The sequence below is a fragment of the Pseudomonas laurentiana genome (assembly GCF_014648275.1).
Lineage (GTDB): Bacteria > Pseudomonadota > Gammaproteobacteria > Pseudomonadales > Pseudomonadaceae > Aquipseudomonas > Aquipseudomonas laurentiana.
In genome coordinates this window covers 1-57,671 of record NZ_BMQU01000005.1, presented here as the reverse complement: position 1 = coordinate 57,671, position 57,671 = coordinate 1, and the positions used below count along the sequence as shown (strand labels likewise).

The window sequence follows — 57,671 nt, the reverse complement described above, 5'->3', positions numbered from 1 at the left end:
CGAGCAAGGACATTCCAATTGTCTTCGCCGCCAACTTCAGTGTGGGCGTGAACCTGTGCCTGAAGCTGCTGGACACCGCTGCTCGCGTACTGGGTGATGACGTCGATATCGAGATCATCGAGGCGCACCATCGCCACAAGGTCGATGCGCCTTCGGGTACGGCACTGCGTATGGGTGAGGTCGTTGCCCAGGCGTTGGGTCGTGATCTGCGGGAGGTGGCGGTCTATGGTCGCGAAGGCCAGACCGGTGCCCGTGATCGGCAGACCATTGGTTTCGCTACCGTGCGTGCCGGTGATGTGGTCGGAGATCACACTGTGCTGTTTGCTGCTGAAGGTGAGCGCGTCGAGATCACCCACAAGGCGTCTAGTCGCATGACCTTCGCCAAGGGTGCGGTGCGTGCCGCATTGTGGCTGGAAGGGCGCGAGCCGGGCCTGTATGACATGCAGGACGTGCTGGAACTGCACTAATCGTTGTTGAAGTCGTGCCTGCAAGCTGGCTCTTTGGGTTTCGCTGGAGCCGGTCTTGCAGGTTGCTTCTGAATCCTGGCGACGTCCTGTCGCATTTCTGCGCCTTTCAGGCACATCAGCGGTAGACCAAAAATACGTTTTTCTGTAAGCTACAGCTTTAGTGTGTCCACTAAAAGCGCGCAGATAATTCGACGAAGAAAGCGGGGTGACGTGTCTATACGTCATTCCGCTTTTTTGCAACCTGCGATCGCCCCTTCAGGCTTGATTTACGGGAGGTCTTCTTGACTAAGCCAGCCATACTCGCCCTTGCTGATGGCAGCATTTTTCGCGGTGAAGCCATTGGAGCCGACGGTCAGACCGTTGGTGAGGTGGTGTTTAACACCGCAATGACCGGCTATCAGGAAATCCTGACTGACCCTTCCTATGCGCAGCAAATCGTTACCCTGACTTACCCACACATTGGCAACACTGGCACCACGCCGGAAGATGCCGAATCCGACCGCGTCTGGTCGGCCGGTCTGGTGATTCGCGACCTGCCGTTGCTTGCCAGCAACTGGCGGAACAAGCAGTCGCTGCCGGACTACCTGAAAGCCAACAACGTGGTTGCGATCGCCGGCATCGATACCCGTCGCCTGACACGCATCCTGCGTGAGAAAGGTGCACAGAACGGTTGCATCCTGGCGGGTGACAACATCAGCGAAGAAGCCGCCATCGCCGCAGCGCGTGGCTTCCCGGGCCTGAAAGGCATGGACCTGGCCAAGGTTGTCAGCACCAAGGACAGCTATGAATGGCGCTCCAGTGTCTGGAGCCTGAAGACCGACAGTCACCCGACTATCGAGGCTTCCGAGCTGCCGTATCACGTGGTTGCCTACGACTACGGCGTCAAGCTGAACATCCTGCGGATGCTGGTTGAGCGCGGCTGCCGTGTGACCGTGGTACCTGCTCAAACCCCGGCCAGCGATGTTCTCGCGCTCAACCCGGATGGCGTGTTCCTGTCCAACGGCCCAGGTGATCCAGAGCCGTGCGACTACGCAATCAAGGCGATTCAGGACGTGCTCGAAACCGACATTCCGGTGTTCGGTATCTGCCTGGGTCACCAGCTGCTGGCACTGGCTTCCGGCGCCAAGACCGTGAAAATGGGTCATGGCCACCACGGTGCCAACCACCCGGTTCAGGATCTGGACTCCGGCGTTGTGATGATCACCAGTCAGAACCACGGTTTTGCGGTTGATGAAGCGACCCTGCCAGCCAATGTTCGCGCCACGCACAAGTCGTTGTTCGACGGCAGCCTTCAAGGCATTGAGCGTACCGACAAGAGCGCGTTCAGCTTCCAGGGGCACCCTGAGGCCAGCCCAGGCCCGACCGATGTCGCGCCGCTGTTCGACCGTTTCATCGATGCCATGGCCAAGCGCCGCTGAGCACCTAGTGAGAAGGCCCTGAACCGGCGCGAGCCGTGTTCAGGGGCCGCCCAAGATTGTTCAAGACGGCTTGCCGACTGACCTGCGGATTTGAGTGACAACCCATGCCAAAACGTACAGACATTAAAAGTATCCTGATTCTTGGCGCTGGCCCGATCGTGATCGGCCAGGCCTGCGAATTCGACTATTCCGGCGCCCAGGCCTGCAAGGCACTGCGCGAGGAAGGTTTCCGCGTCATCCTGGTGAACTCCAACCCGGCCACCATCATGACCGACCCGGCCATGGCTGATGCCACTTACATCGAGCCGATCAAATGGCAGACGGTTGCCAAGATCATTGAGAAAGAGCGTCCGGATGCACTGCTGCCGACCATGGGTGGCCAGACTGCACTGAACTGCGCCCTGGACCTGGAGCGCGAAGGCATTCTGGAGAAGTTCGGTGTGGAAATGATCGGCGCCAATGCCGACACCATCGACAAGGCAGAAGACCGTTCGCGCTTTGACCAGGCCATGAAAGCCATTGGTCTGGAGTGCCCGCGCTCCGGCATCGCCCACAGCATGGACGAGGCCAATGCCGTCCTCGAGAAGCTGGGCTTCCCGTGCATCATTCGTCCGTCCTTCACCATGGGCGGCACCGGTGGTGGCATCGCCTACAATCGTGAAGAGTTCGAAGAAATCTGTGCCCGTGGTCTGGACCTGTCGCCGACCAAGGAACTGCTGATCGATGAGTCGTTGATCGGTTGGAAAGAGTACGAGATGGAAGTGGTCCGCGATAAAAAGGACAACTGCATCATCGTCTGTTCCATCGAAAACTTTGACCCGATGGGCGTGCACACCGGTGACTCGATCACCGTTGCTCCGGCACAGACCCTGACCGACAAGGAATACCAGATCATGCGTAACGCCTCGCTGGCGGTACTGCGTGAGATCGGTGTTGAAACGGGCGGTTCCAACGTCCAGTTCGGTATCTGCCCGGACACTGGCCGTATGGTCGTGATCGAGATGAACCCGCGTGTATCGCGTTCCTCGGCCCTGGCGTCGAAAGCGACCGGCTTCCCGATCGCCAAGATCGCCGCCAAGCTGGCTGTCGGTTACACCCTGGATGAGCTGCAGAACGACATCACCGGTGGTCGTACCCCGGCTTCGTTCGAGCCGTCCATCGACTACGTCGTGACCAAGCTGCCGCGTTTCGCCTTCGAAAAATTCCCGAAAGCCGACGCCCGTCTGACCACTCAGATGAAATCCGTTGGTGAAGTCATGGCCATCGGCCGTACTTTCCAGGAGTCCCTGCAGAAGGCCCTGCGTGGTCTGGAAGTGGGTGTGTGCGGTCTTGATCCGAAGCTTGACCTGGCCAGCCCGGAAACCCCGAGCATCCTCAAGCGCGAGCTGACCGTACCTGGCGCTGAGCGCATCTGGTACGTTGCTGATGCCTTCCGTGCCGGCATGACCCGCGACGAAATCTTCGCGCTGACCAGCATCGACCACTGGTTCCTGGTGCAGATCGAAGACCTGATCAAGGAAGAAGAGCGCGTCAAGACCCTGGGTCTGTCCAACATCGACAAGGGCCTGATGCTCAGCCTGAAGCGCAAGGGCTTCTCTGACCAGCGTCTGGCCAAGCTGTTGGGTATTACCGACAAGAACCTGCGTCGTCATCGTCACAAGCTGGAAGTGTTCCCGGTCTACAAGCGCGTCGATACCTGCGCTGCCGAGTTCTCGACCGATACCGCCTACCTGTATTCGACCTATGAGGAAGAGTGCGAGGCCAATCCGTCGACCCGTGACAAGATCATGATCCTGGGTGGTGGTCCGAACCGTATCGGTCAAGGTATCGAGTTCGACTACTGCTGTGTGCACGCTGCACTGGCGCTGCGTGAAGATGGTTACGAGACCATCATGGTCAACTGCAACCCGGAAACCGTTTCCACCGACTACGACACTTCCGATCGCCTGTACTTCGAGCCGCTGACACTGGAAGACGTGCTGGAAGTGGTGCGTGTCGAGAAGCCGAAAGGCGTGATCGTTCACTACGGTGGTCAGACGCCGCTGAAACTGGCTCGTGCGCTGGAAGAGGCCGGTGTACCGATCATCGGTACCAGCCCTGACGCAATCGACCGTGCGGAAGACCGTGAGCGCTTCCAGCAAATGGTTCAGCGCCTGAACCTGCTGCAGCCGCCAAATGCTACCGTTCGCAGCGAAGACGAAGCCATCCGTGCTGCTGGCGTGATCGGCTACCCGCTGGTGGTTCGTCCTTCCTACGTACTGGGTGGTCGTGCCATGGAGATCGTTTACGAGCTGGACGAGCTCAAGCGCTACCTGCGTGAAGCGGTCCAGGTGTCCAACGACAGCCCGGTACTGCTCGATCACTTCCTCAACTGCGCCATCGAGATGGACGTGGATGCGGTCTGCGACGGTACCGATGTCGTCATCGGCGCAATCATGCAGCACATCGAGCAGGCTGGTGTTCACTCCGGTGACTCGGCATGTTCGCTGCCGCCGTACTCCCTGCCAGCCCATGTTCAGGACGAAGTCCGTGAGCAGGTCAAGAAGATGGCATTGGAGCTGGGCGTGGTCGGCCTGATGAACGTTCAGCTGGCACTGCAGGGTGACAAGATCTACGTCATTGAAGTCAACCCGCGTGCTTCGCGTACCGTACCGTTTGTCTCCAAGTGCATCGGCACGTCCCTGGCGATGATTGCGGCGCGTGTGATGGCTGGCAAGACCCTGAAGGAAATTGGTTTCACCAAGGAAATCATTCCGAACTTCTACAGCGTCAAGGAAGCCGTCTTCCCGTTCGCCAAGTTCCCGGGTGTTGACCCGATCCTCGGCCCTGAAATGAAGTCGACGGGCGAGGTGATGGGTGTAGGCGACAGCTTCGGCGAAGCGTTTGCCAAGGCTCAGATGGGCGCCAGTGAAGTGCTGCCGACCGGCGGTACCGCGTTTATCAGTGTGCGTGATGACGATAAGCCGCAAGTGGCTGGCGTTGCCCGTGACCTGATCGCGCTGGGCTTTGAAGTCGTCGCGACTGCAGGCACCGCCAAGATCATCGAGGCGGCCGGGCTGAAAGTGCGTCGTGTGAACAAGGTGACTGAAGGTCGTCCGCATGTTGTTGATATGATCAAGAACGATGAAGTGTCGCTGATCATCAACACCACTGAAGGTCGTCAGTCGATTGCTGATTCCTACTCGATTCGTCGCAATGCGTTGCAGCATAAAATCTACTGCACTACCACCATTGCGGCAGGTGAAGCTATCTGTGAAGCGCTGAAGTTCGGTCCTGAAAAGACCGTGCGCCGCTTGCAGGATCTCCATGCAGGACTCAACGGATGAATAAATACCCTATGACCGTCCAGGGCGCTCGCGCCCTGGAAGAAGAACTGACTCATCTGACCAAGGTCGTTCGTCCCAAGCTCAGCCAGGATATTGGCGAGGCGCGGGAGCTGGGCGACCTGAAGGAAAACGCCGAGTACCATGCCGCACGAGAGCAACAGGGCATGGTCGAGGCGCGGATCCGCGATATCGAAGGGCGCTTGCAGAATGCGGTGGTGATCGATGTCACCTCGATTGCGCATACTGGCAAAGTGATCTTCGGTACAACCGTTGAAATTGCCAACGTCGAAACTGACGAAAGCCTGAAGTATCAGATCGTTGGTGAGGATGAAGCCGACATCAAGGCTGGCAAGCTTTCGGTTGGCTCGCCTATCGCTCGTGCCTTGATTGGCAAGCAAGAGGGCGATGTCGTTGCGGTGAAGACCCCAAGTGGTTTGATCGAGTACGAGATTGTCGAAGTCGTCCACCTTTAACCGGCGTCGCGGCGTTGCCGCGACGGCAGTAATCTGGCAACTGACCCAGGTGCTCTGGGTTGGTGGCCTGTGGATGCTGTACTTCGGGCTACTGCCGACGCTTGCAAAAGTCGGGCTGGCGCCGCTGCTTGTTGAGGATATCGGCAAGCTGGTGGCGTCATTGTTGGTGGCATTCGCGGCGTTTTGTGCAGGGCTGCAGGTGTTGGTTCTGGTGCAGGCTGAAGGCTTGCGCAGCCTGTGGCGCGACAGGCGAGGGCAACTGCTGCTGATGGCGTTGCTGGCGTGTGTTGTGTATTTTGCGTTGCGGATGCTGCTGCCTGAGTTGATGCGTTGGCAGTTGCTCTGTTATCTGCTGCTGGGTCTTACCGGCATGCTGTTGGTGCTGCAACCTCAGCCGGGCAGGGCGCGCAGAGCGCGCCACTGACGCGGCGCGAGCATCACTTGTAGCGATGGATGTTCGACAGCTGTTTGTTAGGCTGTGGGTTCTTGCGGTAAATCAACGCCATTTTTCCGATGGTCTGTACCAGTTCTGCTCGGCCAGCCTTGCACAGCTCGGTGATTACTTCGGCGCGCTCTTCGCGCTCGCTGAGGTTGAGCTTGATCTTGATCAGCTCATGATCGCTCAGGGCGCGCTCGAGTTCGGCGAGAACACCCTCAGTCAGCCCATTGCCTGCCACAATCAAAACAGGTTTGAGATCGTGGCCAATGGATTTGTACTGTTTCTTCTGCTCTTGAGTGAGCGGCATAATCTGACCCTTTGTCTGATTCTGTAAAAATGGCGGCCATTTTACCCGAGGGCCCGTGGATCCGCCCAGTTAATCACGACCGTTATCATCGAGGTGCCCAGTGGCGCGTTCCAAGACAAGCCATAACTGGCTGAAAGAACATTTCAACGATCCTTACGTCAAGATGGCGCAAAAGGACGGTTATCGCTCGCGGGCCAGCTACAAGCTGCTGGAACTGCAGGAAAAAGACCGGCTGATCCGCCCCGGCATGAGTGTTATCGACCTTGGTGCGGCACCGGGTGGCTGGTCGCAAGTGACCAGTCGTCTGATCGGTGGCCAAGGGCGTTTGATCGCGTCGGACATTCTGGAAATGGACAGTATTCCGGATGTGACCTTCATTCAGGGGGATTTCACCCAAGATGAGGTGCTTGCGCAAATCCTCGAAGCGGTAGGTAATACGGAAGTAGACCTTGTGATTTCCGATATGGCCCCCAATATGAGTGGTACGCCTGCCGTGGATATGCCCAAGGCCATGTTCCTTTGTGAGCTGGCCCTCGATCTGGCTACCCGCGTATTGCGTCCGGGTGGTGACTTCCTGATCAAGATCTTCCAGGGCGAGGGGTTCGATACCTATCTGAAAACCGTTCGGCAGAAGTTCGACAAGGTGCAGATGCGTAAGCCGCTCTCTTCGCGGGACCGTTCCCGTGAGCAGTACTTGTTGGCGAGAGGTTTTCGCGGCGAGTAAAGCGCCAGGCCGGCAGCTTTCAGGGCTCCCGATAGTTTTTTCTAATCGGCTGCCCTGCCTGACTTGGGCGAACATCGTGTAGTCTAGGTTTCACAAAGGGTTACAGACGGCGCCTGCAGATGTGTAGGTAATGTAGTAAGTTAGGCCGGTGATTATCATGCGAGGCACGGCTGCGCCTCAGCCTGCTTCAGAGGGTAGCTAATTGAACGATATGGCAAAGAATTTGATCCTGTGGTTGATCATCGCGGCTGTCCTGGTGACGGTGATGAACAACTTCTCCAGTCCGAACGAGCCGCAGACCCTCAACTATTCCGACTTTATTCAACAGGTCAAGGATGGCAAGGTCGAGCGCGTTGCGGTCGACGGCTATGTCATCACCGGCAAACGTACGGACGGCGACAGCTTCAAGACCATCCGTCCTGCCATTCAGGATAATGGCTTGATCGGCGACTTGGTCGACAATCATGTCGTTGTCGAAGGCAAGCAGCCTGAGCAGCAGAGTATCTGGACGCAGTTGCTGGTTGCCAGCTTCCCGATTCTGGTGATTATCGCCGTATTCATGTTCTTCATGCGCCAGATGCAGGGTGGTGCAGGTGGCAAAGGCGGGCCGATGAGTTTCGGCAAGAGCAAGGCGCGCCTTCTGTCGGAAGACCAGGTCAAGACCACACTGGCCGACGTTGCCGGTTGTGATGAAGCCAAGGAAGAAGTCGGTGAGCTCGTCGAGTTCCTGAGAGATCCGGGCAAATTCCAGCGACTGGGCGGTCGTATTCCACGCGGCGTGCTGATGGTGGGGCCTCCTGGTACCGGTAAGACCTTGCTGGCCAAGGCAATTGCCGGGGAAGCAAAAGTACCGTTCTTCACCATTTCCGGTTCTGACTTCGTCGAAATGTTCGTGGGTGTCGGTGCAAGCCGTGTGCGTGACATGTTCGAACAGGCGAAGAAACATGCGCCTTGCATTATCTTCATCGACGAAATTGATGCTGTGGGTCGTCACCGTGGTGCCGGTATGGGCGGTGGTCATGACGAGCGTGAGCAGACCCTCAACCAGTTGCTGGTCGAGATGGATGGTTTCGAGATGAACGACGGCATCATTGTGATTGCCGCCACCAACCGTCCGGACGTACTGGATCCGGCGCTGCTGCGTCCAGGTCGTTTTGACCGCCAGGTTGTGGTGGGTCTCCCGGACATTCGTGGTCGTGAGCAGATTCTCAAGGTTCACATGCGTAAAGTGCCGATTGGTGAGAACGTCAATCCGGCAGTTATTGCGCGCGGTACCCCAGGCTTCTCTGGTGCGGACCTGGCCAACCTGGTCAACGAAGCTTCGCTGTTCGCTGCGCGTGGCAGCAAGCGTATCGTTGAAATGAAAGAATTCGAGCTGGCCAAAGACAAGATCATGATGGGCGCCGAGCGCAAAAGCATGGTCATGTCGGAGAAGGAAAAGCAGAACACTGCTTATCACGAAGCAGGTCACGCGATCGTGGGACGGATCGTGCCTGAGCATGACCCGGTGTACAAAGTGTCGATCATCCCTCGTGGTCGCGCCTTGGGTGTAACCATGTTCCTGCCCGAAGAGGATCGTTACAGCCTCTCCAAGCGTGCCCTGATCAGCCAGATCTGTTCGCTCTACGGCGGGCGTATTGCCGAGGAAATGACCCTGGGCTTTGATGGTGTCACCACCGGTGCATCCAACGACATCATGCGGGCCAGCCAGATTGCTCGTAACATGGTGACCAAGTGGGGCCTTTCCGAGAAACTCGGTCCACTGATGTATGCAGAGGAAGAGGGCGAGGTTTTCCTGGGTCGTAGTGCTGGTTCCCAGCATGCCAGCGTGTCTGGCGAGACGGCCAAGATGATCGACTCTGAAGTACGCAGCATCATCGATCAGTGTTACGCCACCGCCAAGCAGATTCTCACCGAGAATAGAGACAAGCTGGACGCAATGGCTGATGCGCTGATGAAGTATGAAACCATTGATGCCGATCAGATCGACGACATCATGGCTGGCCGCGCCCCGCGCGAGCCGCGCGATTGGGAAGGTGGATCGGGTACTTCGGGCACCCCTGTTTCACAGAGTGACCGCCCCGAGTCCCCGATTGGTGGCCCGGCGGCGCAACACTAAGGATTCATATGACTCCAAAGCAGTACCCAACCCGGTTGCCTTGCGGCAACCGGGTTCTTGATTTGTCCCTTACCCATGTCATGGGTATTCTCAATATCACGCCTGATTCCTTTTCCGATGGCGGTCGCTTCACTCAGCGTGATGCGGCGCTGCGCCACGCTGAGGCGATGGTTGCCGCAGGCGCTACACTGATCGACGTGGGCGGTGAGTCCACTCGGCCGGGTGCGAGAGCCGTTTCTCCCGTTGAGGAGCTGGAGCGCGTGGCGCCCATTGTCGAGGCCATCAGTCAGGCGCTGGATGTCATTATTTCCGTCGATACGTCGACCCCGGCCGTGATGCGTGAATCGGCCCGTCTCGGAGCTGGGTTGATCAATGACGTGCGGTCGCTCAGTCGTGATGGCGCCCTGGATGCGGCGGCTGCCACAGGTTTGCCTGTATGCCTTATGCATATGCGCGGCGAGCCAGGTGACATGCAGGACAGCCCGCATTACCAGAATGTCACTGACGAGGTGGCTAGCTACCTTGAAGAGCGGATGACTGCATGTGCGGCTGTCGGTATTGGTGCAGAGCGCATCATCCTTGATCCGGGTTTCGGTTTCGCAAAAAACCTGGCCCATAACCTTAGCCTGTTCAAACACATGGATGCGTTGTACCGACTTGGCAGGCCTCTGCTTGTCGGTGTTTCACGCAAGAGCATGATTGGTCAGGCGCTTGAGCGTCCGGTCGGAGAGCGGCTCTACGGCAGCCTCGCATTGGCTGCATTGGCGATGACCAAGGGTGCCAGCATTTTGCGCGTTCATGATGTCGCCGAAACCGTCGACGTAGTACGGATGATCGCAGCGGTACAGGCTGCCGAATAAGAGTGACGGAGCATTTATGAGTAGAAAATATTTTGGTACCGACGGCATTCGTGGCCGGGTCGGTGTATACCCTATTACCCCTGATTTCATGCTCAAGCTGGGCTGGGCGGCGGGTATGGCTTTCCGCAAGATGGGCGCCTGCAAGGTGTTGGTCGGCAAGGACACGCGAATTTCCGGCTACATGTTCGAGTCGGCCCTGGAGGCCGGGCTTTCCGCTGCTGGCGCTGATGTGATGCTGTTGGGGCCGATGCCAACGCCGGCGATTGCCTATCTGACGCGCACCTTTCATGCCGAGGCGGGCATTGTTATCAGTGCCTCGCACAATCCGCATGATGACAACGGCATCAAGTTCTTCTCTGGCCAGGGCACCAAGCTGCCTGACGAAGTCGAACGGATGATCGAAGAGCTGCTCGATCAGCCAATGACCGTGGTGGAATCGGGCAAGCTGGGCAAGGTCTCGCGTATCAATGACGCTGCTGGGCGCTACATCGAGTTCTGCAAGAGCAGTGTTCCGACCAGTACTGATTTTGCCGGGCTCAAGCTTGTGGTCGATTGCGCGCATGGTGCCACCTACAAGGTCGCCCCGAGCGTGTTCCGCGAGTTGGGTGCCAACGTCACAGTGTTGCATGCGCAGCCAGACGGCCTGAACATCAATGAAAATTGTGGTTCTACCCATATCGAGTCGCTGCAGGCCGCGGTGCTTGTAGGGCATGCCGATCTCGGCATCGCTTTTGATGGTGACGGTGACCGCGTATTGATGGTTGATCATACCGGTGCCATTGTCGACGGTGACGAACTGTTGTTCATCATTGCCCGTGACCTGCAGGAGCGTGGCAAGCTGCAAGGTGGTGTGGTGGGTACTCTGATGAGCAACCTGGGCCTGGAGCTGGCCTTGCAGGAGCTCTCGATTCCATTTGTGCGGGCCAAGGTCGGCGACCGCTATGTCATGGCCGAGTTGCTGGAGCGTGACTGGGTTGTCGGTGGCGAAAACTCCGGGCATGTCGTGTGCTGCAATCACACCACGACGGGCGATGCGATTATTGCGGCCTTGCAAGTGCTGTTGTCGCTCAAGCGACGTGGCGAGAACCTGGCTCAGGCGCGTCAGGCGCTGCGCAAGTGCCCTCAGGTTCTGATCAATGTGCGCTTCGGTGCCAGCAAGGTCGATCCTGTCGAGCACCCGACCGTCAAGGAGGCGTGCGCGCGCGTTACAGAGGCGATGGCGGGGCGTGGGCGAGTGTTGCTGCGCAAATCCGGCACCGAGCCGCTGGTACGTGTCATGGTCGAAGGCGACGATGAAGCGCAGGTTCGTGGTTACGCTGAAGAGCTGGCAGCGCTTGTTAGTGAAGTTTGCGTCTGATTAGCGCTTGCCAGCGTTGAAAGGGTTGGGTAAGATCTGCGCCCACTTTGACCGACGAGGTACAGCATGCGTCGCCCTATGGTAGCTGGTAACTGGAAGATGCACGGTACCCGCGCCAGCGTCGCTGAGCTGATCAAGGGCTTAGGTAATTTAGCCCTGCCGAGCGGTGTTGAAGTAGCGGTTTTCCCGCCCTGCCTTTACATCAATCAAGTGATTGAAGGGTTGCAGGGCAAGTCGGTCGCAGTCGGTGCACAGAACTCCGCAGTGGAGCCTATGCAGGGCGCGCTGACCGGTGAGACTGCGCCGAGCCAGTTGGTCGACGCAGGATGTGAGTTTGTGTTGGTTGGGCATTCGGAGCGTCGCCAGTTCATGGGCGAAAGTGACGCAACGCTCAACCGCAAGTTTGCAGCCGCTCAGGCCTGTGGCCTGACGCCGGTGCTCTGCATAGGGGAAACCCTGGAAGAGCGTGAGGCGGGCAAGACGCTTGAGGTTGTAGGGCGTCAATTGGGTAGCATCATCGAGGAGCTCGGTGTTGGTGCCTTCGCCAATGCGGTGATTGCTTATGAGCCTGTATGGGCCATTGGCACGGGCCTTACGGCCACGCCACAGCAGGCTCAGGATGTGCATAAAGCCATTCGTGAGCAGCTGGCGGCAGAGAATACTGAAGTCGCCAAGAATGTGCGGCTTCTATACGGCGGCAGCGTGAAGGCGGCCAATGCGGCTGAACTGTTCGGCATGCCGGATATCGATGGGGGGCTCATTGGTGGAGCTTCCCTGAACGCAGACGAATTCGGTGCAATTTGTCGCGCCGCAGGAAACTGAGAAATGCTCGAAACCGTCGTAGTTGTTTTGCATCTGTTGGGCGCACTGGGTTTGGTGGTACTGGTGTTGTTGCAACAGGGTAAAGGTGCAGAAGCTGGTGCATCTTTCGGCGCAGGTGCTTCAAATACTGTGTTCGGAAGCCAAGGTTCTGCTACCTTTCTGAGTAAGTTTACTGCTATACTAGCTGCCTCTTTCTTCTTAACTGCTCTTGGGTTAGGATACTTTGCTAAAGAGAAAGCTCATGAGCTGACTCAGGTAGGATTGCCAGATCCAGCGGTTCTGGAAATTCAGAAAAAGCCGGCAGCAGATGATGTTCCGGTGCTTCAAGAGCAAAAAGGTAATGCCACTAACACTGACATTCCTCCAGCTCAAGAACAGAAGTAAAAAGCGTCAAATGTAGTATTGCCGAGGTGGTGGAATTGGTAGACACGCAACCTTGAGGTGGTTGTGCCCATAGGGTGTAGGGGTTCGAGTCCCCTTCTCGGTACCAATTAAAACAAGACAGCCCGCTACATGCGGGCTTTCTTGTCGGTGGAGGTTAGATTGACCCCTTGGTGGGTTCGGTCGTATACTTTCGCCCCAGCTTTGTCGCGGGGTGGAGCAGTCTGGTAGCTCGTCGGGCTCATAACCCGAAGGTCGTTGGTTCAAATCCAGCCCCCGCAACCAGTCCTAAGCGGAGCCCCTTTTCAGGGGCTTTTTGCTAGCTGGACAGTTCTTACGCGCCGATATTCAGCGGCGTATCCGGGATGGGCGCTTTGCCCATTTTTTATTTGCATAGCATGCACGAGGGGGTTCAGGTGTCGAGCAAGCTAGAACAGTTGCAGGCCTTGTTGGCCCCGGTGGTCGAGGCTCTTGGCTATCAATGCTGGGGGATCGAATTCATCTCTCAAGGCAAGCATTCGGTACTGCGTATCTATATCGATAAGACAGACGGCATTTTGGTCGACGACTGTGAAGTGGTCAGTCGCCAGGTGAGTGGTGTTCTGGATGTCGAAGATCCGATCAGTTCTGAATACACCCTTGAAGTGTCCTCTCCTGGCATGGATCGCCCGCTGTTCACCTTGGAACAGTTCGCTTCGCATGCCGGCGAACAAGTGAAGATCAAGCTGCGTACGCCCTTTGAAGGTCGTCGTAACTTTCAGGGCCTTCTCCGTGGAGTGGAGGAGCAGGATGTGGTGGTCCAGGTGGATAGCCATGAGTTCCTGTTGCCGATCGACTCGATCGACAAGGCCAACATTATTCCCAGTTTTGACTGAGACGTGCCGGATACCGCGTAGTCCGCGGATCCAATGGCGTGCGAAAGGCGAGGCGTACGATGAGCAAAGAAGTACTGCTGGTTGTTGAGTCGGTATCCAACGAAAAGGGTGTACCGGCTGGCGTAATTTTTGAAGCGCTGGAAGTGGCCCTGGCCACTGCAACCAAGAAACGTTTTGAAGATGAAGTCGACCTGCGTGTGGAAATCAACCGCCACACCGGTAACTACGAGACTTTCCGTCGCTGGACCGTGGTCGAAGACGAAGATCTGGACGATCCAGCGATTGAACTTGCAGTCGACCAGGCCCAGGCGAAAAAGCCAGGTGCCGTTGCTGGCGAGATTATCGAAGAAAAGATCGAGTCCATTGAGTTCGGCCGTATCGCTGCTCAAACTGCCAAGCAGGTTATCGTGCAGAAAGTGCGCGAAGCCGAGCGTGCGCAGGTCGTCGACGCTTACCGCGAGCGTCTGGGCGAGATCATTTCCGGCACTGTCAAGAAAGTCACCCGCGACAACGTGATCGTCGACCTGGGCAACAACGCTGAAGCGCTGCTGGCCCGTGAAGACATTATCTCCCGCGAAACCTTCCGTGTTGGTGTGCGCCTGCGCGCCCTGCTCAAGGAAATTCGTACCGAGAACCGTGGTCCGCAACTGATTCTGTCGCGCACCGCGCCACAGATGCTGATCGAGCTTTTCCGCATTGAGGTGCCGGAAATTGCCGAAGGCCTGATCGAGGTCATGGGCGCTTCTCGCGACCCAGGCTCGCGGGCCAAGATCGCCGTTCGCTCCAAGGACAAGCGCATTGACCCACAAGGTGCGTGTATTGGCATGCGTGGTTCGCGTGTTCAGGCTGTTTCTGGCGAATTGGGCGGCGAGCGCGTGGATATCGTCCTGTGGGACGACAACCCGGCGCAGTTTGTCATTAACGCCATGTCTCCGGCTGAAGTCGCGGCGATCATCGTTGATGAAGATGCCCACGCCATGGATATCGCCGTGGCGGCGGACAACCTGGCCCAGGCCATCGGCCGTGGCGGTCAGAACGTGCGTCTGGCCAGCCAGCTGACCGGCTGGACGCTGAACGTTATGACCGAATCGGACATTCAGGCCAAGCAGCAAGCTGAAACCGGCGACATCCTGCGTAATTTCATCGACGAGCTGGAAGTTGATGAAGAACTGGCGCAGGTGCTGGTTGACGAAGGCTTCACCAGCCTTGAAGAAATTGCCTACGTACCGCTGGAAGAAATGCTCAACATCGATGGCTTTGACGAGGAGATCGTCAACGAGCTCCGCGCTCGGGCCAAGGACCGTCTGTTGACCAAGGCCATCGCTACAGAGGAAAAACTGGCAGACGCCCACCCGGCCGAAGACCTGCTCTCGCTTGAGGGTATGGACAAGGATCTGGCGGCGGAACTGGCGGTGCGCGGCGTGGTTACCCGCGAAGACCTGGCCGAGCAGTCGATCGACGATCTGCTCGACATCGACGGCATCGACGAAGAGCGTGCCGGCAAGTTGATCATGGCCGCCCGAGCCCACTGGTTCGAGTAATTAGGCTGGCCTGAGGAGAGAAGTGCATGACGCAAGTCACGGTGAAAGAATTGGCCCAAGAGGTCGCTGCACCGGTAGAGCGCCTGCTGCAGCAGATGCGTGAGGCAGGTCTGCCGCACACCGACGCCGGTCAGGTAGTGACCGACAGTGAGAAGCAGGCTCTGCTGACTCATTTGAAAAGCAGCCACAAGGCGAAAGTGGAAGAACCGCGCAAGATCACCTTGCAGCGCAAGACCACCAGCACCCTGCGTGTTGCCGGTAGCAAAAGCATTAGCGTAGAAGTACGCAAGAAGAAAGTATTCGTGCAACGCAGCCCGGAAGAGATCCAGGCTGAGCAGAAGCGCGAGCTGGACGAACGCCGTGCCGTGGAAAACGCAGCGCGTGAGAAGGCTGAAGCCGAAGCACGTCAGCGTGCCCAGGAAGAAGCGCGTCGTCAGCCTGCAGCGACTGAAGCCGTAGCGCCTGCTGCGCCTGTCGCAGCAGCGCCTGCCGCTGTTTCGCCAGCCGACGCTGCTCCAGCACCGGTTGTCGATCGCAAAAAAGACGAAAGCCGCCGCAGCGACAAGGCGCGTGACGATGATCGTCGTGGCGAGCGCCGCAACGAAGCGCCGCGCGTGTCGGTCAAGGTCAAGGAAAAGGAAAAGGCGCCTACCCCGCGTGCTGCTCCTCGTACTACCGAAGAAGAAAGCGATGGCTTCCGTCGCGGTGGACGTGGCAAGGGCAAGCCGAAGAAGCGTAATGCGCACGGCTTCCAGAGCCCGACCGGTCCGGTAATTCGTGACGTGGTGATCGGTGAGACCATCACGGTTTCTGAACTGGCCCAGCAGATGTCGGTCAAGGCCGCTGAAGTGGTCAAGTTCATGTTCAAGCTGGGCACTCCGGTGACCATCAACCAGGTGCTCGATCAAGAGACCGCGCAACTGGTTGCTGAAGAGCTGGGTCACAACGTCAAGCTGGTAAGCGACAACGCCCTGGAAGATTCCCTGGCCGAGTCCCTGAAGTTTGAAGGCGAGTCGTTCGCACGTGCACCAGTCGTTACCGTAATGGGTCACGTTGACCATGGTAAGACCTCGCTGCTCGACTACATTCGTCGTGCCAAGGTAGCCGCAGGCGAAGCCGGTGGTATTACCCAGCACATCGGTGCGTACCACGTTGAAACCGATCGCGGCATGGTTACCTTCCTCGATACCCCGGGTCACGCTGCGTTCACCGCAATGCGCGCCCGTGGTGCCAAGGCTACCGACATCGTGATCCTCGTGGTTGCAGCTGACGACGGCGTAATGCCGCAGACCATTGAAGCGGTCCAGCATGCCAAGGCTGCTGGTGTTCCTCTGGTTGTTGCTGTGAACAAGATCGACAAGCCGGGTGCAGATCTCGATCGCATCCGTAACGAGTTGTCTGTTCAAGGCGTTACCTCCGAAGAGTGGGGTGGCGACACGCCATTCGTTCCGGTCTCCGCGAAGATGGGTACTGGCGTCGACGAGCTGCTTGAAGCGGTTCTGCTGCAGGCCGAGATTCTGGAGCTCAAGGCAACGCCTTCGGCGCCGGGCCGCGGTGTTGTAGTCGAGTCCCGCCTGGACAAAGGCCGTGGCCCAGTGGCTACCGTGCTGGTTCAGGACGGTACCCTGCGTCAGGGCGATATGGTTCTGTGCGGTTCGAACTTCGGCCGTGTACGTGCCATGCTCGATGAAAACGGCAAGCCTGTGAAGGAAGCCGGTCCGTCGATTCCGGTCGAGATTCTCGGTCTTGATGGCACACCAGAAGCTGGCGATGAGCTGAGCGTGGTTGCCGACGAGAAGAAGGCCCGTGAAGTTGCACTGTTCCGTCAAGGCAAGTACCGCGAAGTCAAACTGGCTCGCGCCCATGCTGGCAAACTCGAGAACATCTTCGAGAACATGGGCCAGGAAGAGAAGAAGACCCTCAACATCGTCCTCAAGGCCGATGTGCGTGGTTCTCTGGAAGCCTTGCAAGGTTCCCTGAGCGGTCTGGGCAACGACGAAGTACAAGTGCGCGTAGTGGGCGGCGGCGTCGGTGGTATCACCGAGAGCGACGCCAACCTGGCACTGGCTTCCAATGCAGTACTGTTCGGCTTCAACGTGCGTGCCGATGCTGGCGCGCGCAAGATTGTCGAGCAGGAAGGTCTGGATATGCGTTACTACAACGTGATCTACGACATCATTGAAGACGTCAAGAAAGCCCTGACCGGTATGCTCGGCAGCGATGTTCGCGAGAACATCCTCGGTATTGCCGAAGTCCGTGATGTGTTCCGTTCGCCGAAATTCGGCGCTATCGCAGGTTGCATGGTGGTTGAAGGTACGGTTCACCGTAACCGTCCGATCCGTGTACTGCGTGAGGACATCGTTATCTTCGAAGGCGAGCTGGAATCGCTGCGTCGCTTCAAGGACGATATGTCCGAAGTCCGCGCCGGCATGGAATGCGGTATTGGCGTCAAGAGCTACAACGACGTCAAGGTCGGCGACAAGATCGAAGTCTTCGAGAAAGTCCAAGTCGCTCGCACGCTCTAAGCCGCGAGCTTGGGAGCCGTATGTTGATCGCCGCAAGGCGCCCGCAGCGGCTCTGAACGCAACGCCCGGTCCGGCTTTAGCCTGGCCGGGCGTTTGCCGCTTCAGTTACAGGTAGCAAACATGGCAAAAGAATATAGCCGTACCCAACGTATTGGCGATCAGATGCAGCGTGAACTCGCTCAACTGATCCGTCGTGAAGTCAAGGATCCGCGTGTTGGTCTGGTGACCATCACTGCCGTCGATGTCAGCCGTGATGTTGGTCATGCCAAGGTGTTCATCACCGTGATGGGCCAGGACGGTGCAGAAAACATCGCGCAAAGCTTGAAGGTCCTGAATTCCGCTGCAGGTTTCCTGCGCATGCAGCTCGGCCGTGAAATGAAGTTGCGCAGTGTGCCGCAACTGCACTTCCACTATGACGAGAGCGTCTCCCGTGGCGCGCACTTGTCGGCGTTGATCGAGCGAGCCGTGGCAGAAGACAGCCAGCATCAGGATGGTGGCACTTCCCTGGACACCAAGGAGTAAGCGGTGGCTCAGGTCAAGCGTATCCGTCGTAACGTCAGCGGTATCATCCTGCTCGACAAGCCGCTGGGGTTTACCTCCAACGCGGCTTTGCAGAAGGTGCGCTGGCTGCTCAATGCTGAAAAGGCAGGCCATACCGGTAGCCTCGACCCACTTGCCAGCGGTGTACTGCCGCTGTGCTTCGGTGAGGCGACCAAGTTTTCCCAGTACTTGCTCGATTCTGACAAGGGCTACGAAACGGTCATGCAATTGGGTATGACTACCAGCACTGCCGATGCTGAAGGTGAAGTGCTGCAGACTCGGGAGGTGACCGTTGGTCGCGCCGATGTCGAAGCCGTTTTGCCACAATTTCGTGGTCAAATCAGTCAGATACCGCCGATGTACTCTGCGCTCAAGCGCGATGGACAACCGTTGTACAAGCTGGCACGTGCAGGCGAAGTAGTGGAGCGTGAAGCACGTTCTGTTACTATTGACCGCCTGGAATTGCTTGAGTGTGAAGGTAGCCGCGTTCGTCTTTCGGTGGGTTGCAGCAAAGGCACTTACATCCGCACCCTGGTCGAGGATATCGGCGAGCAGTTGGGCTGTGGCGCTTATGTTGCAGAACTGCGCCGCACGCATGCCGGGCCATTCACTCTGGCGCAGACCGTGACCCTCGAAGAACTCGAGCAGGTCCACGCAGAAGGCGGTAATGAGGCGGTTGATCGCTTTCTGTTACCGTCCGATAGCGGTCTGCAAGATTGGCCTCTGCTCAAGTTTTCCGAGCACAGTGCGTTCTACTGGCTGCATGGTCAGCCGGTAAGAGCACCGGACGCGCCGAAGTTCGGCATGGTCCGGGTACAGGATCACAATGGTCGCTTCATCGGTATCGGTGAAGTGAGCGAAGACGGGCGAATTGCGCCGCGTCGATTGATTCGGTCTGAATGATCGAAACCAACGGTGTCAGGCTTCGGCGTGATACCTGAGGGACAGAGGATGGCTGTTAATAGGCACGGTCACTCCTCACTTTCATGAATACAGGGATCCGTCCCTGGCCTATTGGAAACCGGTTTCGGTTTCCCTTGATTTGGAGAAGCCAGATGGCACTCAGCGTTGAAGAAAAAGCTCAAATCGTTGGCGAATACCAGCAAGCCGCCGGTGACACCGGTTCGCCAGAAGTGCAAGTTGCACTGCTGACCGCCAACATCAACAAGCTGCAAGGCCACTTCAAGGCCAACGGCAAAGACCACCACTCCCGTCGTGGTCTGATCCGTATGGTAAACCAGCGTCGTAAGCTGCTGGACTACCTGAAAGGTAAGGACGCCACTCGTTACAGCGCCCTGATCGGTCGTCTGGGTCTGCGTCGCTAATAGCGTCCTGGCCAGTGGTGTGCTCGGCGTGTTGTATTCTTCAGCCACGGTGCTTTGTACCTGGGTTGATGAACACGCCGCGCGTATCTATGAGGTTGGCTGTCTGTTCTGCCTGAGCGGTTTCCGCGCAGTCAGGGCAGGCTCCCAACCTCTAGTTTTATCTGGACGGTCAATGGGGCCGATTCCCCGTTCTGCCCAAGAATTCGCAAGAACAAGTTCCCCTAGAGCCACTGAAAAAAGGTAGGAAACCGTGAACCCGGTAATCAAGAAATTCCAGTTCGGTCAATCGACCGTTACCCTCGAGACGGGCCGTATTGCTCGTCAAGCGTCCGGCGCCGTATTGGTCACCGTCGACAACGATGTCACCGTACTGGTGACCGTGGTCGGTGCCAAACAGGCTGATCCAGGCAAGGGCTTTTTCCCTCTGTCCGTTCACTATCAGGAAAAAACCTACGCCGCCGGCAAGATCCCTGGTGGTTTCTTCAAGCGTGAAGGCCGTCCTTCCGAGAAAGAAACCCTGACTTCGCGTCTGATCGACCGTCCGATCCGCCCGCTGTTCCCAGAAGGCTTCATGAACGAAGTGCAGGTTGTCTGCACCGTCGTTTCCACCAGCAAGAAGACTGATCCGGACATCGCTGCGATGATCGGTACTTCGGCTGCCCTGGCGATCTCCGGCATTCCGTTTGATGGTCCGATCGGCGCTGCCCGCGTTGCTTACCACGAAAGCACCGGCTACCTGCTGAACCCAACGTACGAGCAACTGGCTGCTTCGAGCCTGGACATGGTCGTTGCCGGTACTTCTGACGCGGTACTGATGGTTGAATCGGAAGCCAAAGAGCTGACCGAAGACCAGATGCTGGGCGCCGTGCTGTTCGCTCATGACGAGTTCCAGGCGGTTATCCAGGCTGTCAAAGAGCTGGCTGCTGAAGCTGCCAAGCCTACTTGGGACTGGAAAGCACCTGTTGCCAACACCGAACTGCTGAACGCAATCCGCGCTGAGTTCGGCGAAGCTGTTTCCCAGGCTTACACCATCACCGTCAAGGCCGACCGCTATGCTCGCCTGGGCGAACTGCGTGACCAGGTCGTCGCCAAGTTCTCCGGCGAAGAAGGTCAGCCAGGCGCTGGTGAAGTCAAAGAAATCTTTGGTGAAATCGAATACCGCACCGTTCGCGAAAACATCGTTAACGGCAAGCCACGTATCGACGGCCGCGACACCAAGACCGTACGTCCGCTGAACATCGAAGTCGGTGTACTGTCGAAGACTCACGGTTCGGCATTGTTCACCCGTGGCGAGACCCAGGCTCTGGTTGTTGCAACACTGGGTACTGCCCGTGACGCTCAACTGCTGGACACCCTCGAAGGCGAGAAAAAAGACCCCTTCATGCTGCACTACAACTTCCCGCCGTTCTCGGTAGGTGAGTGTGGTCGTATGGGTGGTGCAGGTCGTCGTGAAATCGGCCACGGCCGTCTGGCTCGCCGCTCGGTCCAGGCCATGCTGCCTGCTGCCGATGTCTTCCCGTACACCATTCGTGTTGTCTCGGAAATCACCGAGTCCAACGGTTCCAGCTCCATGGCTTCGGTCTGTGGTGCTTCGCTGGCACTGATGGACGCTGGTGTGCCGATGAAGGCACCGGTTGCCGGTATCGCCATGGGTCTGGTTAAAGAAGGCGATAAGTTCGCCGTCCTGACCGACATCCTCGGTGACGAAGACCACCTGGGTGACATGGACTTCAAGGTAGCGGGTACCGCCAAAGGCGTTACTGCGCTGCAGATGGACATCAAGATCAACGGCATCACCGAAGAGATCATGGAAATCGCTCTGGGCCAGGCCCTGGAAGCGCGCCTGAACATCCTCGGTCAGATGAACCAGGTCATTGGTCAGTCCCGTAGCGAGCTGTCGGAAAACGCTCCGACCATGATCGCGATGAAGATTGATACCGACAAGATCCGTGATGTTATCGGTAAAGGCGGCGCGACCATCCGTGCTATCTGTGAAGAGACCAAGGCTTCGATCGATATCGAAGACGACGGCTCGATCAAGATCTTTGGTGAAACCAAGGATGCAGCAGAAGCGGCTCGCCAGCGCGTACTGAGCATTACTGCCGAAGCCGAGATCGGCAAGATCTACGTCGGTAAGGTCGAGCGTATCGTTGACTTCGGTGCCTTCGTCAACATCCTGCCGGGCAAGGACGGTCTGGTTCACATCTCGATGCTGAGCGATGCTCGTGTTGAGAAAGTGACCGACATCCTGAAAGAAGGCCAGGAAGTTGAAGTACTGGTACTGGACGTGGACAACCGCGGCCGTATCAAGCTGTCGATCAAAGATGTTGCAGCAGCCAAGGCTTCGGGCGTCTAAGCTCAAAGCGTTGAAGAAAGGACCCTACGGGGTCCTTTTTTTATGGGCGCAGTTCGCCGTTTGTGGGCTTTCATCCTGCATGCTTCAAATAAGGAGAGTCTTGTATGAAGAAGTTCGTTATTGCTGCCGCTGCTGCCACCGCGTTGGCGTTGGCCAATGGGGCCTTTGCTCAAGCGCCGCTGATGGTTGCGGCAGGAGAGGTGACCAAGGCAACAGAAGCTACTTCTGACACCTGGATCACCACTAAGGTCAAAGCAGACTTGATGACGGAGAAGGGGGTGCCGGGTTCGGATATCTCGGTAGAAACCAACAAGGGCGTAGTGTCCTTGTCTTCAAAGGTGCCGTTGACCAAGTCTCAGAAAGAAACGGTAGTCTCGATTGCCAAAAAAATAAAAGGCGTGAAGGCGGTATCGGCTGCTGGCCTGAAAACCGATTGAGCCGATTGAGCTGAACCCCGGCATCGGTTGCCGGGGTTCGAACGGGTTTGAGGGGCGGTTACTCGGAGTCCAGATGCAGTTGCGATATAACGCGGCCATCGGCTTCGGCTTGCCCCAGCGTGGCATCGACGAAGTACACCCGCTGATCTTCAAGTTTGCCCTGATCGACCAGGTAGTCCTTGATGCTACTGGCTCGCGCCTGGCCCAGTTGGCGCAGTAGCAAGGCGCTTTCAGCCCACGACTTGATCACTGCGTCTCGCAGGTTGTCCGTGCGTTCTTTACGGTCCAGTTGCTCCCACTGCGCGGGAGGCTGTTGCTTGAGGCGCGAGCGGTAGATCGCTTCAAGCATCGCGGGCTTTTCATCGTCTGGCACCTGCAGTTGGGTCGCTTGTGCCGGGACCTTTTCGCCACGCCGTTGCAGCATCTTGTAGTAGGTAGCCTGATACTCGCGCTCCAGACGTTGCTCGGCAATCAGCGGGCCATCACTGCTCTGGGCGCTGGTACCTTCGATTTCCAGACGCAACTCCGGGCGCGCCTTGAGTGCGCTGACAAGTTTGTCCAGGGCCCCTTTGGCATCGCTGCTCAAGTCACTTGAGCCCGGAGCAAAGGCGACGCTTCCGAGGTCTTGGGAGTCGCCACCACTGACGAGCCCGCCAATGAACTTGAACGGTGCCTGGGCGGCTCGCATGACCAGGTTTCGTAGTGTTTGCCAGACAATCGGCATCACACTGAATTGAGGGTTGTTCAAGTCGCCAGAGATTGGCAGCTCGATAGAGATTTTGCCTTCGGTATCCTTGAGCAGTGCGACGGCAAGGCGAATCGGGAGGTCTACGGCATCGGGGCTGTCCACCTTCTCACCCAGTTGCAGTTGTTCAAGCACCAGCTTGTTCTCAGCCTTGAGCTGGCCTTTGGTGATCAGGTAGTGGAGGTCCAGATTCAGACGACCCTTGCGGATGCGGTAACCGGCAAACTTGCCTGAGTAGGGGGTCAGGGTGGTCAACTCGACGCGCTTGAAGCTGGTGGCGATGTCCAGGCTTGCCATAGGGTCGAAGGGGTTCAGGGCGCCTTTGATGGTCACTGGCGCATAGCGATCGACCTTGCCTTTGATATCGACATCGGCGGGTTTCGGCTGCCGGTTGTCGATGGTGCCGATTCGACCGTTGAGTTGCTGGATGGCCGTGGCGAAGTTGGGTGTCAGGCTGAAGTCGGCGAAGTTGGCCGAGCCGTCGTTGATCGCGATCTCACCAATGTGAATGCCCAGCGGCTTGGTGCTGCTGCTGGAGGTCTTGGCCGACGTCTGTGGGCTTCCAGCGGGTTGTGGAATGAGTAGGTCATCGACACTGGTGGTGCGGTCTTCATTGATCATGAAGCGCGCATAGGGCTGTTGCAGGTTGACCTTGGCAATCGATAGCGCATCACCATGGCGATACTCCAGGCCATCCAGATTCAACTGCTGCCATTTGACGAAGTCACGGCTCTTGATCGTATCGAGCGTATGCAACTGATTGACCTGAGCCTTGCCCGCAACGCTGAAAGCCAGCGGTGCTGTGCTCTTGAGATCAACGGCGAGGTCGCTGTCGAGCATGCCGCTGCGTAGCTCTAGGCGAATGAATGGGCTGATGTAGGTTTGTGCGATACGAAGGTCGATATCTCGCGTGACGACCTTCAGTTTGCTGCTGACAGGTGCCAGGTTGACTTCCCCCGCAGCCTGCAGCTTGCCTTGTTTGCCTACGCCGGTGTCGAGTTTCAGCGTGAAAGGTGATTGATTGAGGCTGTCGAAGTTCTGCAGGTCCAGGTTCAGTGGGCCTACCTCAAGCGCGACAGGCTCCTTGTGGGTACGGTCAGCCAAGTGAACCTGATAGTTGCGTAACTGAACGTCGCGCAGCAAAACCTGCCAGGGTTTGCTTGGGGTGCTCGCGGTTGCTGTCTCTTTGGCCGCAGGAGCGGCAGTGGCCGGCTCGGCTTTTTCTGCGGGCTTTGCTTTCGCGGGTTGGCTGGCGAACAGCTTTTGCCAGTCGAGCTGACCATCGGCCTCAAGCGCCGCCCAGGTTTCCAGTTTTTCACTGCGAATCTTGCCAACAGTGATTAATTGCTTGGTCAGGTCAATCGAGGTTTCGCTGACGTCCATGCTGGCCAGGCGTACCAAGGGCCTGCCGTCGGGCGCGTTGACTGCAAACGGGGCTACCTGGAGCGTGGTGTTGTCGAGCAACAGCTCGGTTTCCTTGGCCAGGTTCAGTTTGTAGTGGGTCTCAAAGTTGACACGGCCATCCTCGAGCACCAATGGCACTACATCATGGACATAGGGCCATATCAGTTTCATCTTGCCGTCAGTAAATTTCAGCGTACCTTCAGAGGCCAGGGGCACCAGGCTGAATGTGCCGCGCCAGTCGATCCGTCCACCCTTGGGGCCAGCGGCAACCAGCGTCATGTCCGTGCTGTCGTCGGGTAGCGTACTCAGGTTTTTCAGCTCCAGGTCCATCGAGTCGTAGAGAAACTCAATGGGTTCGCTGGGGCGCTGGTCCTCGAAATGCAGATAGCCGGCATTGAGCTTGATGCTGCCAATACGTAGCGGGAAGGGCTCGCTTGCTGGCGTTTCGGGTTTTGGCTGGCTGGGTGGCAGTTTGAAGAGTTGGGTCAGATTGAGGCTGCCATCCTTGGCAAACAGCACCTCGGTGCGTGGTTTATCCAGTTCGACGTTAGCCAGGTGAAGTGCCCCGGACCAAAGGCTATCGAGTTGCAGGTTGGCATACAAACGTTCAAAGCCGACTTGCTCCTTGCCCGGTTCACCGATCTGTAATCCCCAGAATGTCAGCTCAAGACTGAACGGATTGAGTTCCACACGCTGTAGCTTGGCTGGCAGCGTGGCGTAGTTGGCCAATTGCTGGTTAGCAATTCGCAAGACGACGCCGGGGAGAATCAGGAAACCAAGCAGGCTGTAAAGGGCCAGAGCGGCCAACAAGGCGCCGAGGGCGCGTTTCAATCCTTTGGGCATGTGCGGCGTCGTCTGTATCTAACGGAAGTGATTGGAGTATGGCACGATAATTCGGTTCCGAAGATAGCGCCAAATCACCTCTTTAGTGCATAAGCGTTTTTTTCAAAGGTGCAGAATCAGGGTCTTGAGCGGTGGTTGATTATCCATGGAGGGAAAGTCGGCCGCCGGTGCCAGTACCTGCCATTCGCGCACGGGTCGACCATTCTTTTCGGCACAGCGCAGCACTTGTGTGCGCCAGTCGTCCAGGCTGACCTTGGCCAAGTTGTTACAGCAAACCAGCACCCCGTCTTCGGCGGTGCTCAACAGCGCTGGCTTGAGCAGGCTTTGGTAGTCCCGTAACAGGTCGACCGTGCCAAAGGCGCTCTTTGCCCAGGCAGGGGGGTCGAGAAACACCAGATCGAACTGCCGTGGCTCCAGCCTTGGGTAGGGCGGCAGTTTATGTCCGCGGCGCTGGCTGACCGGCAGTCCGGCTAACTGGCGTATGGCTGGAAAGTAGTCGGACTGTATGAACTCCATGCTTGGAAGTTCAGGGTTCAGGGCCGCGTTCTCTCGCCCTACGGCCAGGTTACCGTCGGCGAAGTCGAGGTTGCAGACCTCGCGGGCTCCCCCTGCAGCGGCACTCAAGCCCACCCCACAGGTGTAGGCAAACAGGTTGAGAACACGCTTGCCGGCACTGTTCTGCTTGACCCAGCCGCGAGCATTGCGCAGATCGAGAAACAACAGTGGATCTTGCCCCGCGTGGCGACCACGTACCCGGTAGTTCAACCCCCATTCATGACCGATAAGGTCGGCGAGGGCCGCCTCGCTGGCCTGGTAGGCCGGGTCGCGGCGGTCGATACGGCTGTTGCCTTGGGAGCGGTCGTTGTAGACCAGTAGCAGTTCCAGGCCAAGGACTTGCTCGATGGTGGCGTGCAGGTCAAGCAGGGCATCGTGATCGAGGGTCTGGTGAAAGCTCTGCACCAGCAATTGCGGGCCGTAGCGGTCAATAGTCAGGCCGGCAGCGCCTTCCTGGCTACCGTGGAACAGTCGGTAGCAGTCGGTCCCTTGAGCATGAAGCTCGGTGAGAAGGCCGTTGCGGGAGTCGAGGGCGGCGCGCAGCGCCTGATTCAAGAGGGACATGCACGTAGCCTTGGTATGCGGAGCTGCAGTTTAACAGGAGAGGCCCGGGGGGAGCCTCTCCTGCATGCATCAACGTTCGATCGTCAGGGCCACGCCCTGTCCGCCGCCGATGCACAGCGTTGCCAGTCCTTTTCTGGCATCACGCTTGATCATTTCATGCAGCAGCGTAACCAGTACCCGGCAACCGGAAGCACCGATGGGGTGGCCCAGGGCAATGGCGCCACCGTTGACATTGACCTTGGCGGCGTCCCAGCCCAGTTCTTTACCAACCGACAACGCTTGGGCGGCGAAGGCCTCGTTGGCCTCGATCAGGTCCAGGTCCGACAACGACCAGCCGGCCTTCTCCAGGCAGCGCCGAGTGGCGGCCACCGGGCCAATGCCCATGATCGCTGGATCAACCCCAGCGTTGGCATAGGCGGTGATACGGGCGAGCACTGGCAGTTCCAGCTCTTGCGCTTTGGCGGCACTCATCAGCAGCACGGCGGCAGCGCCATCATTGAGCGACGAAGCATTGCCTGCAGTGACGCTACCCTCTTTCTTGAAGGCAGGTCTCAGCTTGCTCAATGACTCAGCGGTGGTACCGGCGCGGGGTTGCTCGTCAGTGGCGAAGGCTATCGGATCACCCTTGCGTTGCGGGATCAGGATTGGGGTAATTTCCTCGACGAAACGACCGGCTTCAATCGCTGCGCTGGCCTTCTGCTGGGAGGCTGCCGCGAACGCATCCTGTTCTTCGCGGCTGAGGCCGTACTTTTCTACCAGGTTTTCGGCAGTGATGCCCATATGGTAGTCATTGAACGCATCCCATAAGCCATCACTGATCATGCTGTCGATCAGTGAGCTGTGGCCCATGCGCAGGCCGGTACGTGCGCCAGGCATGACATAGTTGGCAAGGCTCATGTTTTCCTGCCCGCCTGCAATGATCACGTCGGCATCACCACAACGAATCGCCTGTGCAGCCAGGTGTACGGCTTTAAGTCCTGAGCCGCAGACCTTGTTGAGGGTCAGGGCTGGTACAGCATGGGGCAGGCCGGCTTTGATCGCGGTCTGTCGTGCCGGGTTCTGGCCGGCACCGGCAGTCAGGACCTGGCCGAAGATGACTTCATCGACGAGTTCGGCGTCCAGGCCGGTCTGTGTCAGCAACTGGCGGATAACCGCTGCCCCCAGATCAACGGCTGGAATAGCGGCCAGTGCTCCTTGGTAGCTACCAATGGCGGTGCGGGTGGCGGCAACGATCACAACATCTTGCATGGCGCAGGTCCTTAGTTTTGTTGGATTTGGTATCGGAACGGCAAAAGCCTGCTTTGGGCTTCGTTGGTGGGGCATGGTGGCACAGATGGCCAGGCGGCTGCCAATCACCAAAGTATGAGGCGCAGACGTCCGCTGACTGAGTGTCAGCTGATTCCCATGCGTCGGTGTGCACGGTGCTTGGAGCTGTCGCGCATGGCCCAGCGTAATACGGGGGCGACACCGGCAATCCCCAGGCGGACCAGTTGGCGTTGCAGCGGGTTTGGTGAGAATCCATGCATGGCACTGGCCCATGGCGGTAACAGGTCGATGCCTGCCTGCATCATCAAGGCGCCAACGGGCTTGGCCTGCCGACTCGGAGCAGGGGCATCGAGCAGCAGGCGAACCACTTCGCGGCTGCGTGCATCGCACACCAGTTGTGGGCGCATGGCTTGCAGGTACTCGGCAATCGCCTGGCGCGACCGGGGTACATTGCGTGCGCCAAGGCGCTCGGCCACCAAGGCAATCTCGTCGTAATAGGTATCCTGGTCAGCGAGGCTCATCCGAGGATTGTGGTAACGCAGGTGGGCGGCGAGAAAACTGCTGACTTCTGCGACGTGTACCCAGGTCAGCAGGTCGGGGTCGCTCGCGGCATAGGGGCGTCCGTCGGCGGCGGTGCCGACGACCTGTAGATGAATGGTCTTTACCTTATCGATCAGCCACTCGGCATCGCGGGTTGAACCGAAGGTCGTCCCGGAGATGAACTGACTGGTGCGGCGCAGACGACCGAGCATGTCCTGGCGAAAGTTCGAATGGTCCCAGACGCCAGCCAGCGCCAGTGGGTGCAAGACCTGCACCAGGAGTGCGCTGATGCCACCAATCAACATGCTGGGAAAATCGCCATGCACGCGCCAGCAGACACTCTCTGGGCCAAACAGTCCTGGATCACCTTTGGGATGTTCCAGATCCAGTTGTCCCAGTGCCAGGCCGGTCATGCTGAGCAGTTGAGTTTCGATACGGCGACGAAGGGCTTCCATAACGTCCTTGCGGCACCGTCGTTGCGGTGCGCTTCACTGCCCCCAGTCGCGCGTGCGACCAGGGGCAGGAAGGAGGATCAGCCGCGGTGGCGACCGCGGAAGTAGTTGATCAGGCCTTGGGTCGAGGCATCTTCGGCAGGTTCTTCAATGCCGCCGGTGAGGCGCTGGTAGACGCCTTTGCCGAGTTCCTTGCCCAACTCAACACCCCACTGGTCGAAGGCATTGATACCCCAGATAACGCTCTGCACGAACACTTTGTGTTCATACATGGCCACCAGTGCGCCCAGGCGACGCGGGCTGATACGCTCTACCACCAAGGTGTTGCTCGGACGGTTGCCCGGAATCACCTTGTGCGGCGCCAGCTTCTGGATTTCGGTTTCGGCCATGCCTTTCTCGCGCAACTCTGCTTCAGCTTCAGCACGGGTCTTGCCGAGCATCAGGGCCTGGCTCTGCGACAGGCAGTTCGCGTACAACCACTGGTGGTGGTCGGCAACCGGGTTGAAGCTGACGACTGGGACGATGAAGTCGGCTGGAATCAGTTGGGTGCCTTGATGCAGCAACTGGTGGTAAGCGTGCTGACCATTGCAACCAACGCCGCCCCAGATGACCGGGCCGGTATCATGATTTACCGGAGTGCCGTCCTGGCGCACGCTCTTGCCGTTGGACTCCATATCCAGTTGTTGCAAGTGCTTGGTGATGTTGCGCAGGTAATGGTCGTACGGCAGGATCGCGTGGCTTTGCGCTCCCCAGAAGTTGCCATACCAGACGCCCAGAAGAGCCAGCAGGACGGGCATGTTCTGTTCGAAAGGTGCGCTCTGGAAGTGCTGGTCCATGGTATAGGCACCGGACAGCAGTTCCTTGAAGTTGGCCATGCCAATAGCCAGGGCAATCGGTAGGCCGATGGCCGACCAGAGCGAATAACGACCCCCGACCCAGTCCCACATCGGGAAGATGTTTTCTTCGCGGATGCCGAAGGCAATGGCGGCCGTCTTGTTACTGGAAACGGCGATGAAATGCCGGTGCAGCTCAACTTCCGAGCCGCCTTGAGCCAAGTACCAGGCGCGTGCGGCCTGGGCATTCTTCAAGGTTTCCAGGGTGTTGAATGACTTCGACGAGACAATGAACAGCGTGGTTTCGGCGCGCAGGTTGGCCGACAACTCGTGGAACTCGCTGCCGTCGATGTTGGCCAGGTAGTGGCAACGCACGCCCCGCTGGGCGTAGGGCAGCAGGGCTTCAGAGACCAGCTCAGGGCCAAGGAAAGAGCCGCCAATACCGATGTTCACCACGTCGGTGATCGGTTTTTCGGTGTAGCCACGCCATAAGCCGTCGTGAATCCGCCCAACCAGTTCGGTCACCTGGTTCAGTACCTTGTGTACCTCAGGCATGATGTTGGCGCCGTTGACGCTCAACTTGTCGCCTACCGGACGACGTAGCGCAGTATGCAGCGCTGGACGGCCCTCCGAGGCGTTGAGGATTTCGCCGGCGAACAGCGACTTGATCGCGTCCTGCAAGCCTACTTCATCGGCCAGCCCTACCAGCAGGTTGCGGGTCTGGGCATTGATGAGGTTTTTCGAGTAGTCGAGGAACAGGCCGCAACAGCTCAGGGAAAATTGGTTAAAGCGCTGTGGGTCGGCGTTGAAGGCCTCGCGCATGCTGAAATGCTGCATGGCTTCGCGGTGCTGCTGGAGTGCCTGCCAGGCCGGCAGGGCGGTAACGTCATGAGGGGTGCGGTAGTACGCCATCGCTGCAGATTTTCCTTATTGCTGGAACTGCCTTGGACACTGAAAAGGTCGGTCCGTTTGCAGGCTCGTTTGAAATGATTGCGCCCGAACCTGCTGTTGGCCTGGCTGAAGGGTTGGCTCAGTCCAACTGAACCGGAATGGCATGGCTGGTGTGGCTCAGCTCATTCCCCGGTGCCATGTATAGCATGCGCGGTTTGAAGTTGTGCAGCTCCGCTTCGCTGTAATGAGCATAGGCGCAGATGATGACGCGGTCGCCGACTTTGGCCTTGTGGGCAGCAGCGCCGTTGACCGAGATCATCCGGGAACCTTCTTCGCCACGAATAGCGTAGGTGGTGAAGCGCTCACCGTTGTCGACGTTGTAAATCTGGATTTGTTCGTACTCACGAATACCAGCCAGATCCAGCCAGAGCCCGTCGATGGCGCAGGAGCCCTCGTAGTCGAGTACGGCGTGAGTGACTTCTGCGCGATGCAGTTTGGCCTTGAGCATGATGGCGTGCATGGGGGGATTCCTTGGTCAGGTTCTCGCACAGGTACACGGAGCCTCGCGGCCCCGCGAGCGGCGGCAGTGTGCCCGAACCCAAGAGGCCGGGCAACACGGCGCTAAGGCTTGTCGTCGAGATTCAGGTGCAGGTTGTCGATCAAGCGGGTGGCGCCCAGAAACGCGGCAACCAGGATCACCAGGTCACGGTCTTGCTCGGTGGCCGGGCGCAGGGTAATGGCGTGGCGTACTTCCAGATAGTCGGGGCGAAAGCCGGCCTCGATCAGTTGCTGCTGGCCTTGGGCAATCAAGGCCGGAAAGTCATGCTTGCCCACCTTGATGGCGTCGGCCATTTGCGTCAGCGTGCGGTACAGCGCTGGTGCGCAAGCGCGTTGCTCATCGTTCAGGTAACCGTTGCGTGACGACAATGCCAGGCCATCAGGCGCACGCACTGTGGGTTCGCCAATGATCTGAATCGGCATGTTCAGGTCGCGGACCAGGGCCCGGATGACCGCCAGTTGCTGGAAGTCCTTCTGGCCGAAAACAGCCAGGTCTGGCTGAACCATGTTGAACAACTTGCTGACGACCGTGGCCACGCCTTCGAAATGTCCTGGCCGGCTCGCCCCGCAAAGGCCTTCAGACAGCTGTGGAACGCAGACGCGCGTTTGACCGGCCATACCCTCGGGGTACATTTCCTCAACGGAAGGGGCAAATAGCAGGTGGCAACCTGCCTCCAACAGTTTTTCCTGATCGGCGGCAAGTGTGCGCGGGTACTTGTCGAGGTCTTCGCCTGCACCGAATTGCAGAGGGTTGACGAAGATGCTGGCAACGACGAAATCGACCCGCTGCGCAGCCTTGGCTACCAGAGCAGCATGCCCGCTGTGCAGGTTGCCCATGGTCGGCACGAAGCCGATGCGTTTGCCTTCGCTGCGTGCCCGCGCTACGGCGGCGCGCAGTTCACGGACGGTTTTGACTGTATTCATGCACTGAACCCGTGTTCACTACCAGGGAAAGTGGCGTCCTTGACCTCTTTGACGTAGGCCTGCAAAGCGCTTTGAATGTCGCTCTGGCCAGTCATGAAGTTTTTCACGAACTTGGGTACACGACCACTGAGGGACAGGCCGAGCATGTCGTGCATGACCAGAACCTGACCATCGGTAGCGCTGCCTGCGCCAATGCCGATGACCGGTATTTTCACGGCCTGGGTGATTTCGGCGGCCAGCTCACTTGGAACACATTCCAGCAGCAGCATGGCGGCACCGGCTTGCTCCAGGGCAATGGCATCGGCACGCATTTGCCGGGCCTGGTTCTCCTGGCGACCTTGTACCTTATAGCCTCCGAGTATGTTCACCGCTTGTGGTGTCAGGCCCATGTGCGCGCACACAGGTACACCGCGTTCGGCGAGCAGACGAATGGTATCGGCCAGCCAGGCGGCACCTTCGATCTTGACCATGTGGGCGCCAGCCTGCATCAGTGCACCACTGTTGGCGAATGCTTGTTCGGTGGTGGCATACGCCATGAACGGCAGATCGGCAAGAATCAGCGCGCCTTCGTTGCCACGCTTGACGCTGCTTACGTGGTAGGCCATTTCGGCGTTGGTAACGGGCAGGGTGCTGTCATGGCCTTGCAGGACCATACCCAGCGAATCACCGACCAGCAGAATTTCTACACCGGCGCGGCAGCATGCCTGAGCAAACGTCGCGTCGTAGCAGGTCAGCATGGCAATTTTCTCACCCTTGAGCTTGAGGCTCTGCAGGGTGGTCAGGGTTACATCTGGCATGAAAAGGAATCCTCGTTCAGGCGCTGTGAAAAACGACTGCGTACAACGCGTGTATTCATCTTCTGGAACAGCACATCATCGATTGTGGTGTTTGAAATACGACCTGTTCCAGGCCTATATACGCCTTTTTGCGGCGCTTGGGCGCCACGGGACGCCTATAGTCGTGAGCGAGGGGGCTGAAGTCAATTACCCTGTTACCGCATTGTTACGAATGCACTGTTACGGGCGTTACCGTGTGGGGGAACGCCCGGTTACAGGCGCTCCAAGCCGACGAACGGGCAATCGGCCAGCAGTTGGGTGAGCGGGCGCTGGTCGGCCAGCAGGAAGTCGGCGGGGACCAATTCGGCCAGTGGGTAGAGCACGAACGGGCGCGCCTGCATATGGTAATGCGGCACCTTCAGCCGTGGTTCATCGATGACCTGGTCCCCATACAGCAGGATGTCCAGATCAAGGGTTCGTGCGCCCCAGCGCTCTTTGCGAACGCGGCCCTGGGCGTTTTCTATGGATTGCAAGGCATCGAGCAGGGCAATAGGCTCCAGCGCGCTGTCCAGTGCCGCCACGGCATTTGTGTAGCGTGGCTGGCCGGGTGATAGCGAGTCGCTGGTGTAGAAGCTGGACACGGCAACCAGATCGGTCGCCGGCAACTGTTCGAGCGATTGCAGTGCGCTTTCAAGCTGCTGGCGCGGATCATCCAGGTTGCTGCCCAGGCCAATATAGACGCGAGGCATGTTTATTCGCCCGATGCGCCATCGGCGCGCTTACGTTTGCTGCCACTGCGTTTGCGTTTGCGCGGTCCGGCACCGGCACCGTCATCACGGCTGCCGAGTTCGCGGATCATGTCGCGACGCTCACTTTCGTTGCACGCCTGATAATCAGTCCACCATTGGCCCAGGCCATCGGTTTCTTCGCCCGCGCTTTCGCGCAGCAGCAGGAAGTCATACCCGGCGCGGAAGCGTGGGTTGTCCAGCAACAGATCGGCACGCTTGCCGCTCCGTCGAGGCAGACGTTCCTGCATGTCCCAGATTTCACGGATGGGCATGGTGAAACGCTTGGGAATGGCGATGCGTTGGCACTGTTCGCTGATCAGTTCGTGCGCCGCTTCGTTCATGGCCGGGATGGGCGGCATGCCTCGGCTCTGCAAGTGCAGCGCGCGTGTTGGCAGGGCAGGCCAGAGCATGGCGGCGAAAAGGAAGGCCGGGGTTACTGGCTTGCCTTGTTTGACCCGTAGATCGGTATTGATCAACGCCTGGCTGATCAAGGTGTGCGTGTAGGTCGGATGGTCTTCCAATGCCTGGGCACTGGCCGGGAAGAGTGGGTCGAACAGTTGCAGATCGACCAGCATCTCGAACGTATCGGCGGCCTGACCGGAGAGGAACAGCTTGAGGCTTTCCTCGAACAGGCGGGCAGAGGGAATTTCACGCAGCATCGGCGCCAGTTGGCGAATCGGAGCCACGGTGTGTTTCTCGATACCGAAGTTCAGCTTGGCCGCGAAACGCACGGCACGCAGCATGCGTACCGGGTCTTCCTGATAGCGCTGGGTCGGGTCACCAATCAACCGGATCAAGCGGTTACGGATGTCGTGTACGCCGTTGGCGTAATCGAGGATACGCTCGCTGATCGGGTCGTAGTACAGCGCATTGATGGTGAAGTCGCGGCGCTGCGCGTCCTCTTCCAATGTGCCGTAGACGTTATCGCGCAGGATGCGCCCACTTTCGTTGCGCGAGGATTGGTGGCTGTTTTCCTCTTCGCTTTCGGGGTGATTGGCACGGAAAGTCGCAACTTCAATGATTTCGCGGCCAAAGTGGACGTGAACCAGCTTGAAGCGGCGGCCAATGACGCGTGCGTTACGGAACTCTGCACGTACTTGCTCGGGGGTGGCGCTGGTGGCGACGTCGAAGTCTTTCGGCGTAATGCCCAGAAGCTGATCGCGCACGCAGCCACCGACCAGATAGGCCTGGTAGCCGGCGTTTTGCAGACGCTCGACGATGCTCACCGCATGACGACTGAACTGGCCACGTTGCAGCGAATGTTGACTGCTATTAATCACTTCAGGCGTGGTGCGCTGGTGGTGCGGGCCACGAACGGTAGGACGGAACGACTGGAACAGCTTCTTCAGCATGGGATGCACTGTTTGAAGGAATTTTCAGCCATAAACGAAGAATGGCCGCATGATAGGCGGGGATTCTAGCATTTACTCGGGGAATGGTGTAGGCAGCAGCGTGAGGGGTCGCGGGTAGGAAAACTACAAGGGGAGCCGAAGCTCCCCTGGAATGTAGTTGCGTGCTCTTTTTATTTTTTTGTTGGGCTTCTTGTTTTTGTTGAGTGCCCTGTCTACAAAGCCGAGGCTTGTAGAGCGTCTCCCTATTCGGGAGCCAAGAGCAAACGGATTGCTTTGGTCGCTGAGGTTGCGGTGATCTGTCGATCCAACCAGTATAGGCGCTGCTTTAGTGCAGTTTTTGTTGTTCTCTGCCTGGTTGTGGGGCAAGCCCCAAAACACAACTCCTCTCCAAAAGAATCAGTTAGCTGCGCCTCCGCCGTCTTGTTCTTATTGTGCGTGAGCCGATTCGTCTTATTTTTATTGTCTTTTGCAGTGCTTGTTATTGTTCTTGTACCAAACATATAGCAGGTGCCGTGCCAACTTTTGTGAAACCCAGTAAAACAAGGGGTTACGCCTGGTTTTGGCCTTTTCGGCGGCGAAAAAAACCGGGGCTTCGTTACCGTAAGCCCCGGTTTTTGTTACGTCTTGATGTTGCGGTAACAGTCTGTCACGTGAAGCTTATGTTACCTGCCCAACGGTGGGGTGACAGCTGAAAGGTATCAGCCCTCGTTGGTGGCGCTGCTCTTGCGTCGAGGTATGCCCAGGCGCTGGCGTCGCTCCCACAGGCACTTGCGGCTGACGCCCAGCTTGCGTGCCAGCTCGGTCTCTGTCATGTGGTCCTGGTGCTCCAGGACGAAGTGCTGGAAGTAGTCTTCCAGCGACAGGTCTTCCATGGGTTCATGACTGCTGTTGGCTTGCGTGCCGCTTGCAGGCAAACCACCGAAGCTTTCATCGTCGTCTTCCAGGTCGCCCAGCTCGATATCGATACCCAGCAGGTCCGCTGAAATTTCCGGGCTCTCGCAGAGGATGACTGCGCGCTCCACGGCGTTTTCCAGTTCGCGCACGTTACCTGGCCAGGAGTAGTGACGAATCGCCAGTTCTGCGTCGTGGGCAAACCGCAGGTCATTGCGGCCGATACGTGCGCTTTGTCGGGCGAGGAAGGCATTGGCAATTTCATTGACGTCGGCACCCCGCTCCCGCAGGGCAGGAAGCTTCAGGGCAATGACGTGCAGGCGGTAGTAAAGGTCTTCGCGGAATTGGCCGACCTTGGCCAGATTTTTCAGGTCGCGGTGGGTGGCGGCGATCAGGCGCACATCGACCTTCTGCGACTGTACCGAGCCAACGCGGCGAATTTCGCCTTCCTGCAAGACGCGCAGCAGGCGAGCCTGGGCTTCCAGTGGCAGTTCGCCGATTTCATCGAGGAAAAGCGTGCCACCATCGGCGGCCTCGACCAGACCGGCACGACCGGCGCTTGCGCCAGTGAACGCTCCTTTCTCGTGGCCGAAGAGTTCGGACTCAATCAGGGTTTCCGGAATGGCCGCGCAGTTCACCGAGATCATTGGCGCTTTGGCGCGTCGTGACAGGTTGTGCAGGGCGCGTGCGACCAATTCTTTACCGGTACCCGATTCGCCTTGAATCAGCACGTTGGAGTCGGTGGGCGCGACTTTGCGGATTTTGCTGTAGAGATCTTGCATCGGCGGGCACGAGCCGATGATACCAATCTCTCCATTGGCGCTTTCACTGGCGGCCTTTTCGCTGGTGACCGGTTTGCCGTTCACGCGTTCGGCAGGGGCTGCGGGAGCGCTTTGCCGATCGCGCAGGATGCGTGCCACGGCCTGAAGCATCTCGTCATGATCGAAGGGCTTGGCGATGTAGTCGACGGCCCCCATTTTCATTGAGTCGACGGCTGAACGCAGGCTGGCATAGCTGGTCATGATCAGCACAGGGGTTCCCTGGCCGAGCTTGATCAGTTCGGTACCTGGGGCGCCGGGCAGTCGCAGATCACTGACGATCAGGTCGAAGGTCGGAATGCTGAAGCGTTCCTGAGCCTCTTGTACCGAGCCGGCTTCACTGACCTGGTACTGGTTCCGTTCGAGCAGGCGACGCAAGGCTGAGCGGATGATGGTTTCGTCTTCGACGATCAGAATATGCGGCATTGATTCAATTCTCTCGACGGTCTCAGTTCACAGCGGACGTCGCTACGACATGGCGCGGTAAGGTCACTCGGATCCGGGTGCCTCGCTGGCTTTCGATATCGGCCGGGCTGTCGATGGTGATTTGTCCATAATGCTCTTCCACGATGGAATAGACCAGAGCAAGCCCCAGTCCGGTCCCTTCGCCCGGATCCTTGGTAGTGAAGAACGGCTCGAACAGTCGGTCCATGATGTTCTTAGGGATTCCGCTCCCTTCATCCTCGACAATCAGGTCGACGGTGTGTTCATTGGCTTCGCTCCTGACCCGCACGGCAGCGCCCGGAGGGGAGGCGTCGCGGGCATTGGAGAGCAGATTGATCAGGACCTGGGCGAGCCGCTGGGGGTCGCCGTCGACCCAGTGCTCCGGGTCGCACAGGTTGAAAAACTGTACTTCAAAATTGCGCCGGTTCAAGGCCAGCAAGCCGATTGCATCCTGAGCAACCTCTGCCAGGCATACGGGCTCTTCATTGTTCTGTTGGCTGCCGCCGGCATGGGCGAAGCTCATCAGCGACTGGACGATGCGTGAGATACGCTTTGTCTGCTCAATGATCTGGCTGCTTAGCTCGGTGATTTCGCTGTCATCCTCGCGTTCTTCTCGCAGGTTCTGCGCCAGGCAGGCGATGCCGGTAATCGGGTTGCCGATCTCGTGGGCGACGCCCGCAGCCAGCCGCCCGATACTTGCCAAGCGTTCGGAGTGCACCAGCTTGTCTTCAAGTACCTGGGTTTCGGTCAGGTCTTCGACCAGTAGCACCAGGCCGCTGTTACCCGGCGCGAGTGGCTCGTCGATGGCTGCCTTGTGCAGGTTCAGCCAGCGGGGTTGACCATCCAATGCGAGCCGTTGTTTGTGCAAATGCTCGTCTGGAACGTTGATGAAGCCGAGCAGAAGGCCGCGCCAAGGTTCGCTGATGGTCGTCAGTCGTGAGCCCACCACATGTTTGGCGGCGATGCCTGTCAGCTCCTCCATGGCCCGGTTCCACATCAGGATCTCTTGATCCTTGGCCAGGGAGCAGACGCCCATGGGGAGCTCCTGTAAGGTTTGACGATGGTAGCGGCGCAGGGCGTCGAGCTCGGCGGCAAGGCCGGTCAGTCGCGAATGGTAGTCTTCCAAGCGACTTTCGATGAAGTGAATGTCTTCGGTAACGTAGTTCTCGCTGCCGGATTTGTAAGGCAGAAAGGTCTCGACCATGTCCTGAGCCACACTGGGCCCCATCAGGCCTGACAGGTTGGCCTCGATTCGATCACGCAGCCTGCGCAATGCATAAGGCCGACGCTCATCGAAGGGTAGATAGAGATCACGCAGTGCCTGCTCAACTTCTTTTTGTGCGGCCTTGGCACCCAATGGCTTGGCCAGTTGGGTGGCGAATTCCTGTGGTGAGGCGGCATGCAATTCGCGACGCTGCGGACGGCGGACGTTATCCACGGCACAGGCTTCGGCGGCTCCAACCTCTTCCGGGCTGGCATTGGTAAACAGCGAAATCAGGGTGAACAACAGAACGTTGGCCGCCAGTGAAGCAATCGCCGCCATGTGCCAACTGGTGTCGTCGAGCACATAGATCATGTTCAGCAGCGGGATGTAAAAGCCCTGCAGGTTGCCGACCAGCGGCAGCAGCATGGTCACGAGCCAAACACTGATCCCCGCCAGCAAGCCGGCAATAAAGCCCCGTCGATTAGCGGTCGGCCAGTAAAGTACCGAGAGTACGCCAGGCAGGAACTGCAGCGTTGCAACAAAAGCGACGATGCCGAGGTTGGCCAGGTCCTGCTGGGCGCCCAGTAGCAGATAGAACCCGAAGCCAGCGCTGATGATGGCGACGATCAGGGCCCGTCGGGTCCATTTCAGCCAGCGGTAGATATTGCCCTCGGCCGGTGGTTGGTACAGCGGCAGGACCAGGTGGTTCAGGGCCATGCCGGATAGCGCCAGCGTGGTAACGATGATCAGGCCGCTGGCCGCTGAGAGCCCACCTATGTACGCCAGTAGGGCCAATAGTTTGTTGTTCGCGGCAATCCCAAGGCCCAGGGTGAAGTATTCCGGGCTGGTGCTGGCGCCCAGCTTCAGGCCTGCCCAGAGGATCAGGGGAACGGCCAGGCTCATCAGCAGCAGAAACAGCGGCAGGCCCCAGCTGGCGCTGACCAATGAGCGCGGATTGAGGTTTTCGGTGAAGGCCATGTGGTACATGTGCGGCATGACGATTGCCGAGGCGAAAAACACCAACAGCAGGGTTCGCCACGGGCCTTCCTGCAAGGGGGTGTGCAAGGCCGCGAGTGCGGTCTGGTTTTGCAGCAGCCACACTTCCAGCTGGTGAGGGCCGCCGAATACACCGTAAAGCGCGTAGAGGCCGATACCCCCTAGCGCCAGTAGCTTGATCACCGACTCGAAGGCGATGGCGAATACCAGCCCTTCATGTTTCTCCCGGGTCGCGATATGCCGCGAGCCAAAGAAGATGGTGAACAGCGTGATCATTGCGCAGAAGGCCAGTGCCACGCGGTTCTTTACGGGTTCGCCGCTGAGAATGCCGATTGAATCGGCCACGGCCTGGATTTGCAGCGCCAAGAGGGGCAATACCCCAATCAGCATGAAAACGGTGGTCAGCGCGCCGGCCCAGGTGCTGCGGAAGCGAAAGGCAATCAGGTCGGCCAGGGAGGACAGCTGGTAGGTGCGGGTGATCTTCAGGATCGGGTAGAGCAGTACCGGCGCCAGTAGAAAGGCCCCGGAAACCCCCAGGTAACAGGCCAGGAAGCCGTACCCATACTGGTAGGCAAGCCCGACCGTACCGTAGAACGCCCAGGCACTGGCATAGACACCCAGCGACAAGGTGTAGGTCAGCGGATGACGGATGATCGCGCGTGGGATCATGCCGCGTTCGCTGATCCAGGCCACGCCGAACAGCACCAGCAGGTAGGCGGCGCTGATCAGGATCATCTGGGTCAGGCTAAAGCTCATCGGCATCACGTTGGCTCTGCAGGATAAAGGTCACGACGATCAGGATCAGCCAGAGCAGGTACGGGCGATACCAGGCCCCGGTCGGTTCGATCCACCAGTCCATGATGGCCGGGGAGAACAAATAGATCCCCACGACCAGAAGCAGGACCAAACGATAGATGTACATGTGGGCCTCACTGGTTAAACCGCTGCATGCCTGGAGTTATTATTGGCGCAAATCGGCGGTGGCGATGGTAGCGGATGGCGACAAGGCTGCAAATGGACTTCGCATTCTGCTCCAAGGAATTGAATCTATTGGGCTTTCTTGCGTTCGGCAAGGCTTCAGCGTAAGTCGGCCTCTGCGAGTGTCATGCATTTGGGGATTGCATCGGCATTCCAGCGCTGACAAGCGTGGGTCAGTACCTCTCGAGGGGTGGCCTGCGCCAGAGCCGGATCAGTCGGTTGCCCCAGCGCACGCAGGGCTCGTAACAGTAGAGGGGTAGCCTGGTCGGCAGGTAGTGGTGCAGAACGATAGGACTTGCCCAGCTTGTGGCCGTCAGGTTGCACAATCAGTGGCACATGCAGGTAGCGGGGCTGGCTTAAGCCGAGTAGCTCCTGGAGGTACAGTTGGCGCGGTGTTGAGTCGAGCAGGTCGGCACCTCGGACAATGTCCGTAACCCCCTGCCAGGCGTCATCGAGTACTACCGCCAGTTGATACGCATACAGCCCATCACGACGACGAATAATGAAGTCGCCTGACTCGCGCCCCAAGTGCTGTTCAAAGTGGCCCTGCACTCGATCGATGAAGTGATAGGCAAGCTCGGGTACGCGTACGCGGATGGCCGCATCGTGTTGCTCATGGCCAAGGTTGCGACACAAGCCTGGATAGATCCCGTGAAAAGGCTCCAGCTGTTTGCGCGAGCAGGTGCAGGCGTAGGCCAGGCCTTGCTGGAACAGGCGTTGGACGATCTCGGCGTAGGCATCATGGCGCTGGCTCTGATAAACCACCTCGCCATCCCATTCCAGCCCATATGACTCCAGGGTGTGGAGGATCGCCGCTTGTGCGCCAGGCGCCTCTCGGGGAGGATCGATATCTTCCATGCGCAGCAGCCAGCGACCGCCAACAGCGCGGGCATCCAGGTAGGAGGCCAAGGCGGCAACCAGTGAGCCGAAATGAAGAAAACCGCTGGGGGTGGGGGCGAAACGCCCGACATAACTGGGGTTGATCATGGTAACGCGCGGTCAATCAGGAAAGGTCGTACAACCATAATTGAAATGGGGCGCTATAAGCGCCCCATTTTTTCAGGTCAGGCTTTGCCGACCTGCTTTTCCTTGATTTCTGCCAGTGTCTTGCAGTCAATGCACAGGTCGGCGGTAGGGCGGGCTTCCAGACGGCGTACGCCAATCTCGATGCCGCAGTTCTCGCACCAGCCGTACTCGTTGTCCTGGATCAGTTGCAGGGTTTTGTCGATCTTTTTGATCAACTTGCGCTCGCGGTCGCGATTACGCAGTTCCAGGGCGAACTCCTCTTCCTGGCTGGCGCGATCGGCCGGGTCAGGGAAGTTGGCCGCTTCGTCTTTCATGTGGTCCACAGTCTGATCGACGCTGACCATGAGCTCCTGCTTCCATTTATTCAGCAGCTCGGTGAAGTGAGCACGCATGGGCTTGCCCATGTACTCCTCGCCCTTGGTTTCTTTATAGGGTTCGAAGCCGCGAACAAGTTGACTACTTTGTTGCTTTTCGTTGGTGGGCATGAATTGACCGCCTCTCACTCTTCTAATCCATTGCGCAGGCTGCTCCATCTCCGGCGCCCGCCGGCCCTGCGACTGCGAGCCGCCGAACTTACCAGATAGAGTCGGGGTGCGCTACTCCCGGTGAATGCAGGTTTTGCCACCCGTTCCTTCCGGCTCTTGGGTAGAATCTTCAGTTTACACCCCATTTGAGAGAAGGCTAATGGCTCAGCCCTACAGTGCGCGTAGTCGCGCCATCGAACCCTTTCATGTGATGGCTTTGCTGGCGCGAGCCAACGAACTGCAGGCTGCAGGCCATGACGTCATTCACCTGGAAATTGGCGAGCCGGACTTCACCACGGCCGCGCCGATCATCAAGGCGGGGCAGGCGGCGCTCGCCAATGGCGAAACCCGCTACACCGCTGCGCGTGGTCTTCCAGCATTGCGCGAGGCAATCGCAGGCTTCTATGCCACGCGTTATGGGTTGAACATCGACCCACAGCGTATCCTCGTTACCCCGGGAGGCTCTGGCGCGCTGTTGCTGGCCAGCAGCTTGCTGGTCGATCCTGGCAAACATTGGTTGCTGGCCGACCCAGGGTATCCGTGCAACCGGCACTTCCTGCGTTTGGTCGAGGGTGCCGCACAGTTGGTGCCGGTCGGCCCTGAGGTCAACTACCAACTGAACGCTGATCTGGTGGAGCGCTACTGGGATCAGGACAGCGTTGGCGCTTTGGTTGCTTCACCGGCAAACCCGACGGGTACAGTGCTCGATCGTGAGCAATTGGCCAGCCTGGCGAAGGCGGTCCGGGAGCGTCATGGTCACCTGGTGGTGGACGAGATTTACCATGGTCTGACCTACGGTATGGATGCACCCAGTGTGCTGGAAGTTGAGGACCAGGCCTTTGTCCTTAATAGTTTCTCAAAATATTTCGGCATGACCGGATGGCGTCTGGGATGGCTGGTCGCACCTCCTGCGGCAGTGGCTGATCTGGAAAAGCTTGCCCAGAACCTCTACATCAGTGCCCCGAGCATGGCCCAGCATGCAGCACTGGCCTGTTTCGAACCGGCAACGCTGGCTATTTTGGAAGAGCGTCGCGAGGAGTTTGGCCGTCGACGCGATTTTCTTCTGCCAGCCCTGCGTGAACTGGGTTTTGGCATTGCCGTCGAGCCGCAGGGGGCTTTTTACCTCTATGCGGATATCAGTGCGTTTGGCGGCGATGCGTTCGCCTTCTGCCGGCATTTCCTGGAAACCGAGCATGTTGCGTTTACCCCAGGGTTGGATTTCGGGCGCCATCAGGCCGGGCATCATGTACGTTTTGCCTACACCCAAAGCATGCCGCGCTTGCAGGAGGCCGTAGAGCGTATTGAACGTGGCCTGCGGAGCTGGCAAGGCTGATGCGCTTTTCACCGGCACTTGAGGAAGCGCGCTTGCTACGGCGCTACAAACGCTTTTTGGCGGATATCGAACTGGCCAGCGGTGAGCAACTGACGATCCACTGTCCCAATACTGGCTCAATGCTCAATTGCATGGTTGAGGGCGGCAAGGTCTGGTTCAGTCGCTCCAGTGATCCAAAGCGCAAGCTTCCTGGCACCTGGGAAATCAGCGAGACGCCCCAGGGGCGCCTGGCCTGCGTGAATACGGGGCGCGCCAATGCACTGGTCGAAGAAGCGCTATGTGCGGGGCGTATCAAGGAACTCGCAGGTTTTACTGCCCTCAGGCGAGAAGTGCCTTACGGTGAAGAGAACAGCCGGGTGGACTTTCGCCTGGAGTTTCCTGAAGGGCCGGCCTATGTTGAGGTCAAAAGTGTGACATTGGGTTTTTCTGACTCAACGACTGCGGCTTTTCCCGATTCGGTGACCCAGCGTGGCACCAAGCATTTGCGTGAGCTGGGGGCATTGGCCCGTCAAGGTGTACGCGCCGTACAGCTGTACTGTGTGAACCTCAGTGGCATTGATGCCGTTCGTCCGGCCGACGAAATTGACCCCGCCTACGCGGCGGCGTTGCGTGTGGCGGTTGCGGAGGGGGTAGAAGTGCTGGCATACGGAGTAAGTCTGGATGGCGAGCGGATTGAAGTCGATAGGCGCTTGCCTGTACAGATCAATCCGTGAGCCAGAGACCCTGAGTGTCCTCAAGGCAGTTCAGCGCTTCCAGTGTTTCGCCTTCACACGGGCCTGCCACACATTCACCTGACTCGATCAGAAACTGTGCGCCGTGATGGACACACGCGATCAGTTGGGCGCTGCTGTCGAGGAACGTGTCTGCCTGCCAGTTCAAGGTAATGCCTCGATGGGGGCAGCGGTTGCGATAGAGGTAGACCTGACCCAGACGGCGAACGGCGAACAGCTGGGTATTGCCAACGTTAAAGCCGCGACTGTGGCCTTCACGAAGGTCTGAGGATGGGCAAAGGAAGTGCATGCGGATGGTTTACTCAAAATGACGGGCGGGGCTCAAATGACACGAGTGTTCGACCCTGATGCGCGCTTTATACCGCGCCGACTGGCTTCAGGAAAGCTGAAGCCTGTACGCCAGGAGGGCGTCTGATGTTCCGGCCACTGTGTTGTGTCGTACTCGTGCTGATTATGGGCCTGCAAGGGTGCCAAACCCATGTAGCGTTGCCCCCGCTGCCGGTTTGGCAGAGCCCAGAGGGCCTGGAGCATGCTGAGCTCGGGCAGATACGCGAGCTGTCCAGTGGCCGAGTACTGAGCCCTGAGCAACTGGTTGTTCGCCTGGCGCGTGCGCCCCGGGTTCTTGTAGGTGAACAACACGATAACCCTGATCATCATGCACTGCAGGTGTGGTTGTTAAGGGCGCTTGGGCAATACCGCCCCCAAGGTAGCTTGCTGCTGGAGATGCTTCAGCCCGCTCAGCAGGCACGTGTCGAGGCAGTACGCCAGCAGGCGCAATTGCCTGCAAATGTGCCAGATGAGTTGCGCTGGCAAAAAGGTTGGGACTGGGCGCTGTACGGGCCCATCGTAGAGGAAGCCTTGAAACAGCCATATCCGCTGCTGGCCGCCAATCTGGACGATGATGAGGTGCAGCGAATCTATCGGCAGCCGCCGGTGTTGTCTGGACGTCACTCGACGGCGGCTGCAGTGCGTCAGGTGTTGGCTGAGCAGGTACGTGATTCCCATTGCGGCTTGCTCCCTGAGACACAATTGCCAGCCATGCTCGCAGTGCAGCAACAGCGTGACCGGCGAATGGCCGAGCGTCTGCTCGCGGCACCGACACCGAGCCTGCTGTTCGCGGGTGGCTACCATGTGCGCAAGGATATCGGCGTGCCACAGCACTTGGCTGACCTGGATGTGCACGAGGCGCCGCCGGTACTGATGCTGGCCCAGGTAGGAGAAGTGATTGAGTCGGGTATGGCCGACTATGTCTGGTATACCGCAGCGTTGCCTGCCCAAGATTACTGCGCGAGCCTGCGCAAGGGGCACTGAGTGGTCAGGTAAAAAAAGACCCGGCAACGTGTGCCGGGTCAATAACCGTGATTAGCCTGATGAGGAGATAACCTGAACGACCGAACCAAGGTCCTTCAGCGTATCCAACCAGTCTCGCGACCAGCTGAAGCTAATAATAACCATTCTCGTTTACGTGTCAACTACCGCATTGCCTCTCAGTTGTTTTTTTGCACTGCTCTCGCATCAAGCTGCTGGATCAAGGCTGCCTTGCGCTCGACTGGAATGTCATTCCAGTGCATGTCGAGCAAGGCGCCTTCAATGGCATAGAGCAGCACCTTCGATGCTCTGAAACCTCGCGTACGCACTGCTTGATAGGCATTGACCGCACCCATGCGACGCAAGTCAGACGCGCTGTGAATGCCGACTGCATGCAACCATTGCGCGGAAGTCTTGCCAAGATTCTTCAGATGCTGGAGTTCGTCGTTCATCAAGCCTCCTTGCGACGGCTGAACGGGTCGAGGGGAATCGCAGGCATACCAAGGGGGAGTGTAGCGGCAGTTGGAAAATAAGCGGCATTTTGGCGCTTACGGGCGGTCAGGCGGGCATCAGGCAGCCCGCCACGTGTGAGTTGGCGGGCCGTTGGTTGCTGTTTTTAGCGTGTGCGGTAGCGCAGGCGAGTTCCGAAATTAACCGACATGAGAATTTCGTCAGCGCTCAATTCCGGGGAGAAGTACACACCAGAAATCTGGGCGTGGGCCAGGCTGGCACCCTCCATCGAGCAGTTTCGCAGATCCAGGCCGCGCAGATCGGCGGCCCGGAAGTAGGCACCCGTGAAATCGATGCCGGTAGTGTCCAGCTCGCGCAGGTCCAGGCCGCGAAAGTCACCATTGCGAAAGTCGATGCTGGCGTCTTTCGGTTTTTCCTGATTGAAAGCTGCCACATCTTCGTTACGCACCAAGGCATACAGTGCGGAATCGATTTGCCGGGGCTGGTTCATGGTTCGCCTCCTGGTTATATGTACGATGACACTATAGTGCCATCACCTAGGAGGCGCTAACCCACAGTCGAGAAGTGTCGACTGCTTCACGTACGAGCGTTACTTACAGGCCAGGCAGTTTCTGTCGAATCTGCTTGACCAGTTCGTCGAGGCTTCCGCTTTCGTTGGTCTCTACCCGCTTGCTATGCAGCAGTTCTTCGGCGCTCAGCGGGTCACGGTTGGCCTTCTGCGCGGCGATCACCTCAAGGGTTGCGTCGGATGGGTCGTTTTGGTCGGCCTGGCGCTGTTTCAGCCAGCTTGCGATCACCGCATCAGGTGCATTGCAATCGAGTATCAGGAACGGCACGCCTGTATCACCAGCAATAGCTGCGGCGGTTTGACGTTGTGCGTGCGCCAGGTAGGTGGCATCAATGACCACCGGGAAACCTGCACGCAGGATAGCGTTTGCCAGTGTATGCAGGCGCGCATAGGTTGCTTGGCTGGCATCCTGATTATAGATACCCGCTTTCAGCTGGCCGACGCTTTCGGTTTTTTGTTCGCCGAACAGACGCTTGCGTTCTACATCTGAACGCAAGCGGATAGCGCCGAGTGCCTCGACCATACGCATGGCTACATGGCTTTTACCGACGGCCGACACACCATGGGTGATCGCCAGGAAGCGCGAAGGAATAGCGCTGTAGCTCTCCGCCAGGTTGGCGTAGTTGCGGTACTGGCGCAGGGTGGCTGCACGCTGCACACCGTCGGCATTGGCCGGCATGCTGAACAGGGCGACCTTGGCTCGTACCAGTGCGCGGTAGGCTTTGTAGAAGTTCAGCAGTTCAAGGCCTTCATAGTCACCGGTCAGCTCCAGGTATTGGCTGACGAAACGCCGCGACAGCGACTTGAGGCCGCGATCTTCCAGGTCCATCGCCAGGAATGCGGTGTCGGCATAGACATCAGTCAGGCGGAATGGCTCGTTGAACTCAATGCAGTCGAAGATCACCACCTTTCCGTCGATCAGCGTGGCATTGCCCAGGTGAATATCACCGTGGCACTCGCGGATGAACCCCTGGGCTTTGCGGGCTTCCAGCAATCCGTGAAGGCGGTCGAAGCTGCTGCGTGCCCACGCCTGAAGGGCATCGAGCTGTTGCAGGTCAGCTTTTTCGCTGAGGAAGGGGCGTATCTGCTCGAAGTTCTGCTCGACCGGGGCCATCACGCTTTCAGGAGTACCCAGCGGGTGATCGATGGCTACCTGGGGTGCGTTCAAGTGGAAATGCGCAATCTGGTGGGCCATCTGGTCGATATGCTCAGCCGTCAGTTCGCCATTGGCCTGCAGCGTGTTGAGCATCTGGCTCTGGGGGAACTGGCGCATCTTCAATGCGTATTCGATCGGTTCGCCTGCGCCGCCTAGCTGCGGGGCCTCGGCGCTGCCGGTAATTGGCAGTACTTCCAGGTAGAGCCCTTGGGTCAGGCGCTGGTTCAGGCGCAGTTCTTCATTACAGAAGTGCTTGCGCTGGGCCAGTTCGGTAAAGTCGAGGAAGCCGAAATTCATCGGTTTCTTGATTTTGTAGGCGAATTCGCCGGTGAGCAGAACCCAAGAAATGTGCGTCTCGATAACCTGGAAACCGGTCACGGGGTGAGGGTACAGGGCTGGGTTTTGCAGGGCTGCAATCAAGGCTTGGCTCACGGGCGATCCTTTGGAGTCGTGAAGAGTCTAAGCGCCCATTATGGCGACAAGCGGCCCCTGTGCAAACCGCCGGAGGGCGCCTGTCGACGAACAATAAAGTGCGTATAATCCGCGGCCATGACTCGTACCCAATCTTCCCGTACCCCCAAAAAACGTCCTTCTGGTCGCGTGCGCGCCTTGCTGGGCTGGGCTTTTAAGCTCGGTCTTGTCGGCCTTGTCGTACTCGCGGGCTTTGCGATTTATTTCGATGCGGTAGTCCAGGAGAAATTCTCCGGCAAGCGCTGGACGATCCCGGCCAAAGTCTATGCTCGGCCGTTGGAGCTGTTCGTCGGCCAGAAGCTGAGCAAGGACGACTTCCTCATCGAACTTGATGCCTTGGGCTATCGGCGCGAAAGCGTCGCCAATGGCCCGGGTGCTGCTGCCGTCAGTGGCAATACTGTCGATATCAATACCCGTGGCTTCCAGTTCTATGAAGGGCTGGAGCAGGCCCAGGCCGTGCAAGTGCGCTTTTCGGGCGATTATGTTGCCGGTTTGACTGGCGCCAATGGCTCGAAACTGGCGGTGGTACGCCTGGAACCGCTACTGATCGGCGGGCTGTATCCGAAGAACCTTGAAGACCGCATCCTGATCAAGCTTGATCAGGTTCCGCCTTACCTGCTTGAAACCCTGGTTGCGGTGGAAGATCGCGACTTCTACTCACACTTTGGTGTTTCGCCCAAGTCGATTGCACGGGCCATCTGGGTCAACACCTCATCTGGCGCCATGCGTCAGGGGGGCAGTACCCTGACCCAGCAATTGGTCAAGAACTTCTACCTGACCAATGAGCGCAGCCTGAGCCGCAAACTCACAGAAGCCATGATGGCGATGCTGCTTGAGCTGCACTATGACAAGCGAGAGATTCTTGAGGCCTACCTCAACGAGGTATTTATCGGCCAGGATGGTCAGCGAGCGGTGCATGGTTTCGGTCTGGCCAGTCAGTTCTTCTTCAGTCAGCCGCTGTCGGAGCTCAAGTTGCATCAAGTCGCGTTGTTGGTAGGGATGGTCAAGGGACCTTCCTACTACAACCCGCGGCGTTATCCCGAGCGAGCAACGGTGCGACGTAACCTGGTGCTCGACCTATTGGCCGAGCAGGGGGTTGCGACCCCTGAAGCTGTAGAAGCCGCGAAGAAAATGCCGTTAGGCGTTACCAAGCGTGGCAGCCTGGCCGACAGTTCGTTCCCTGGCTTCCTTGACCTGGTCAAGCGTCAACTGCGTCAGGACTACCGTGATGAAGACTTGACCGAGGAAGGTCTGCGTATCTTCACCAGCTTCGACCCTATTTTGCAGATGAAGGCAGAGGCATCGGTTACCGACACCTTCAAGCGTCTTGCTGGGCGTAAGGGGGCGGACGAGGTTGAGGCAGCCATGGTGGTGACCAATCCTGAGACGGGTGAGGTCCAGGCGTTGATTGGTAGCCGTCAACCCGGATTTGCCGGCTTTAACCGGGCTGTGGACGCTGTCCGTCCAATTGGTTCTTTGGTCAAGCCGGCGGTTTACCTGACCGCGCTGGAAAAGCCAAGCCAGTACACGCTCACGAGCTGGGTCCAGGACGAGCCTTTCTCGGTCAAGGGGGCCGATGGTCAGGTATGGAAGCCACAGAACTATGATCGGCGAGCCCATGGCACCATCTATCTTTATCAGGGGCTGGCGAACTCCTATAACCTGTCCACGGCCAAGCTTGGCCTGGAAGTGGGTGTGCCCAATGTGCTGAAAACCATCGGCCGGTTGGGTGTCGAGGTCGATTGGCCGGCGTTCCCATCAATGCTGCTGGGGGCGGGCGGTATGTCACCGATGCAGGTGGCAACCATGTACCAGACGCTGGCTAACGGTGGCTTCAATACACCGATGCGCGGTATTCGCAGCGTGCTGACGGCCGAGGGTGAGCCACTCAAGCGCTACCCGTTCCAGATCCAGCAACGTTTTGATCCAGGCTCCATCTATCTGGTGCAGAACGCCATGCAGCGGGTCATGCGTGAAGGCACCGGGCGTTCGGTTTACAGTGTATTGCCCAGCTCGCTGACATTGGCTGGCAAGACGGGTACCAGTAACGACTCACGAGACAGTTGGTTCGCAGGTTTCAGTCAGGACCTGCTGGCGGTCGTCTGGTTGGGGCGCGATGACAACGGCAAGACGCCGTTTACCGGTGCCACCGGTGCACTGCAGGTGTGGACCAGTTTCATGCGCAAAGCCGACCCGCTGCCACTGGATATGCCGCAGCCAGACAACGTAGTGATGGCCTGGGTCGATGCCCATTCTGGGCAGGGTTCGGACGCAAGCTGCCCTGGGGCAGTCCAGATGCCGTATATTCGCGGCAGCGAACCGCCTGCCGGTCCTGCCTGTGGTGGCGAATCAACGCCAGCCGAATCGGTGATGGACTGGGTCAAGGGTTGGATGAATTAAGCACTAGCGAAGAGGGTGTGAAGTGAATAAGTGGTGGTTTCCTGCCTTGACGGCACTGGCGCTACTCAATGGCTGTGCCAGCGTGCAACGCGGTTCGATCCCTGTGGTCGAATCGAGCACGCGTGTTTCCAACAGTGAGCGAGTAACGGCCAACCGCGGTGGCTACAATGCAGTCGCCAGTGGTGCGCGTCAGGCACAAGCGATTCCTCAGAACGATGCCGTCACGGTAATGGTGCCGCAGGGTGCCGGTGCAGCACCGATCCAGGCATTCCCGGCTTCGACCAGCGCAGCGCCGATCACACCTGGGCCGATTACACCTGGCCCGGTGACCTCGGAACCCATGACTACCGCATCAATCGGCTCGGGCGGCTACAGTGCGCCCAGCGCTCCGACAGGTATCCCTCGGAGCACCGCAGGCGGTTTGTCAGCGGATGAGCAGCTGGATGGTCCGGTGCTGGCGTTGTTGACCACGGCGCAGCAACAGCAGGGCAGTGGTGATTACAACGGTGCTTCGTCCAGCCTGGAGCGTGCCCAGCGTATCGCGCCACGCGAGCCGCAAGTGCTCTACCGTCTGGCTCAGGTACGCTTGGCTCAAGGCGATGCGGCTCAATCCGAGCAACTGGCTCGACGGGCGCTCACCTATGCCAACGGCCGACCAGATTTGCAGGCCGGACTGTGGGATATCATCGCCCAGTCACGCGAGAAACAGGGTGATGCCGCTGGCGCTGCGTTGGCCCGTCAGAAAGCACGGGTGAACTCGTAATGGACAAGCGGGTCCCGTCAATCGCCGACCATCTGTTGCTGATCGAGCAGGAGCTGCGCTTGCGCGGATGGTGGGAGGAGAGGGCGCCGAGTGCGCAAGCGCTGGCAAGTGTCGAGCCCTTTTCGGTTGATACGCTGTCCTTCGAGCAGTGGCTGCAGTGGGTCTTCCTCCAGCGGATGAAGATGATTCTTGAAAACGACCTGCCGCTGCCCAACGCATCCGGCATCCTCGAGATGGCCGAGATGGTCTATGTGGATCGCGTGCAGGAAACTACGAGACTGCGCCAACTGCTGGCGGAGTTTGACGAATTGATCCGTTCGTCCCGCTGAGGTTCCGCGCGTGTCTCTCCGGGGCAGCCCTGCTTGCCCCGTTTCCCCCTTTAGCTGATGCTTCTGAGGCTTGGACAATTGCTTTTCTACCTGCTCCAGAGCGGTTTGTGGTGAATTAACCGCGAAGATCACTTGACTTGAGCAGTTCGAATCAGAACAATCCAAAGTCCGCTGTAGAGGGACTGCCAGAAGCAGACCCGCTAAGCAGATCATGAGGCGCACACCCGCGCCGACCTGTTACACCCCGCAACGCGTTACCTCGCGCTGGGTGGGAAAACCCCGCAACACTTTGGGGCGCTCCCAATACTTGCTCAGTCAGTGCTGACGTAGTCGGCGATTCCGTCGCTCATGCTCTGCTTGGCAGTAAACCTATTAAGACCCGTTCCCAACGGACGGTATTCTGGCGTTTTAGAGGTGAACAACGTGGAGCTTTTATCTGGCGCTGAAATGGTCGTCCGCTTTTTGCGTGACGAAGGCGTTAAGCACATCTATGGGTACCCTGGTGGTGCTCTTCTTCATGTTTACGATGCACTGTTCAAGGAACCGGAAGTTAGTCACATTCTGGTACGCCATGAACAGGCGGCAACCCATATGGCGGACGGTTACGCCCGTGCGACCGGCAAGGCTGGTGTCGTACTGGTGACATCCGGTCCTGGGGCAACCAATGCCATTACCGGTATTGCCACTGCCTACATGGATTCCATTCCGATGGTCATCCTCTCCGGTCAGGTGCCTAGCACCATGGTCGGTACTGATGCCTTCCAGGAAACCGACATGATCGGTATCTCCCGGCCAATCGTGAAGCACAGCTTCATGATCAAGCACGCATCGGAAATCCCTGAGGTTCTGAAAAAGGCCTTTTATCTCGCACAGTCTGGCCGTCCAGGTCCGGTTGTCGTCGATATTCCGAAGGACATGACCAACCCGGCTGAAAAGTTCGAGTACGTCTATCCGAAGAAGGTCAAGCTGCGCTCTTACAGCCCGGCTGTCCGTGGGCACTCGGGCCAGATCCGCAAAGCTGCAGAAATGCTGCTTTCGGCCAAGCGTCCGATTGTTTACGCCGGTGGCGGTGTCATCCTCGGCGGTGGTTCTGCAGCACTGACCGAAATGGCACAGATGCTCAATCTGCCGGTCACCAATACCTTGATGGGTCTGGGTGGTTATCCGGGTACTGATCGTCAGTTCCTTGGCATGCTCGGTATGCACGGCAGCTACACCGCCAACCTGGCGATGCACCATGCCGACGTGATCCTTGCCGTTGGCGCGCGCTTCGATGATCGGGTAGTCAACGGTCCGGCGAAGTTCTGCCCGAACGCCAAGATCATCCATATCGACATCGACCCTGCGTCGATCTCCAAAATGATCAAAGCCGATGTGCCTATCGTTGGGCCCGTCGAGAGCGTTCTGACCGAGATGGTTGCAATCCTCAAGGAAATCGGTGAGAAGCCTGAGAAGGCGGCGATGGATGCCTGGTGGAAGCAGATCGAAGAGTGGCGTGGCGACCGCGGCATGTTCCCTTATGACAAGGGCGATGGCAGCGTCATCAAACCGCAGACCGTTATCGAAACGCTCTGCGAAGTGACCAAGGGCGACGCTTTCGTTACCTCCGATGTCGGTCAGCACCAGATGTTCGCGGCGCAGTACTACCGCTTCAACAAGCCAAACCGCTGGATCAACTCCGGTGGCCTGGGCACCATGGGCTTCGGCTTCCCAGCAGCCATGGGCGTCAAACTGAACTTCCCGGACCAGGATGTTGCCTGCGTCACCGGTGAGGGCAGTATCCAGATGAACATCCAGGAGCTGTCGACCTGCCTGCAGTACGACCTGCCGGTGAAGATCGTCAACCTGAACAACGGTGTATTGGGTATGGTCCGCCAGTGGCAGGACATGGCCTACAACAGCCGTCACTCGCACTCCTACATGGAATCGCTGCCTGATTTCGTCAAGTTGGCCGAGGCTTATGGCCATGTGGGTATCCGTATCACCAGCCTGAAGGACCTCAAGCCAAAGCTCGAGGAAGCCTTTGCCATGAAAGACCGGTTGGTGTTCATTGATATCCAGGTCGACAACAGCGAGCACGTCTATCCGATGCAAATCAAGGATGGCTCGATGCGCGATATGTGGCTGAGCAAGACGGAGCGTACCTAATCATGCGGCACATTATTTCCTTGCTGTTGGAAAACGAACCCGGTGCCTTGTCGCGCGTGGTTGGCTTGTTCTCCCAGCGCAACTACAACATCGAAAGCCTGACGGTTGCTCCGACTGAAGACCCGACCCTGTCGCGTCTGACGCTGACAACGGTCGGCCATGATGAAGTGATCGAGCAGATCACCAAGAACCTGAACAAGCTGGTTGAAGTGGTCAAGTTGGTCGACCTTTCAGAAAGCGCGCATATCGAACGTGAACTGATGCTGGTCAAGGTCAAGGCTACGGGCGCACAGCGTGCCGAGATCAAGCGCACTACCGATATCTATCGGGGTCAGATCGTCGATGTCAGTGCCAGTGTCTATACCGTTCAACTGACCGGTACCAGCGACAAACTGGACAGTTTCATTCAGGCTATCGGTACCGCGTCCATTCTCGAAACCGTACGCAGTGGCGTCACTGGCATTGCCCGTGGCGACAAAGTTCTTAGCATCTAACTCAAAAAATTAGCGAATGGCCTCGAAAGGCCGAGATAAGGGGTGTTTCATGAAAGTTTATTACGACAAAGACTGCGACCTTTCGATCATCCAGGGCAAAAAAGTTGCCATCATCGGTTACGGCTCTCAGGGCCACGCTCAAGCGTGCAACCTGAAAGATTCGGGTGTGGATGTTACCGTTGGTCTGCGTAAAGGCTCGGCTACTGTTGCCAAGGCTGAAGCGCATGGTCTGAAAGTCACCGACGTGGCCAGCGCCGTTGCTGCTGCTGACCTGGTCATGATCCTGACCCCGGATGAGTTCCAGTCCCAGCTGTACAAGAACGAAGTCGAGCCAAACCTGAAGAAGGGCGCTACCCTGGCGTTCTCCCACGGTTTCGCAATCCACTACAACCAGGTTGTGCCGCGCGCTGACCTGGACGTGATCATGATCGCCCCGAAGGCGCCAGGTCACACTGTACGTTCCGAGTTCGTCAAGGGCGGCGGTATCCCTGACCTGATCGCTATCTATCAGGATGCTTCCGGTAACGCCAAAAACGTTGCCCTGTCCTACGCTGCGGGCGTTGGCGGTGGTCGTACCGGTATCATCGAAACCACCTTCAAGGACGAGACTGAAACCGACCTGTTCGGCGAGCAGGCTGTTCTGTGCGGTGGTACCGTTGAACTGGTCAAAGCTGGTTTCGAAACACTGGTTGAAGCTGGCTATGCGCCAGAAATGGCCTACTTCGAGTGCCTGCACGAGCTGAAGCTGATCGTTGACCTCATGTACGAAGGCGGTATCGCCAACATGAACTACTCGATCTCCAACAACGCTGAGTACGGCGAGTACGTGACTGGCCCAGAGGTCATCAACGCCGAATCCCGCCAGGCCATGCGCAACGCTCTGAAGCGCATCCAGGACGGTGAATACGCGAAGATGTTCATCAGCGAGGGCGCCACTGGCTACCCATCGATGACTGCTCGTCGTCGTAACAACGCTGCTCACGGTATCGAAGTCATCGGTGAGCAACTGCGCTCGATGATGCCTTGGATCGCAGCGAACAAAATCGTCGACAAAGCCAAGAACTAATCTTGCCTTGATGCGATGAAAACGCGGCTTCGGCCGCGTTTTTTCGTTTAGAGGGTCAGCTTCTGGTATAAAGCTCACTGTTTGCACGAACCCTCGTTGCAAACAACAGTCGAAATTTTCCAAACCGTTGCAAGGTAATGTCCATGAGCGAACGTCCTGAAGAGCCCAACAAGGCCTCCGACGCCGAAAGCCTGCTACCGATCGATGAGCATGTTGAAGAAGGGCATGACGCCGAAGGACGCAAGGTGCGGCATCGTGGTATCTATCTGCTGCCCAATCTCTTTACCACCGCCAACCTGTTTGCCGGTTTCTATTCCATCATCAGCTCGATGAGCGCACAAAGCGCCTTGAGTGCTGGTGATCCGCGTGAGGCGAGCAAGTATTTCGCGCTCGCCGCCATCGCCATCTTTGTGGCCATGGTGCTTGATGGTCTTGATGGTCGCGTTGCACGCATGACCAATACCCAAAGTGCTTTTGGTGCCGAGTACGACTCCTTGTCGGACATGGTGGCCTTCGGTGTCGCACCGGCATTGCTGGCTTTTGGCTGGGCGTTGGGCGACATGGGCAAGGTCGGCTGGATGGTGGCCTTCATTTATGTGGCAGGTGCAGCACTGCGCCTGGCGCGCTTCAATACCCAGGTCGGCACGGCAGACAAGCGCTACTTTATCGGGCTGGCCAGCCCGGCAGCGGCGGGTGTGGTGGCCGGTACCGTCTGGGCATTCAGTGATTACGGTATCCAGGGTTCCAAGCTGTCGTTCCTGGTGGCGCTTCTGGTTGCTGCCGCCGGTATGCTGATGGTCAGCAACATCAAGTACAACAGCTTCAAGGAGCTCGACCTGAAGGGGCGTGTACCTTTCGTTGCTATTCTTGCTGTGGTGCTGGTGTTTGCGGTGGTCTTCAGTGACCCGCCGCGTATCCTGCTGCTGATTTTCCTTGCCTATGCTGCTTCGGGTCCTATCCAGTACCTGCTGCGTATGCGTCGGCGGAAAAGCGTAGAGTGATGTAATTTCTGCAAGACTCCGTAGTCTACTGGTGCATCAGTCCACCCGTTCTGCGGAGTCATCATGCTGATCAAGATGCCGAAGTCCTCTGACTGTAAAATGTCGGAGGTCACCCCTGAATCCCTTTATATATCTCGTCGCCATCTACTGGGTGGGTCACTGGCTGCCTTGGCGGTTTCGGCCGTGCCGCGTTTGGCCCGCGCTGGAGATGTCTCGCGGTACCCGGATGTCGATGCCGGTGCTGCACCTGGTTGGTTCAATGAAAAGCTTGGTGGGACTCGATGGCAGGCGGTGACGGCGCCAGGCGAGGCCATTACGCCATTCAAGGATGCAACCCACTACAACAACTTCTATGAGTTCGGCCCCGACAAGGGTGACCCCGCGCAAAACGCGGGTGGGCTGAAAACAGCGCCCTGGACCGTTGTGGTCGACGGGGAGGTGGGTAAGCCTGGTCGCTACGCTTTGGAAGACTTCATCAAGCCCTATCAATTGGAAGAGCGCATCTATCGGTTGCGCTGTGTAGAGGCGTGGTCGATGGTGATCCCTTGGTTGGGGTTCCCATTGTCTGCCTTGCTCAAGCAAGTAGAGCCAACATCCAAGGCGCGCTACATTCGGTTTGAAACGCTGCAGGATCCGAAAAGCATGCCTGGCCAGCGTTCAGGCTTTGCCTTGATTGACTGGCCATATGTAGAAGGGTTGCGTTTGGACGAGGCCATGAATCCACTGGCCATATTGGCAGTTGGTATGTATGGACGGGAATTGCCTAATCAGAACGGCGCGCCTTTAAGGTTGGTTGTGCCTTGGAAGTATGGTTTCAAGAGCATCAAGTCGATCGTGCGTATCCGTCTCGTTGAGCAGCAGCCGAAAACCACGTGGCAAAGCATCGCCCCAGAGGAGTACGGTTTCTATGCCAATGTGAATCCTCAGGTTGATCATCCGCGCTGGACGCAGGCCCGCGAGCGTCGGTTGCCGAGTGGGTTGTTCAGTCCTAATGTGCGAGACACGCAGATGTTCAATGGTTACGCCGAAGAGGTTGCTGCTCTTTATAGTGGTCTTGATCTCAGGAAGAACTACTGATGCGCTATCCGTGGTTTCGCCTTGGTATTTTTGTGCTCGCCAGCATCTGGCCGTTGCTTTGGCTATATCAGGCCTGGGCGTTCGCATTGGGGCCTGACCCTGGCAAGGTGCTGGTTGACCGGCTGGGGCTGGGGGCGTTGATCTTTTTGCTCATTACCTTGTGTATGACGCCATTGCAGCGATTAAGCGGTTGGTCTGGCTGGATTGTGGTGAGGCGCCAACTAGGGTTGTGGTGCTTTGCTTATGCGGTGTTGCACTTGAGCTGTTACCTGTTTTTCATTCTGGGTCTCGACTGGGGGCAGTTGGGCGTAGAGTTGCGCAAGCGCCCTTACATTATTGTGGGGGTTCTGGGGTTGAGCGGGCTGCTTGCCTTGGCTGTGACCTCTAATCGTTACAGTCAGCGGCGACTTGGTGCGCGCTGGAAGCGATTGCACAAGCTGGTCTACGCGATCCTGGGGCTGGGGTTGTTGCATTTCCTTTGGGTCGTGCGTGCCGATCTGAAGGAGTGGACGATTTACGCAACTATTGGCCTGCTGCTGTTGGCGCTACGTATTCCAGCACTGGGGCGGCGTATTCCGAGGCTGGCGCTTGGTAAGGCAGCGACTACAACGAAAAGTTGAAATTAGCCCTTGACGCCCCGTTTGATCTCTCTATAATGCGCACCTCTTCCGGCGCAGTCGAAACGGAAAAC

Annotated in this window: 51 protein-coding genes and 2 tRNA genes (1 of these 53 running past the window's edge); 33 read left to right on the top strand and 20 right to left on the bottom strand. The window is 58.1% G+C overall.

Translation table 11 applies throughout. The annotated features are described in order from the left end of the window. From dapB to IE038_RS06840, 5 genes are all read left to right on the top strand, one after another. Positions 1-467, top strand: partial view of a 4-hydroxy-tetrahydrodipicolinate reductase gene (dapB, locus tag IE038_RS06860; RefSeq protein ID WP_163931207.1) — the 3' portion only. It extends 337 nt beyond the left edge of the window; 467 of the gene's 804 nt are visible here — the last part of the coding sequence; its start codon lies beyond the left edge, outside the window; it ends in the stop codon at positions 465-467. Positions 468-748: 281 nt separating this feature from the next. Further along, the gene (gene carA / locus IE038_RS06855; RefSeq protein WP_163931204.1) at positions 749-1,885 is read left to right on the top strand and encodes a glutamine-hydrolyzing carbamoyl-phosphate synthase small subunit; all 1,137 of its coding nucleotides are present in this window, start codon (positions 749-751) and stop codon (positions 1,883-1,885) included. A gap of 104 nt (positions 1,886-1,989) precedes the next feature. After that, positions 1,990-5,211 carry a carbamoyl-phosphate synthase large subunit gene (carB, locus tag IE038_RS06850; protein WP_163931190.1) on the top strand — a complete coding sequence of 1,074 codons (3,222 nt, stop codon included), beginning with the start codon at positions 1,990-1,992 and terminating at the stop codon, positions 5,209-5,211. Beyond that, positions 5,208-5,684, top strand: coding sequence for a transcription elongation factor GreA (greA, locus tag IE038_RS06845; protein ID WP_189395368.1), 477 nt, complete (start codon positions 5,208-5,210; stop codon positions 5,682-5,684). The genes carB and greA overlap by 4 nt, the downstream gene beginning before the upstream one ends. Further along, entirely contained in the window at positions 5,662-6,108 is a 447-nt protein-coding gene (locus IE038_RS06840) for an MFS transporter (protein ID WP_189395367.1), read from the top strand. Before greA ends, IE038_RS06840 begins: the two co-directional genes overlap by 23 nt. A gap of 13 nt (positions 6,109-6,121) precedes the next feature. On the opposite strand, the gene yhbY is transcribed toward IE038_RS06840, so the two are convergent. Further along, positions 6,122-6,430, bottom strand: a complete 309-nt coding sequence (gene yhbY / locus IE038_RS06835) for a ribosome assembly RNA-binding protein YhbY (protein ID WP_163931173.1) — start codon at positions 6,428-6,430, stop codon at positions 6,122-6,124. A gap of 100 nt (positions 6,431-6,530) precedes the next feature. Here yhbY and rlmE point away from each other — a divergent pair, with 100 nt between their 5' ends. The 16 genes from rlmE to IE038_RS06755 all read left to right on the top strand — a co-directional run bounded on the left by rlmE (position 6,531) and on the right by IE038_RS06755 (position 22,292). Then, complete coding sequence (gene rlmE / locus IE038_RS06830; protein ID WP_065758260.1) at positions 6,531-7,154, top strand: 23S rRNA (uridine(2552)-2'-O)-methyltransferase RlmE; 624 nt, start codon at positions 6,531-6,533, stop codon at positions 7,152-7,154. A gap of 211 nt (positions 7,155-7,365) precedes the next feature. Next, the gene (gene ftsH, locus IE038_RS06825) at positions 7,366-9,273 is read left to right on the top strand and encodes an ATP-dependent zinc metalloprotease FtsH (RefSeq protein WP_163931255.1); all 1,908 of its coding nucleotides are present in this window, start codon (positions 7,366-7,368) and stop codon (positions 9,271-9,273) included. 8 nt (positions 9,274-9,281) lie between these two features. Continuing rightward, on the top strand, positions 9,282-10,133 hold the full coding sequence (folP, locus tag IE038_RS06820) for a dihydropteroate synthase (protein ID WP_163931170.1): 852 nt from the start codon (positions 9,282-9,284) through the stop codon (positions 10,131-10,133). A gap of 16 nt (positions 10,134-10,149) precedes the next feature. Continuing rightward, positions 10,150-11,490, top strand: coding sequence for a phosphoglucosamine mutase (gene glmM, locus IE038_RS06815; protein WP_163931167.1), 1,341 nt, complete (start codon positions 10,150-10,152; stop codon positions 11,488-11,490). Between the two features lie 66 nt (positions 11,491-11,556). After that, complete coding sequence (gene tpiA / locus IE038_RS06810; protein ID WP_189395366.1) at positions 11,557-12,312, top strand: triose-phosphate isomerase; 756 nt, start codon at positions 11,557-11,559, stop codon at positions 12,310-12,312. 3 nt (positions 12,313-12,315) lie between these two features. Beyond that, a complete protein-coding gene (secG, locus tag IE038_RS06805) occupies positions 12,316-12,696 on the top strand; it encodes a preprotein translocase subunit SecG (protein ID WP_189395365.1) in 381 nt (126 codons plus the stop codon). 20 nt (positions 12,697-12,716) lie between these two features. Beyond that, a tRNA-Leu gene (locus tag IE038_RS06800) sits at positions 12,717-12,802 on the top strand. A gap of 99 nt (positions 12,803-12,901) precedes the next feature. Beyond that, positions 12,902-12,978: transfer RNA gene (locus IE038_RS06795), tRNA-Met, on the top strand. Between the two features lie 131 nt (positions 12,979-13,109). Then, on the top strand, positions 13,110-13,568 hold the full coding sequence (gene rimP, locus IE038_RS06790; protein WP_163936236.1) for a ribosome maturation factor RimP: 459 nt from the start codon (positions 13,110-13,112) through the stop codon (positions 13,566-13,568). A gap of 59 nt (positions 13,569-13,627) precedes the next feature. Then, a complete protein-coding gene (gene nusA / locus IE038_RS06785) occupies positions 13,628-15,109 on the top strand; it encodes a transcription termination factor NusA (protein ID WP_163936239.1) in 1,482 nt (493 codons plus the stop codon). 26 nt (positions 15,110-15,135) lie between these two features. Further along, positions 15,136-17,634: a translation initiation factor IF-2 gene (gene infB, locus IE038_RS06780; RefSeq protein ID WP_163936242.1), complete on the top strand. Its 2,499-nt coding sequence runs from the start codon at positions 15,136-15,138 to the stop codon at positions 17,632-17,634. Positions 17,635-17,754: 120 nt separating this feature from the next. Beyond that, positions 17,755-18,156, top strand: coding sequence for a 30S ribosome-binding factor RbfA (gene rbfA / locus IE038_RS06775; protein ID WP_065758268.1), 402 nt, complete (start codon positions 17,755-17,757; stop codon positions 18,154-18,156). 3 nt (positions 18,157-18,159) lie between these two features. Continuing rightward, entirely contained in the window at positions 18,160-19,077 is a 918-nt protein-coding gene (truB, locus tag IE038_RS06770) for a tRNA pseudouridine(55) synthase TruB (RefSeq protein ID WP_163936245.1), read from the top strand. A gap of 152 nt (positions 19,078-19,229) precedes the next feature. After that, entirely contained in the window at positions 19,230-19,499 is a 270-nt protein-coding gene (gene rpsO, locus IE038_RS06765) for a 30S ribosomal protein S15 (protein WP_065758270.1), read from the top strand. 250 nt (positions 19,500-19,749) lie between these two features. Then, the gene (gene pnp, locus IE038_RS06760; protein WP_189395364.1) at positions 19,750-21,855 is read left to right on the top strand and encodes a polyribonucleotide nucleotidyltransferase; all 2,106 of its coding nucleotides are present in this window, start codon (positions 19,750-19,752) and stop codon (positions 21,853-21,855) included. 104 nt (positions 21,856-21,959) lie between these two features. After that, positions 21,960-22,292, top strand: coding sequence for a BON domain-containing protein (locus IE038_RS06755; RefSeq protein ID WP_163936248.1), 333 nt, complete (start codon positions 21,960-21,962; stop codon positions 22,290-22,292). 58 nt (positions 22,293-22,350) lie between these two features. Here IE038_RS06755 and IE038_RS06750 read toward each other — a convergent pair whose 3' ends face one another. The 15 genes from IE038_RS06750 to dksA form a co-directional block, all read right to left on the bottom strand. Beyond that, positions 22,351-25,284, bottom strand: a complete 2,934-nt coding sequence (locus IE038_RS06750) for a DUF748 domain-containing protein (RefSeq protein WP_189395363.1) — start codon at positions 25,282-25,284, stop codon at positions 22,351-22,353. Positions 25,285-25,386: 102 nt separating this feature from the next. Continuing rightward, complete coding sequence (locus IE038_RS06745) at positions 25,387-26,403, bottom strand: class I SAM-dependent rRNA methyltransferase (RefSeq protein WP_189395362.1); 1,017 nt, start codon at positions 26,401-26,403, stop codon at positions 25,387-25,389. Between the two features lie 69 nt (positions 26,404-26,472). Beyond that, positions 26,473-27,651, bottom strand: a complete 1,179-nt coding sequence (locus IE038_RS06740) for an acetyl-CoA C-acetyltransferase (protein ID WP_189395361.1) — start codon at positions 27,649-27,651, stop codon at positions 26,473-26,475. Positions 27,652-27,794: 143 nt separating this feature from the next. Then, on the bottom strand, positions 27,795-28,664 hold the full coding sequence (locus tag IE038_RS06735; RefSeq protein ID WP_163932190.1) for an oxygenase MpaB family protein: 870 nt from the start codon (positions 28,662-28,664) through the stop codon (positions 27,795-27,797). 77 nt (positions 28,665-28,741) lie between these two features. Then, positions 28,742-30,406, bottom strand: a complete 1,665-nt coding sequence (gene pgi, locus IE038_RS06730) for a glucose-6-phosphate isomerase (RefSeq protein WP_163932193.1) — start codon at positions 30,404-30,406, stop codon at positions 28,742-28,744. Positions 30,407-30,524: 118 nt separating this feature from the next. Continuing rightward, positions 30,525-30,905, bottom strand: coding sequence for an aspartate 1-decarboxylase (gene panD, locus IE038_RS06725; protein ID WP_099775821.1), 381 nt, complete (start codon positions 30,903-30,905; stop codon positions 30,525-30,527). Positions 30,906-31,006: 101 nt separating this feature from the next. After that, on the bottom strand, positions 31,007-31,867 hold the full coding sequence (panC, locus tag IE038_RS06720; RefSeq protein ID WP_163932196.1) for a pantoate--beta-alanine ligase: 861 nt from the start codon (positions 31,865-31,867) through the stop codon (positions 31,007-31,009). Beyond that, entirely contained in the window at positions 31,864-32,664 is an 801-nt protein-coding gene (gene panB, locus IE038_RS06715) for a 3-methyl-2-oxobutanoate hydroxymethyltransferase (RefSeq protein WP_163932199.1), read from the bottom strand. Before panB ends, panC begins: the two co-directional genes overlap by 4 nt. 251 nt (positions 32,665-32,915) lie before the next feature. Continuing rightward, positions 32,916-33,392, bottom strand: coding sequence for a 2-amino-4-hydroxy-6-hydroxymethyldihydropteridine diphosphokinase (gene folK / locus IE038_RS06710; RefSeq protein ID WP_163932202.1), 477 nt, complete (start codon positions 33,390-33,392; stop codon positions 32,916-32,918). A gap of 2 nt (positions 33,393-33,394) precedes the next feature. After that, entirely contained in the window at positions 33,395-34,783 is a 1,389-nt protein-coding gene (locus IE038_RS06705; RefSeq protein ID WP_163932205.1) for a polynucleotide adenylyltransferase PcnB, read from the bottom strand. Between the two features lie 698 nt (positions 34,784-35,481). After that, entirely contained in the window at positions 35,482-36,918 is a 1,437-nt protein-coding gene (locus tag IE038_RS06700) for a sigma-54-dependent transcriptional regulator (RefSeq protein ID WP_189395360.1), read from the bottom strand. Positions 36,919-36,940: 22 nt separating this feature from the next. Beyond that, positions 36,941-39,898: a sensor histidine kinase gene (locus IE038_RS06695; protein WP_189395359.1), complete on the bottom strand. Its 2,958-nt coding sequence runs from the start codon at positions 39,896-39,898 to the stop codon at positions 36,941-36,943. Continuing rightward, a complete protein-coding gene (locus IE038_RS06690) occupies positions 39,882-40,058 on the bottom strand; it encodes a hypothetical protein (RefSeq protein WP_003250005.1) in 177 nt (58 codons plus the stop codon). The genes IE038_RS06695 and IE038_RS06690 overlap by 17 nt, the downstream gene beginning before the upstream one ends. Positions 40,059-40,213: 155 nt before the next feature. Next, positions 40,214-41,098 carry a tRNA glutamyl-Q(34) synthetase GluQRS gene (gene gluQRS / locus IE038_RS06685; protein WP_163939748.1) on the bottom strand — a complete coding sequence of 295 codons (885 nt, stop codon included), beginning with the start codon at positions 41,096-41,098 and terminating at the stop codon, positions 40,214-40,216. Between the two features lie 80 nt (positions 41,099-41,178). Continuing rightward, positions 41,179-41,625 (bottom strand): RNA polymerase-binding protein DksA, encoded by a 447-nt coding sequence (dksA, locus tag IE038_RS06680; RefSeq protein ID WP_163939744.1) that lies wholly within the window; start codon positions 41,623-41,625, stop codon positions 41,179-41,181. A gap of 199 nt (positions 41,626-41,824) precedes the next feature. Here dksA and IE038_RS06675 point away from each other — a divergent pair, with 199 nt between their 5' ends. Both IE038_RS06675 and sfsA read left to right on the top strand, forming a co-directional pair. Beyond that, a complete protein-coding gene (locus IE038_RS06675) occupies positions 41,825-42,997 on the top strand; it encodes a pyridoxal phosphate-dependent aminotransferase (protein ID WP_189395358.1) in 1,173 nt (390 codons plus the stop codon). Continuing rightward, entirely contained in the window at positions 42,997-43,710 is a 714-nt protein-coding gene (sfsA, locus tag IE038_RS06670) for a DNA/RNA nuclease SfsA (RefSeq protein ID WP_163939746.1), read from the top strand. Before IE038_RS06675 ends, sfsA begins: the two co-directional genes overlap by 1 nt. Here the strand turns inward: sfsA and IE038_RS06665 are convergent. Then, the gene (locus IE038_RS06665; RefSeq protein WP_189395357.1) at positions 43,700-44,017 is read right to left on the bottom strand and encodes a Rieske (2Fe-2S) protein; all 318 of its coding nucleotides are present in this window, start codon (positions 44,015-44,017) and stop codon (positions 43,700-43,702) included. The genes sfsA and IE038_RS06665 overlap by 11 nt on opposite strands. 125 nt (positions 44,018-44,142) lie before the next feature. On the opposite strand from IE038_RS06665, the gene IE038_RS06660 reads away from it, so the two are divergent. Continuing rightward, positions 44,143-45,039 (top strand): ChaN family lipoprotein, encoded by an 897-nt coding sequence (locus IE038_RS06660; RefSeq protein WP_163934680.1) that lies wholly within the window; start codon positions 44,143-44,145, stop codon positions 45,037-45,039. Positions 45,040-45,215: 176 nt separating this feature from the next. Here IE038_RS06660 and IE038_RS06655 read toward each other — a convergent pair whose 3' ends face one another. The 3 genes from IE038_RS06655 to IE038_RS06645 form a co-directional block, all read right to left on the bottom strand. Then, positions 45,216-45,488, bottom strand: coding sequence for a TfoX/Sxy family protein (locus tag IE038_RS06655; protein ID WP_163934683.1), 273 nt, complete (start codon positions 45,486-45,488; stop codon positions 45,216-45,218). A 164-nt stretch (positions 45,489-45,652) separates the two neighbouring features. Next, positions 45,653-45,997: a pentapeptide repeat-containing protein gene (locus IE038_RS06650; RefSeq protein ID WP_163934685.1), complete on the bottom strand. Its 345-nt coding sequence runs from the start codon at positions 45,995-45,997 to the stop codon at positions 45,653-45,655. A gap of 103 nt (positions 45,998-46,100) precedes the next feature. Further along, positions 46,101-47,663 carry a bifunctional aminoglycoside phosphotransferase/ATP-binding protein gene (locus tag IE038_RS06645; RefSeq protein WP_163934688.1) on the bottom strand — a complete coding sequence of 521 codons (1,563 nt, stop codon included), beginning with the start codon at positions 47,661-47,663 and terminating at the stop codon, positions 46,101-46,103. Between the two features lie 117 nt (positions 47,664-47,780). Between IE038_RS06645 and mrcB the strand changes: the two genes are divergently transcribed. The 9 genes from mrcB to msrQ all read left to right on the top strand — a co-directional run bounded on the left by mrcB (position 47,781) and on the right by msrQ (position 57,600). Further along, positions 47,781-50,102 (top strand): penicillin-binding protein 1B, encoded by a 2,322-nt coding sequence (gene mrcB, locus IE038_RS06640; RefSeq protein WP_189395356.1) that lies wholly within the window; start codon positions 47,781-47,783, stop codon positions 50,100-50,102. Between the two features lie 22 nt (positions 50,103-50,124). Further along, positions 50,125-50,865: a tetratricopeptide repeat protein gene (locus IE038_RS06635; RefSeq protein WP_163934692.1), complete on the top strand. Its 741-nt coding sequence runs from the start codon at positions 50,125-50,127 to the stop codon at positions 50,863-50,865. Further along, positions 50,865-51,194 carry a YqcC family protein gene (locus IE038_RS06630; protein ID WP_163934694.1) on the top strand — a complete coding sequence of 110 codons (330 nt, stop codon included), beginning with the start codon at positions 50,865-50,867 and terminating at the stop codon, positions 51,192-51,194. The genes IE038_RS06635 and IE038_RS06630 overlap by 1 nt, the downstream gene beginning before the upstream one ends. A gap of 423 nt (positions 51,195-51,617) precedes the next feature. After that, positions 51,618-53,342, top strand: a complete 1,725-nt coding sequence (locus IE038_RS06625) for an acetolactate synthase 3 large subunit (RefSeq protein ID WP_189395355.1) — start codon at positions 51,618-51,620, stop codon at positions 53,340-53,342. Positions 53,343-53,344: 2 nt separating this feature from the next. Beyond that, positions 53,345-53,836 carry an acetolactate synthase small subunit gene (gene ilvN / locus IE038_RS06620; protein ID WP_042125802.1) on the top strand — a complete coding sequence of 164 codons (492 nt, stop codon included), beginning with the start codon at positions 53,345-53,347 and terminating at the stop codon, positions 53,834-53,836. A gap of 49 nt (positions 53,837-53,885) precedes the next feature. Then, positions 53,886-54,902: a ketol-acid reductoisomerase gene (gene ilvC, locus IE038_RS06615; protein WP_163939794.1), complete on the top strand. Its 1,017-nt coding sequence runs from the start codon at positions 53,886-53,888 to the stop codon at positions 54,900-54,902. Positions 54,903-55,045: 143 nt separating this feature from the next. Further along, complete coding sequence (gene pssA, locus IE038_RS06610) at positions 55,046-55,903, top strand: CDP-diacylglycerol--serine O-phosphatidyltransferase (protein ID WP_189395354.1); 858 nt, start codon at positions 55,046-55,048, stop codon at positions 55,901-55,903. A gap of 63 nt (positions 55,904-55,966) precedes the next feature. Then, positions 55,967-56,980 carry a protein-methionine-sulfoxide reductase catalytic subunit MsrP gene (msrP, locus tag IE038_RS06605; RefSeq protein WP_189395353.1) on the top strand — a complete coding sequence of 338 codons (1,014 nt, stop codon included), beginning with the start codon at positions 55,967-55,969 and terminating at the stop codon, positions 56,978-56,980. Further along, positions 56,980-57,600 (top strand): protein-methionine-sulfoxide reductase heme-binding subunit MsrQ, encoded by a 621-nt coding sequence (gene msrQ / locus IE038_RS06600; protein WP_189395352.1) that lies wholly within the window; start codon positions 56,980-56,982, stop codon positions 57,598-57,600. The genes msrP and msrQ overlap by 1 nt, the downstream gene beginning before the upstream one ends. The last annotated feature ends 71 nt before the right edge of the window (positions 57,601-57,671 follow it).

Bases quoted from the DNA above. Each gene is read 5' to 3' on its own strand.
- mrcB (WP_189395356.1), top strand. From the start codon at position 47,781: ATGACTCGTACCCAATCTTCCCGTACCCCCAAAAAACGTCCTTCTGGT.
- IE038_RS06740 (WP_189395361.1), bottom strand. From the start codon at position 27,651: ATGCAAGATGTTGTGATCGTTGCCGCCACCCGCACCGCCATTGGTAGC.
- IE038_RS06655 (WP_163934683.1), bottom strand. From the start codon at position 45,488: ATGAACGACGAACTCCAGCATCTGAAGAATCTTGGCAAGACTTCCGCG.
- greA (WP_189395368.1), top strand. From the start codon at position 5,208: ATGAATAAATACCCTATGACCGTCCAGGGCGCTCGCGCCCTGGAAGAA.
- rbfA (WP_065758268.1), top strand. From the start codon at position 17,755: ATGGCAAAAGAATATAGCCGTACCCAACGTATTGGCGATCAGATGCAG.
- panD (WP_099775821.1), bottom strand. From the start codon at position 30,905: ATGCACGCCATCATGCTCAAGGCCAAACTGCATCGCGCAGAAGTCACT.
- rpsO (WP_065758270.1), top strand. From the start codon at position 19,230: ATGGCACTCAGCGTTGAAGAAAAAGCTCAAATCGTTGGCGAATACCAG.
- ilvC (WP_163939794.1), top strand. From the start codon at position 53,886: ATGAAAGTTTATTACGACAAAGACTGCGACCTTTCGATCATCCAGGGC.
- IE038_RS06750 (WP_189395363.1), bottom strand. From the start codon at position 25,284: ATGCCCAAAGGATTGAAACGCGCCCTCGGCGCCTTGTTGGCCGCTCTG.
- IE038_RS06735 (WP_163932190.1), bottom strand. From the start codon at position 28,664: ATGGAAGCCCTTCGTCGCCGTATCGAAACTCAACTGCTCAGCATGACC.
- ftsH (WP_163931255.1), top strand. From the start codon at position 7,366: ATGGCAAAGAATTTGATCCTGTGGTTGATCATCGCGGCTGTCCTGGTG.
- infB (WP_163936242.1), top strand. From the start codon at position 15,136: ATGACGCAAGTCACGGTGAAAGAATTGGCCCAAGAGGTCGCTGCACCG.
- panB (WP_163932199.1), bottom strand. From the start codon at position 32,664: ATGCCAGATGTAACCCTGACCACCCTGCAGAGCCTCAAGCTCAAGGGT.
- msrP (WP_189395353.1), top strand. From the start codon at position 55,967: ATGCTGATCAAGATGCCGAAGTCCTCTGACTGTAAAATGTCGGAGGTC.
- IE038_RS06695 (WP_189395359.1), bottom strand. From the start codon at position 39,898: ATGCCGATGAGCTTTAGCCTGACCCAGATGATCCTGATCAGCGCCGCC.
- folK (WP_163932202.1), bottom strand. From the start codon at position 33,392: ATGCCTCGCGTCTATATTGGCCTGGGCAGCAACCTGGATGATCCGCGC.
- dksA (WP_163939744.1), bottom strand. From the start codon at position 41,625: ATGCCCACCAACGAAAAGCAACAAAGTAGTCAACTTGTTCGCGGCTTC.
- glmM (WP_163931167.1), top strand. From the start codon at position 10,150: ATGAGTAGAAAATATTTTGGTACCGACGGCATTCGTGGCCGGGTCGGT.
- tpiA (WP_189395366.1), top strand. From the start codon at position 11,557: ATGCGTCGCCCTATGGTAGCTGGTAACTGGAAGATGCACGGTACCCGC.
- carB (WP_163931190.1), top strand. From the start codon at position 1,990: ATGCCAAAACGTACAGACATTAAAAGTATCCTGATTCTTGGCGCTGGC.
- IE038_RS06665 (WP_189395357.1), bottom strand. From the start codon at position 44,017: ATGCACTTCCTTTGCCCATCCTCAGACCTTCGTGAAGGCCACAGTCGC.
- IE038_RS06660 (WP_163934680.1), top strand. From the start codon at position 44,143: ATGTTCCGGCCACTGTGTTGTGTCGTACTCGTGCTGATTATGGGCCTG.
- yhbY (WP_163931173.1), bottom strand. From the start codon at position 6,430: ATGCCGCTCACTCAAGAGCAGAAGAAACAGTACAAATCCATTGGCCAC.
- sfsA (WP_163939746.1), top strand. From the start codon at position 42,997: ATGCGCTTTTCACCGGCACTTGAGGAAGCGCGCTTGCTACGGCGCTAC.
- secG (WP_189395365.1), top strand. From the start codon at position 12,316: ATGCTCGAAACCGTCGTAGTTGTTTTGCATCTGTTGGGCGCACTGGGT.
- IE038_RS06690 (WP_003250005.1), bottom strand. From the start codon at position 40,058: ATGTACATCTATCGTTTGGTCCTGCTTCTGGTCGTGGGGATCTATTTG.
- IE038_RS06755 (WP_163936248.1), top strand. From the start codon at position 21,960: ATGAAGAAGTTCGTTATTGCTGCCGCTGCTGCCACCGCGTTGGCGTTG.
- pssA (WP_189395354.1), top strand. From the start codon at position 55,046: ATGAGCGAACGTCCTGAAGAGCCCAACAAGGCCTCCGACGCCGAAAGC.
- panC (WP_163932196.1), bottom strand. From the start codon at position 31,867: ATGAATACAGTCAAAACCGTCCGTGAACTGCGCGCCGCCGTAGCGCGG.
- IE038_RS06700 (WP_189395360.1), bottom strand. From the start codon at position 36,918: ATGCCGCATATTCTGATCGTCGAAGACGAAACCATCATCCGCTCAGCC.
- IE038_RS06705 (WP_163932205.1), bottom strand. From the start codon at position 34,783: ATGCTGAAGAAGCTGTTCCAGTCGTTCCGTCCTACCGTTCGTGGCCCG.
- IE038_RS06650 (WP_163934685.1), bottom strand. From the start codon at position 45,997: ATGAACCAGCCCCGGCAAATCGATTCCGCACTGTATGCCTTGGTGCGT.
- folP (WP_163931170.1), top strand. From the start codon at position 9,282: ATGACTCCAAAGCAGTACCCAACCCGGTTGCCTTGCGGCAACCGGGTT.
- pgi (WP_163932193.1), bottom strand. From the start codon at position 30,406: ATGGCGTACTACCGCACCCCTCATGACGTTACCGCCCTGCCGGCCTGG.
- msrQ (WP_189395352.1), top strand. From the start codon at position 56,980: ATGCGCTATCCGTGGTTTCGCCTTGGTATTTTTGTGCTCGCCAGCATC.
- IE038_RS06745 (WP_189395362.1), bottom strand. From the start codon at position 26,403: ATGTCCCTCTTGAATCAGGCGCTGCGCGCCGCCCTCGACTCCCGCAAC.
- ilvN (WP_042125802.1), top strand. From the start codon at position 53,345: ATGCGGCACATTATTTCCTTGCTGTTGGAAAACGAACCCGGTGCCTTG.
- IE038_RS06675 (WP_189395358.1), top strand. From the start codon at position 41,825: ATGGCTCAGCCCTACAGTGCGCGTAGTCGCGCCATCGAACCCTTTCAT.
- nusA (WP_163936239.1), top strand. From the start codon at position 13,628: ATGAGCAAAGAAGTACTGCTGGTTGTTGAGTCGGTATCCAACGAAAAG.
- IE038_RS06630 (WP_163934694.1), top strand. From the start codon at position 50,865: ATGGACAAGCGGGTCCCGTCAATCGCCGACCATCTGTTGCTGATCGAG.